Source organism: Gluconacetobacter sp. (genome assembly GCF_047721585.1).
GTDB classification, from domain to species: Bacteria; Pseudomonadota; Alphaproteobacteria; order Acetobacterales; family Acetobacteraceae; genus Gluconacetobacter; species Gluconacetobacter dulcium.
In genome coordinates this window covers 1-55566 of record NZ_JBDNXE010000007.1, presented here as the reverse complement: position 1 = coordinate 55566, position 55566 = coordinate 1, and the positions used below count along the sequence as shown (strand labels likewise).

The 55566-nt window shown below is 60.4% G+C and carries 60 protein-coding genes and 3 pseudogenes (1 of these 63 only partly in view); 44 read left to right on the top strand and 19 right to left on the bottom strand.

What is annotated here, in order from left to right; genetic code table 11:
* The 14 genes from ABF821_RS03060 to ABF821_RS02995 all read left to right on the top strand — a co-directional run.
* On the top strand, positions 1–189 hold the final stretch of the coding sequence (locus ABF821_RS03060; RefSeq protein ID WP_415528990.1) for a replication initiator protein A. It extends 876 nt beyond the left edge of the window; 189 of the gene's 1065 nt are visible here — the last part of the coding sequence; the start codon falls outside the window, past its left edge; it ends in the stop codon at positions 187–189.
* Positions 186–824 carry a ParA family partition ATPase gene (parA, locus tag ABF821_RS03055; RefSeq protein ID WP_182974282.1) on the top strand — a complete coding sequence of 213 codons (639 nt, stop codon included), beginning with the start codon at positions 186–188 and terminating at the stop codon, positions 822–824. Before ABF821_RS03060 ends, parA begins: the two co-directional genes overlap by 4 nt.
* On the top strand, positions 821–1564 hold the full coding sequence (locus ABF821_RS03050) for a DNA-methyltransferase (protein WP_182974283.1): 744 nt from the start codon (positions 821–823) through the stop codon (positions 1562–1564). Before parA ends, ABF821_RS03050 begins: the two co-directional genes overlap by 4 nt.
* A complete protein-coding gene (locus tag ABF821_RS03045; RefSeq protein WP_182974284.1) occupies positions 1561–1803 on the top strand; it encodes a hypothetical protein in 243 nt (80 codons plus the stop codon). The genes ABF821_RS03050 and ABF821_RS03045 overlap by 4 nt, the downstream gene beginning before the upstream one ends.
* Positions 1800–2264, top strand: coding sequence for a DUF2840 domain-containing protein (locus ABF821_RS03040; protein WP_182974285.1), 465 nt, complete (start codon positions 1800–1802; stop codon positions 2262–2264). Before ABF821_RS03045 ends, ABF821_RS03040 begins: the two co-directional genes overlap by 4 nt.
* Positions 2261–2803, top strand: a complete 543-nt coding sequence (locus ABF821_RS03035) for a S26 family signal peptidase (protein ID WP_182974286.1) — start codon at positions 2261–2263, stop codon at positions 2801–2803. Before ABF821_RS03040 ends, ABF821_RS03035 begins: the two co-directional genes overlap by 4 nt.
* Before the next feature lies 1 nt (position 2804).
* On the top strand, positions 2805–3143 hold the full coding sequence (locus tag ABF821_RS03030) for a DUF736 domain-containing protein (RefSeq protein WP_182974287.1): 339 nt from the start codon (positions 2805–2807) through the stop codon (positions 3141–3143).
* Positions 3130–3831, top strand: a complete 702-nt coding sequence (locus ABF821_RS03025; RefSeq protein WP_182974288.1) for a lytic transglycosylase domain-containing protein — start codon at positions 3130–3132, stop codon at positions 3829–3831. Before ABF821_RS03030 ends, ABF821_RS03025 begins: the two co-directional genes overlap by 14 nt.
* A gap of 246 nt (positions 3832–4077) precedes the next feature.
* Entirely contained in the window at positions 4078–5832 is a 1755-nt protein-coding gene (locus tag ABF821_RS03020; protein ID WP_182974289.1) for a relaxase/mobilization nuclease domain-containing protein, read from the top strand.
* A gap of 89 nt (positions 5833–5921) precedes the next feature.
* Positions 5922–6194 carry a type II toxin-antitoxin system ParD family antitoxin gene (locus ABF821_RS03015; protein ID WP_182974290.1) on the top strand — a complete coding sequence of 91 codons (273 nt, stop codon included), beginning with the start codon at positions 5922–5924 and terminating at the stop codon, positions 6192–6194.
* Positions 6191–6484 carry a type II toxin-antitoxin system RelE/ParE family toxin gene (locus tag ABF821_RS03010; RefSeq protein ID WP_182974291.1) on the top strand — a complete coding sequence of 98 codons (294 nt, stop codon included), beginning with the start codon at positions 6191–6193 and terminating at the stop codon, positions 6482–6484. The genes ABF821_RS03015 and ABF821_RS03010 overlap by 4 nt, the downstream gene beginning before the upstream one ends.
* A 163-nt stretch (positions 6485–6647) precedes the next feature.
* Positions 6648–6851, top strand: coding sequence for a hypothetical protein (locus tag ABF821_RS03005; protein ID WP_182974292.1), 204 nt, complete (start codon positions 6648–6650; stop codon positions 6849–6851).
* A 43-nt stretch (positions 6852–6894) separates the two neighbouring features.
* Positions 6895–8877, top strand: coding sequence for a conjugal transfer protein TraG (locus tag ABF821_RS03000; RefSeq protein WP_182974293.1), 1983 nt, complete (start codon positions 6895–6897; stop codon positions 8875–8877).
* Positions 8878–8882: 5 nt separating this feature from the next.
* The gene (locus ABF821_RS02995; protein WP_182974294.1) at positions 8883–9335 is read left to right on the top strand and encodes a CopG family transcriptional regulator; all 453 of its coding nucleotides are present in this window, start codon (positions 8883–8885) and stop codon (positions 9333–9335) included.
* A gap of 280 nt (positions 9336–9615) precedes the next feature.
* Here the strand turns inward: ABF821_RS02995 and ABF821_RS02990 are convergent, their stop codons facing one another.
* Both ABF821_RS02990 and ABF821_RS02985 read right to left on the bottom strand, forming a co-directional pair.
* The gene (locus ABF821_RS02990) at positions 9616–11292 is read right to left on the bottom strand and encodes a DUF262 domain-containing protein (protein WP_182974295.1); all 1677 of its coding nucleotides are present in this window, start codon (positions 11290–11292) and stop codon (positions 9616–9618) included.
* Between the two features lie 343 nt (positions 11293–11635).
* Positions 11636–11905: an HU family DNA-binding protein gene (locus ABF821_RS02985; RefSeq protein ID WP_182974296.1), complete on the bottom strand. Its 270-nt coding sequence runs from the start codon at positions 11903–11905 to the stop codon at positions 11636–11638.
* Between the two features lie 213 nt (positions 11906–12118).
* On the opposite strand from ABF821_RS02985, the gene trbB reads away from it, so the two are divergent.
* The 11 genes from trbB to ABF821_RS02930 are packed head-to-tail and all read left to right on the top strand — an operon-like array spanning position 12119 to position 21463.
* Positions 12119–13087, top strand: a complete 969-nt coding sequence (trbB, locus tag ABF821_RS02980; RefSeq protein ID WP_182974297.1) for a P-type conjugative transfer ATPase TrbB — start codon at positions 12119–12121, stop codon at positions 13085–13087.
* Positions 13084–13410 (top strand): TrbC/VirB2 family protein, encoded by a 327-nt coding sequence (locus tag ABF821_RS02975; protein ID WP_182974298.1) that lies wholly within the window; start codon positions 13084–13086, stop codon positions 13408–13410. The genes trbB and ABF821_RS02975 overlap by 4 nt, the downstream gene beginning before the upstream one ends.
* Positions 13410–13676 (top strand): VirB3 family type IV secretion system protein, encoded by a 267-nt coding sequence (locus ABF821_RS02970; RefSeq protein ID WP_182974299.1) that lies wholly within the window; start codon positions 13410–13412, stop codon positions 13674–13676. Before ABF821_RS02975 ends, ABF821_RS02970 begins: the two co-directional genes overlap by 1 nt.
* A 7-nt stretch (positions 13677–13683) precedes the next feature.
* Entirely contained in the window at positions 13684–16110 is a 2427-nt protein-coding gene (gene trbE / locus ABF821_RS02965) for a conjugal transfer protein TrbE (RefSeq protein WP_182974300.1), read from the top strand.
* A complete protein-coding gene (gene trbJ, locus ABF821_RS02960; protein ID WP_182974301.1) occupies positions 16107–16853 on the top strand; it encodes a P-type conjugative transfer protein TrbJ in 747 nt (248 codons plus the stop codon). The genes trbE and trbJ overlap by 4 nt, the downstream gene beginning before the upstream one ends.
* Positions 16853–17125: a putative entry exclusion protein TrbK-alt gene (gene trbK-alt, locus ABF821_RS02955; protein WP_182974302.1), complete on the top strand. Its 273-nt coding sequence runs from the start codon at positions 16853–16855 to the stop codon at positions 17123–17125. The genes trbJ and trbK-alt overlap by 1 nt, the downstream gene beginning before the upstream one ends.
* Before the next feature lie 4 nt (positions 17126–17129).
* Positions 17130–18389 carry a P-type conjugative transfer protein TrbL gene (gene trbL / locus ABF821_RS02950; protein WP_182974303.1) on the top strand — a complete coding sequence of 420 codons (1260 nt, stop codon included), beginning with the start codon at positions 17130–17132 and terminating at the stop codon, positions 18387–18389.
* A gap of 2 nt (positions 18390–18391) precedes the next feature.
* Positions 18392–19072 (top strand): conjugal transfer protein TrbF, encoded by a 681-nt coding sequence (gene trbF / locus ABF821_RS02945; RefSeq protein WP_182974304.1) that lies wholly within the window; start codon positions 18392–18394, stop codon positions 19070–19072.
* Positions 19072–20058, top strand: coding sequence for a P-type conjugative transfer protein TrbG (trbG, locus tag ABF821_RS02940; protein ID WP_182974305.1), 987 nt, complete (start codon positions 19072–19074; stop codon positions 20056–20058). Before trbF ends, trbG begins: the two co-directional genes overlap by 1 nt.
* Positions 20055–21215, top strand: a complete 1161-nt coding sequence (locus ABF821_RS02935; RefSeq protein ID WP_182974306.1) for a TrbI/VirB10 family protein — start codon at positions 20055–20057, stop codon at positions 21213–21215. The genes trbG and ABF821_RS02935 overlap by 4 nt, the downstream gene beginning before the upstream one ends.
* Positions 21212–21463 carry a DUF2274 domain-containing protein gene (locus tag ABF821_RS02930; RefSeq protein ID WP_182974307.1) on the top strand — a complete coding sequence of 84 codons (252 nt, stop codon included), beginning with the start codon at positions 21212–21214 and terminating at the stop codon, positions 21461–21463. Before ABF821_RS02935 ends, ABF821_RS02930 begins: the two co-directional genes overlap by 4 nt.
* Here the strand turns inward: ABF821_RS02930 and ABF821_RS02925 are convergent.
* On the bottom strand, positions 21384–22310 hold the full coding sequence (locus ABF821_RS02925; RefSeq protein WP_415528989.1) for a LysR family transcriptional regulator: 927 nt from the start codon (positions 22308–22310) through the stop codon (positions 21384–21386). The two genes, ABF821_RS02930 and ABF821_RS02925, sit on opposite strands and share 80 nt — an antisense overlap.
* 188 nt (positions 22311–22498) lie before the next feature.
* Here ABF821_RS02925 and ABF821_RS02920 point away from each other — a divergent pair, with 188 nt between their 5' ends.
* Positions 22499–22684, top strand: coding sequence for a hypothetical protein (locus tag ABF821_RS02920; protein WP_182974309.1), 186 nt, complete (start codon positions 22499–22501; stop codon positions 22682–22684).
* Between the two features lie 21 nt (positions 22685–22705).
* Here the strand turns inward: ABF821_RS02920 and ABF821_RS02915 are convergent, their stop codons facing one another.
* Genes ABF821_RS02915 through ABF821_RS02905 form a run of 3 tightly spaced genes read right to left on the bottom strand, consistent with a single transcriptional unit; the run spans position 22706 to position 26993 of the window.
* Complete coding sequence (locus ABF821_RS02915) at positions 22706–24073, bottom strand: sensor histidine kinase (RefSeq protein WP_182974310.1); 1368 nt, start codon at positions 24071–24073, stop codon at positions 22706–22708.
* A 21-nt stretch (positions 24074–24094) separates the two neighbouring features.
* Positions 24095–24751, bottom strand: a complete 657-nt coding sequence (locus tag ABF821_RS02910) for a response regulator transcription factor (RefSeq protein WP_182974311.1) — start codon at positions 24749–24751, stop codon at positions 24095–24097.
* Between the two features lie 31 nt (positions 24752–24782).
* Entirely contained in the window at positions 24783–26993 is a 2211-nt protein-coding gene (locus ABF821_RS02905) for a TonB-dependent receptor (RefSeq protein ID WP_310889096.1), read from the bottom strand.
* 315 nt (positions 26994–27308) lie between these two features.
* On the opposite strand from ABF821_RS02905, the gene ABF821_RS02900 reads away from it, so the two are divergent.
* The gene (locus ABF821_RS02900) at positions 27309–27623 is read left to right on the top strand and encodes a hypothetical protein (RefSeq protein ID WP_182974313.1); all 315 of its coding nucleotides are present in this window, start codon (positions 27309–27311) and stop codon (positions 27621–27623) included.
* Between the two features lie 146 nt (positions 27624–27769).
* Here the strand turns inward: ABF821_RS02900 and ABF821_RS02895 are convergent, their stop codons facing one another.
* From ABF821_RS02895 to ABF821_RS02875, 5 genes and pseudogenes are all read right to left on the bottom strand, one after another.
* Positions 27770–28381 (bottom strand): hypothetical protein, encoded by a 612-nt coding sequence (locus ABF821_RS02895; protein WP_182974314.1) that lies wholly within the window; start codon positions 28379–28381, stop codon positions 27770–27772.
* A 530-nt stretch (positions 28382–28911) separates the two neighbouring features.
* Positions 28912–29136, bottom strand: coding sequence for a twin-arginine translocase TatA/TatE family subunit (gene tatA / locus ABF821_RS02890; protein WP_182974315.1), 225 nt, complete (start codon positions 29134–29136; stop codon positions 28912–28914).
* 62 nt (positions 29137–29198) lie between these two features.
* Positions 29199–30437 (bottom strand): cupin domain-containing protein, encoded by a 1239-nt coding sequence (locus ABF821_RS02885; protein ID WP_182974316.1) that lies wholly within the window; start codon positions 30435–30437, stop codon positions 29199–29201.
* Between the two features lie 451 nt (positions 30438–30888).
* Positions 30889–31338: an IS5 family transposase gene (locus ABF821_RS02880; RefSeq protein WP_259657233.1), complete on the bottom strand. Its 450-nt coding sequence runs from the start codon at positions 31336–31338 to the stop codon at positions 30889–30891.
* 69 nt (positions 31339–31407) lie between these two features.
* Positions 31408–31605 (bottom strand): annotated as a pseudogene (locus ABF821_RS02875) (transposase); the annotation flags it as partial.
* Between the two features lie 270 nt (positions 31606–31875).
* On the opposite strand from ABF821_RS02875, the gene ABF821_RS02870 reads away from it, so the two are divergent.
* The 4 genes from ABF821_RS02870 to ABF821_RS02855 all read left to right on the top strand — a co-directional run bounded on the left by ABF821_RS02870 (position 31876) and on the right by ABF821_RS02855 (position 37041).
* The gene (locus ABF821_RS02870) at positions 31876–33048 is read left to right on the top strand and encodes an oxalate decarboxylase family bicupin (protein WP_182974317.1); all 1173 of its coding nucleotides are present in this window, start codon (positions 31876–31878) and stop codon (positions 33046–33048) included.
* Between the two features lie 109 nt (positions 33049–33157).
* Positions 33158–35050, top strand: a complete 1893-nt coding sequence (locus ABF821_RS02865) for an ATP-binding protein (RefSeq protein WP_415528988.1) — start codon at positions 33158–33160, stop codon at positions 35048–35050.
* 20 nt (positions 35051–35070) lie between these two features.
* Positions 35071–35760, top strand: coding sequence for a response regulator transcription factor (locus ABF821_RS02860; RefSeq protein ID WP_310889095.1), 690 nt, complete (start codon positions 35071–35073; stop codon positions 35758–35760).
* 175 nt (positions 35761–35935) lie between these two features.
* Positions 35936–37041 (top strand): IS3 family transposase gene (locus ABF821_RS02855; protein ID WP_415528987.1). Its coding sequence is split into 2 segments (ribosomal slippage): positions 35936–36188 and positions 36188–37041, totalling 1107 coding nucleotides; the frame shifts between segments, so codons are not numbered across the junction.
* Positions 37042–37193: 152 nt separating this feature from the next.
* Here ABF821_RS02855 and ABF821_RS02850 read toward each other — a convergent pair.
* The 3 genes from ABF821_RS02850 to ABF821_RS02840 all read right to left on the bottom strand — a co-directional run bounded on the left by ABF821_RS02850 (position 37194) and on the right by ABF821_RS02840 (position 39732).
* Positions 37194–37793 carry a hypothetical protein gene (locus ABF821_RS02850; protein ID WP_182974320.1) on the bottom strand — a complete coding sequence of 200 codons (600 nt, stop codon included), beginning with the start codon at positions 37791–37793 and terminating at the stop codon, positions 37194–37196.
* Between the two features lie 84 nt (positions 37794–37877).
* A complete protein-coding gene (locus ABF821_RS02845; RefSeq protein ID WP_415528993.1) occupies positions 37878–38351 on the bottom strand; it encodes a DUF3455 domain-containing protein in 474 nt (157 codons plus the stop codon).
* Positions 38352–38907: 556 nt separating this feature from the next.
* Positions 38908–39732, bottom strand: a complete 825-nt coding sequence (locus ABF821_RS02840) for a formate/nitrite transporter family protein (RefSeq protein ID WP_415528986.1) — start codon at positions 39730–39732, stop codon at positions 38908–38910.
* A 1111-nt stretch (positions 39733–40843) separates the two neighbouring features.
* Here ABF821_RS02840 and ABF821_RS02835 point away from each other — a divergent pair.
* Positions 40844–41011, top strand: a pseudogene (locus tag ABF821_RS02835) (cupin); the annotation flags it as partial.
* 187 nt (positions 41012–41198) lie between these two features.
* Here the strand turns inward: ABF821_RS02835 and ABF821_RS02830 are convergent.
* Positions 41199–41519, bottom strand: coding sequence for a hypothetical protein (locus ABF821_RS02830; RefSeq protein WP_182974323.1), 321 nt, complete (start codon positions 41517–41519; stop codon positions 41199–41201).
* 81 nt (positions 41520–41600) lie between these two features.
* Here ABF821_RS02830 and ABF821_RS02825 point away from each other — a divergent pair, with 81 nt between their 5' ends.
* The 9 genes and pseudogenes from ABF821_RS02825 to ABF821_RS02785 all read left to right on the top strand — a co-directional run.
* Positions 41601–42050 carry a nitrate reductase associated protein gene (locus tag ABF821_RS02825; protein WP_415528985.1) on the top strand — a complete coding sequence of 150 codons (450 nt, stop codon included), beginning with the start codon at positions 41601–41603 and terminating at the stop codon, positions 42048–42050.
* A gap of 104 nt (positions 42051–42154) precedes the next feature.
* Positions 42155–44458, top strand: coding sequence for an FdhF/YdeP family oxidoreductase (locus tag ABF821_RS02820; RefSeq protein WP_182974325.1), 2304 nt, complete (start codon positions 42155–42157; stop codon positions 44456–44458).
* A 97-nt stretch (positions 44459–44555) separates the two neighbouring features.
* Positions 44556–45620, top strand: coding sequence for a GTP 3',8-cyclase MoaA (gene moaA, locus ABF821_RS02815; protein WP_182974326.1), 1065 nt, complete (start codon positions 44556–44558; stop codon positions 45618–45620).
* 60 nt (positions 45621–45680) lie between these two features.
* Positions 45681–46307 carry an NTP transferase domain-containing protein gene (locus ABF821_RS02810; protein WP_415528984.1) on the top strand — a complete coding sequence of 209 codons (627 nt, stop codon included), beginning with the start codon at positions 45681–45683 and terminating at the stop codon, positions 46305–46307.
* Complete coding sequence (locus tag ABF821_RS02805; protein ID WP_182974328.1) at positions 46295–46537, top strand: MoaD/ThiS family protein; 243 nt, start codon at positions 46295–46297, stop codon at positions 46535–46537. Before ABF821_RS02810 ends, ABF821_RS02805 begins: the two co-directional genes overlap by 13 nt.
* Positions 46534–46959: a molybdenum cofactor biosynthesis protein MoaE gene (locus tag ABF821_RS02800; RefSeq protein WP_182974329.1), complete on the top strand. Its 426-nt coding sequence runs from the start codon at positions 46534–46536 to the stop codon at positions 46957–46959. The genes ABF821_RS02805 and ABF821_RS02800 overlap by 4 nt, the downstream gene beginning before the upstream one ends.
* 57 nt (positions 46960–47016) lie before the next feature.
* On the top strand, positions 47017–47820 hold the full coding sequence (gene fdhD, locus ABF821_RS02795; RefSeq protein WP_182974330.1) for a formate dehydrogenase accessory sulfurtransferase FdhD: 804 nt from the start codon (positions 47017–47019) through the stop codon (positions 47818–47820).
* 166 nt (positions 47821–47986) lie between these two features.
* Entirely contained in the window at positions 47987–49195 is a 1209-nt protein-coding gene (locus tag ABF821_RS02790) for an FUSC family protein (protein ID WP_182977195.1), read from the top strand.
* Between the two features lie 36 nt (positions 49196–49231).
* Positions 49232–49420: pseudogene (locus ABF821_RS02785) on the top strand (FUSC family protein); the annotation flags it as partial.
* A 54-nt stretch (positions 49421–49474) separates the two neighbouring features.
* Here ABF821_RS02785 and ABF821_RS02780 read toward each other — a convergent pair.
* Positions 49475–50974 carry an ISL3 family transposase gene (locus ABF821_RS02780; protein ID WP_182974332.1) on the bottom strand — a complete coding sequence of 500 codons (1500 nt, stop codon included), beginning with the start codon at positions 50972–50974 and terminating at the stop codon, positions 49475–49477.
* On the opposite strand from ABF821_RS02780, the gene ABF821_RS02775 reads away from it, so the two are divergent.
* The gene (locus tag ABF821_RS02775) at positions 50879–51649 is read left to right on the top strand and encodes an FUSC family protein (protein WP_415528992.1); all 771 of its coding nucleotides are present in this window, start codon (positions 50879–50881) and stop codon (positions 51647–51649) included. The two genes, ABF821_RS02780 and ABF821_RS02775, sit on opposite strands and share 96 nt — an antisense overlap.
* Before the next feature lie 221 nt (positions 51650–51870).
* Here ABF821_RS02775 and ABF821_RS02770 read toward each other — a convergent pair whose 3' ends face one another.
* From ABF821_RS02770 to ABF821_RS02760, 3 genes are all read right to left on the bottom strand, one after another.
* Positions 51871–52236, bottom strand: coding sequence for a heterodisulfide reductase-related iron-sulfur binding cluster (locus ABF821_RS02770; protein ID WP_182974334.1), 366 nt, complete (start codon positions 52234–52236; stop codon positions 51871–51873).
* Positions 52237–52336: 100 nt separating this feature from the next.
* Positions 52337–52882 (bottom strand): cytochrome b, encoded by a 546-nt coding sequence (locus ABF821_RS02765; protein WP_182974335.1) that lies wholly within the window; start codon positions 52880–52882, stop codon positions 52337–52339.
* Complete coding sequence (locus tag ABF821_RS02760; protein WP_182974336.1) at positions 52879–53973, bottom strand: catalase family peroxidase; 1095 nt, start codon at positions 53971–53973, stop codon at positions 52879–52881. The genes ABF821_RS02765 and ABF821_RS02760 overlap by 4 nt, the downstream gene beginning before the upstream one ends.
* A 172-nt stretch (positions 53974–54145) precedes the next feature.
* Between ABF821_RS02760 and ABF821_RS02755 the strand changes: the two genes are divergently transcribed.
* Together ABF821_RS02755 and ABF821_RS02750 are read left to right on the top strand one after the other, a co-directional pair.
* Positions 54146–54649, top strand: coding sequence for an RNA polymerase sigma factor (locus ABF821_RS02755; protein ID WP_182974337.1), 504 nt, complete (start codon positions 54146–54148; stop codon positions 54647–54649).
* Positions 54646–55401 carry an anti-sigma factor family protein gene (locus ABF821_RS02750; RefSeq protein WP_182974338.1) on the top strand — a complete coding sequence of 252 codons (756 nt, stop codon included), beginning with the start codon at positions 54646–54648 and terminating at the stop codon, positions 55399–55401. The genes ABF821_RS02755 and ABF821_RS02750 overlap by 4 nt, the downstream gene beginning before the upstream one ends.
* Positions 55402–55566: the final 165 nt, after the last annotated feature.

Genomic DNA, 55566 nt, shown 5'->3' with positions numbered 1-55566 from the left:
CCCGAACCGGCGAAAGCCGTGACTTCGGGAACAGCGAAACCGTGCTTATGTGAACAGAAATCGCCGAATCGTGACATTGAATCAGAGGGTTATGACGCCCTTAACTTAGAATCTAACTTAAAAGACTCTAACTTTAAGGATGTTGGCACCCCGCCCGATCTGTGGATAACCCCCGGAGAGGGGCGGTGATCGTGGCCTTCCTCAACCAGAAGGGCGGCGTCGGCAAGACGACTCTGGCGCTGCATCTCGCGGGTCAATGGGCTCGGGAAGGCCGGCGCGTGACGGTCATCGATGCCGACCCGCAGGGCTCGGCGCTGGACTGGTCGGCGCAGCGGGCGCGGGAGGGACTGCCCCGGCTGTTCGGCGTCATCGGACTGGCACGCGATACACTGCACCACGAGGCGCCGGACTTGGCTCAGGGGGTGGATCACGTCATCATCGACGGCCCTCCGCGCGTGGCGGCGCTGCTGCGCTCGGCCCTGCTAACCGCCGATCTGGTGCTGATCCCGGCCCAACCGTCGCCGTTCGACGGCTGGGCCTCGGCCGAGATGCTGCGGCTGCTGGAAGAGGCGCGCCTCTTCCGTCCCGGCCTTCTCGCCCGTTTCGTGCTGAATCGTTGCGCCGCGCGCACGGTCATCGCCCGCGAAACCCGGCTGGCGCTCGCCGGGCATGAGCCGGCGGCACTCGCCGCGCGGATCGGCCAGCGGGTCGCTTTCGCCGATGCCGCACGTTCCGGCCGTCTGGTCTGTGACCTGCGCCCGCAGGGGATTGCCGCCCGCGAAATCGCCGCCCTGACGGCTGAGATCGGGGGGCTGGTGTCATGACCCTCCTGACCGGCGACAGCGCACTCCTGATGCCCTGGCACGGCCCCTACGACATGATCCTGGCCGACCCGCCCTATGGCGATACGTCGCTCGCATGGGACCGGCGCATAGCGGATTGGCCTGGCAAGGCGCTCGCCGCCCTGAAACCCAGCGGCTCGCTCTGGGTCTTCGGCTCCCTGCGGAGTTTCCTTGCCTCCAACGCGGCATTTCGGAACGCAGGCTGGAAATATGCCCAGGAACTGGTCTGGGAGAAGCAGAACGGTTCCAGCTTCCATGCCGATCGGTTCCGGCGCGTGCATGAACTGATCGTCCAGTTCTATCGCGACGATACGCCCTGGCGCGCCGTCTACAACGTGGTTCCGACCACGCCCGACGCGCGGGCACGCACGGTACGACGGAAACGCCGGCCGCCCCACATGGGCCAGATCGACGCCGGCCATTACGTCAGCGAGGACGGTGGCCCGCGCCTGATGCGCTCCGTGATTCCGGTCCGCAATACCCATGGCCGCGCCATCCACCCGACCGAGAAGCCGGTGGCGTTGCTGGAGATCCTGATCCGCACGAGCTGCCCGCCGGGTGGCCTGGTGGGCGACTGGTTTGCCGGCTCTGGTGCCTTAGGCGTCGCCTGCCGGCTGACCGGCCGGCGTTATGTCGGCTGCGAGATCGATCCTGTCATGGCGCAGAAGGCGCGCGATCGCATCGCGTCCGTGCTGCCGCTCGGCGAAGGAATTGCGCCATGACGAAGCGTCGCACGCTGCCCAGCTTCGCGTCGCGCCCCGCCGACCCGGAGCGCTGGGTCAAGGCACCGGACAAGCCTGGGACCACCCACCGCTTTACCGCCCGACTGACCATCGACGTCACGCCGGCGCTGCGCGCCCGGCTCAAGGTCGCGGCGTTCCAGCGCGGCATGACCGTCGCCGACATGCTGCGCGCGCTGCTGGCCCGCGAGTTCCCCGATATCTCTGGAGATGTGCCATGACCGAGACCCTCGCTCATGTCGAACTGACCTGGATCGAGAAGCGTATCGAGCACTGGATCCGCTTCGGCTCTGTCGCCCATGAGCAGATTCTCGATCGTCGGCGACGGATACTGAGCTTTCCGCCGGACGCCGTGTTCGCGTTCCTGCGCTGGGCAGCGAACGATTTCGGCACGGTGATGTCCTGCATCGATATCGTGCGCGTCACTGCTCCCGGTGAGCCCTATCAGACAGTGCCGTTCGTGCGTCCCGGCGGCGAGAGCCTGCTGCGCCAGAGCGGTTGGCCGAAGGTCCGGCTGGTGCTGGAAGCGATCGATCGTATCGAAGCCATCGGCATCGACCCCGTCGATGTCGCGCCCGACCATTGGCGGCATCTGCATAATCGGATGCTCTCCGGGCAGGCGGCACGCCCCTACACACGCGACCGCCATCATGCCTGGCTGCGCCGGAGGGCGGTGTCATGATGCGCCTTGGCTGGTTTTTCACCACCTATTTCGCAATACTCGGTGCTGGCGCGTCAGTGGTGATCCATCCGGCGCCCCGGCTGATCTGGAACGCCACCGCCAGCACGCCGGTCGGGCTGTATCGCCTGCAATCGGCGCGCTCATTGCATGTCGGCGACGTGATCGTGATCCGACCACCGGCAGACATTGCCACGATGCTGGCGCGCGGCGGCTATCTGCCGCTCGGTGTGCCGCTGCTCAAGCCGGTCGCGGCACTGCCGGGACAACTGGTCTGCCGCATCGGCGTCGTCGTGTCGGTTGACGGCAAGCCGCTCGGCGATGCGTTGGCTCGCGATCATCGCGGCCGTCCGTTGCCGGTCTGGCAGGGCTGTCGGCGCGTCCTGCCCGGCAAGATCTTCGTCATGAATCCGGCGGTCCCAACCAGTCTCGACGGTCGCTATTTCGGCGTCCTGCCGGTCGCTGCGGTGCTCGGCCGCGCGCAGCCGCTGTGGCTCGCGCCATCACCGATTCCTCCCAATCCCAAGCAGAAACGAGGCTGACATGGCCCAGATCGGAACTTTCACGCGCACTTCTGACGGCTTCGCCGGTCGCCTGCGCACGCTCGCCCTGGACGTCGAACTGACGATCGTGCCGACGACATCGTCGGACGCCGAGCATGCACCCGACTATCGCGTCCATCTCGGTGACGCCGATGCCGGACCGGAGATCGGCGCGGCCTGGAAACGCACCAGTGAGAAGGCGGGCACCTACCTCTCGCTGGTCCTTGACGACCCCATGCTGGCGCAGCCGATCCGGGCCAATCTGTTCCAGTCCGACCGTCAGGGGCGTGCCTTTCATCTGGTCTGGAGCCGCCCGGTGAAGCGCGATGACCGGCGGTAGAAAGGTTCGCGATCTTGTCGCGAACGCGCTGCTTGCAGTGTTGGTTTCCGTGTCACCCGTTCGCATGGCGCAGGCTGATCCATACGCCGATATGATCGCGGAAGCCGCCACGCGCGCGCAGATTCCGGCCTCATGGATTGCTGCCGTCCTGCACGCGGAGAGCAGGGGCGATGCGCATGCCGTGTCATCGGCGGGTGCGATGGGGCTCATGCAGGTGATGCCCGGCACATGGTCTAGCCTGCGCACGTCGCTCGGCCTTGGCGACGATCCATTCGACCCGCACGACAACATTCTGGCCGGTGCGACCTATCTGCGCTGGATGCGGGACCGCTATGGCGAGGCCGGGTTTCTGGCCGCCTATAATGCCGGTCCCGCGCGCTATGACGAACATCTCGCGACCGGTCGGCCGTTGCCAGCCGAGACGCGGAATTACGTCGCATCGGTCGGCGCGCGGCTCGCTCTTCCGCTTGCCGATGACATCGCGGTCGGCGCTCTGGCTGCACCATCATGGCAGGACTCTTCCCTCTTTCCGGCGTCATTCCTGCGCACAGAAAATGCCCCTCGGCATGGCGAGAGCGCGCACGATCCGGTGCATGCCGACGACGCTCGCCCGACAGACTGGACGGCACTCGCACCGGAGTCGGTCGGGCTGTTCATCGCGTCAGGGCATGAGGAGGCGCGCCGATGATCCCCGTTCCGGTCCATCGGGCGCTGGCGGGCTATGGGTGCCTTGGGGATGGGGTGCTGGGGGAGAACAGGCAACGGAGGGCAGGACGGCAAGGTAAAAGCAGCGCCCATTCGGGGCTGCATGTGGTTGGTTTGATTGGGGAATTTGTTCTCTCACCCCGCACCGCCTGCGGCTGTCCGGGCATTTTCCATAATGTTTTCAATGATCCGGGCGCCGTCAGGCGCACATCGAAGCGGAGAGCGGGCCATGCCGACGTGCGATGACAGTCTGAACGTCCGGCCCGGACGCATCCAGCATGGCAATCAGGGCGCACGACCGAAATCCTTCGTCGGGGAGGTCATGCGTGCCGCGAAGAGGGCCGGTCACACCGGCACCCGGTTCGGCGCGAAGGGGAGGGGACGCGGTGGCAGTTCCCGTTTCGGGCGCGGCCGACGCGCGGCCCTGTCCATGCGGCTGCGCAGCAATGCCCGTCGGGTCGTGGTCAAGGCGCGCGTCGTCCGTCAGCAGGGCACCCGGTTTCGTTCGGCGCCGCTCGCCCGCCACATCGCCTATCTCAGGCGCGAGGGCGTGACCCGCGACGGCGCCAGGGCCCATCTGTTCGATGCTGGCTCCGACGAAGCGGACAGCAAGGCCTTCGCGGAACGCTGCGAAGATGACCGCCACCATTTCCGCTTCATCGTCTCGCCCGAGGACGCGGCGCGGATGGAGGACCTGCGGGGTTTCGCGCGCGAACTGATGCAGGACATGGAGCGTGATCTCGGCACCAAACTGGACTGGGTCGGGGTGGATCACTGGAACACGGATAATCCGCATGTCCACATCCTGGTGCGCGGGGTGGCCGATGACGGCAAGGATCTGGTGATCAGCCGCGCCTATATCAGCCAGGGCCTGCGCGACCGCGCCGCCGAGCGGGTAACGCTGGAGCTGGGTCCGCGCAGCGAGCAGGAAATCCGCACCGCCCTGGAGACCGAGATCGGCGCCGACCGCTGGACCAGCCTCGATCGGGCGCTGCAGGATCTCAGCGACGAGGGCGGCGGCATCGTCGATCTGCGGCCCGGCGCGGGTGCCGAAGACCCGGAACTGCGGCGCCTGCTGGTGGGCCGGGCGACCAAGCTGGAAGGGCTCGGCCTGGCCGAGCGCGTTGGCGTGGCGCGCTGGATTCTCAAGCCGGGGCTGGAGGCGACGCTGCGCGATCTCTCCATCCGGGGCGACATCATCAAGACCATGCACCGCGCCATGTCCGGCGGCGGGGCGGAACCCGATGTCGCGGGTTTCGCGATCCATGGCGAGACGCTGGCCGATCCCATCATTGGCCGGCTGGTCGAGCGCGGGCTGGATGACGAACTGAAGGGCTCGGGCTACGTGGTGATCGCCGGCACCGACGGGCGGACGCATCATGTCCGCTTCCCCGATCTGGACCTGACCGGCGATGCCAGGACCGGCGCGATCGTCGAGACCCGGAACTGGGAGGACGCTAAAGGCACGCAGCGCCTGTCGCTGGCGACGCGCTCGGACTTTACACTGGCTGAGCAGGTGACGGCGCACGGTGCAACCTGGCTCGATCGCCAGTTGCTCGCCAAGGATCCCGCGCTGGCCAATGGGGGCTTCGGCACAGAGGTCCGGGAGGCGATGGCGCGACGGATCGATCATCTCGCCTCTGAGGGGCTGGCCCGGCGGCAGGTCGAGCGCGTGGTGTTCGCACCTGACCTGATCGGCACCCTGCGTCAGCGCGATCTCGATCAGGCGGCGGCCCGGCTTGCGGCGCGGACCGGGCTGGAACACCGGCCCGCGAAGGAAGGCGAGATCGTCTCGGGGGTCTATCGCCAGCGGGTGGCCCTGTCCTCGGGGCGGTTCGCCATGGTCGATGACGGTCTGGGTTTCCAGCTCGTGCCGTGGCGGCCGGCCCTGGAGCAGAAGCTTGGACGGCAGGTTTCCGGCACCATGTCGCCGGGTGGCAACGTCGACTGGAATTTTGGGCGGAAGCGCGGGCTCGGGATTTGATGTCGGGTGGCCCGTCTGCGGATTTTCGGCTGACAAAGCGGATGCTTCAAAAGTATGATAAAGTATGCTCGCTTGGGAGGAGCCGCCTTATGTCCACAATCGAACGTATGACCATCACCGTGCCGTCCGAGATGGCGGCGACCCTGCGCCAGTCCGTCGATGGCGGCGAGTATGCCTCGACCAGCGAGGTGGTGCGCGAGGCATTGCGCGAATGGATGCGCCGGCGCGATACCGACCGTCGTGATCTCGATGCCCTGCGGGAGGCGATCCGGCTTGGCGATGAGAGCGGGTCGAGCATCCCGGCCGAAACCGTCTTCGCCGAATTGCGGGATGCGATTGCCCGTCGCCGCGCACTGGGATGAAACGGCTCGGCTTCGCTCCGGCCGCGTGTGCCGACCTTCTGGAGATCGCGCTCTATATCGCCGAGGACAATCCCGAACGGGCCATGAGCTTTGTTGCCGAACTGGAAGCGAAGGCAGCTACTGCGGCGCAGCATCCGGGGAGCTTTCCGGCGCGCGATGAAATCAGTCCCGGATTGAGGGTTGTTGTTCACGGCCGCTACCTGCTGTTCTTCCGTGAACTGGTCGACGAGGTACGTATCGTCCGTGTGCTTCATGGCGCACGGGATCTGCCGCAGGTGTTCGCCTCATAAAGTCAGCGGTTTCCCGTGGGATCGTGCGCAGCGGCCGTCAATGACAATGAACTTCGACGCCCTCACGACGATCAGAACGTGGATGCGATCATCAGGCGGAGGCATCTTTACCGTACCGGGTTCTTCACCACATGCGACGACAAGGCGATCGGAGTTTCTCAGCATGACAGGGCAAAATAAGGTGCCATCGACCTGTTATCCGACCGTTCGTCAAGACGAGCGCGCGCTTGTCGAGTTGCTGGAACAGGGCGAGCGAAGTGGCGTCAGCTCTCGCACGATTCTCGATATTCTTGCCGCCGTAAAGGTCGGCGGGAAACCGTCCGTTTATTATCCGCTCCCGTCCGGCGGCGCGAAGCGTTGTAATTAGACCTTGAACGCCGGAGAAACGAGCCGTTTGGTCGGTTCCTGTCATGAACCAGACCAAAATCCTCTGGGGTTCGGTGTTTGCTGTCAGCACCGTGATCCTCGCCTTCACCTGGGCCGCGACGCAGTGGACCGCCTGGCGGCTCGCCTTCCAACCGCAGCTCGGCGCCCCGTGGTTCATGGTTATCGGCTGGCCGGTCTATTACCCGCCGGAGTTCTTCTGGTGGTGGTTCGCCTACGATGCCTACGCCCCGGACATCTTCACCACCGGCGGTTATATCGCGGCATCGGGCGGCATTGCTGCTGTCATCGTCGCGATCACGATGTCCGTCTGGCGTGCCCGCGAGAAGAAGCGTGCCACCACCTATGGTTCGGCGCATTGGGCCGACCCGCGCGAGATCCGTCGCGCTGGATTGCTTGCGCCCGATGGCGTGGTGCTGGGCCGCTCGGGCGATGCCTATCTCCGCCATGACGGGCCGGAGCATGTGCTGTGCTTTGCACCGACCCGCTCGGGCAAGGGCGTCGGCCTGGTGGTGCCGACGCTGCTGACCTGGCCGGGCGCTGCCATCGTCCATGACATCAAGGGCGAGAACTGGACGCTGACGGCAGGCTGGCGCGCCCGCTTTGGTCGGGTGCTGCTGTTCGATCCGACCAATCTTGCCAGTGCCGCCTACAACCCGCTGCTGGAGGTCCGGCGCGGTGAACGTGAGGTCCGCGACGTGCAGAACATCGCCGACGTGCTGGTCGATCCCGAGGGCGCCCTGGAGAAGCGGAACCACTGGGAAAAGACCAGCCACGCCCTGCTGGTCGGTACCATCCTGCATGTCCTCTACGCCGAGGAGGACAAGACCCTGGCCGGTGTCGCCAATTTCCTTTCCGACCCCAAGCGGGCGATCGAGACCACGCTGCGCGCCATGATGACCACGCCCCATCTCGGCAAAAAGGGCGTGCATCCGGTGGTCGCCAGTTCGGCGCGGGAACTGCTGAACAAGAGCGACAATGAGCGCTCGGGTGTGCTCTCCACCGCCATGTCGTTCCTCGGCCTCTATCGCGATCCGGTGGTAGCCCATGTGACCCGGCGCTGTGACTGGCGGATCCGCGATCTTGTCGCCGGCACCCATCCGGCGACGCTCTATCTGGTGGTGCCGCCCTCGGACATTAGCCGCACCAAACCGCTGGTCCGTCTGGTGCTGAATCAGATCGGCCGCCGGCTGACCGAGGAACTGGAGGCGAAGCGGCGCCATCGCCTGCTGCTGATGCTCGATGAATTCCCGGCGCTGGGGCGGCTGGATTTCTTCGAGAGCGCCCTGGCCTTCATGGCGGGCTATGGGATCAAGAGCTTCCTGATCGGCCAGAGCCTGAACCAGATCGAGAAGGCCTATGGCCAGAACAATTCGATCCTTGATAACTGTCATGTCCGGGTCAGTTTTGCGACCAACGATGAACGGACCGCCAAACGCGTTTCCGACGCGCTCGGCACCGCGACCGAGATCCGGGATGCGAAGAACTATGCCGGGCACCGACTGTCGCCGTGGCTCGGGCATCTGATGGTGACGCGGCACGAAACTGCCCGGCCGCTGTTGACGCCCGGCGAGATCATGCAGCTTCCCCCCGACGAGGAACTGGTGCTGGTCTCGGGCTGCCCGCCGATCCGGGCGCGCAAGGCGCGGTATTTCGAAGACGCCGAACTGGCCGCGCGCGTCCTCCCGCCACCCAGGTTCGAGCCACCGCCGATCCCGGAAGGAACGCCGCCCATCGGACCGCAGCCGCCGGGGGACTGGGCCGATGTGGTGCAGCCGACGACGCCGGGCAACGGAGACGACGACCCAGCCAATGCCGGCATCCGCCGGGAGCCGGAATTGCCGGAACAGGAAGAGGTGGTGCAGGCGCCGAGAAAGCCGGTGCATGAGTTCGACCCGCCCGAGGCTGAGGCTGAGGACGATGCGACGCGAGCACAGACCCTGCGGCGCGGAGAGCGGGCTCTCGCGCGGCAGGTGTCGCTCGATCCCGGCGATCAGATGGGACTATGAGTGCCATGCGGATCAAACACACAATCCGCCTGCCGGCCGAACTCAGCGTCAGGCTTGCCGATTACGCCGTCCGCAAGAAGGTGCCGCAGGCGCTGATCGTGGAGACGGCGCTGGCATCGTTCCTGTCACCGGACGGGCCGGAACGGCTGGAGGCGGCGCTCGCCCGGCGGCTCGACCGGATGACGCGGCAGTTGGAGCGCATGGAGCGACGGGTCACGATTTCGAACGAATCTCTGGCCGTTTTCGTCCGGTTCTGGCTGACCAGCACGCCGCCGTTGCCGGAGGCGGCCCTTGCTGCGGCGCAGAGCAAGGGACGGGAGCGGTATGACGGGTTTATCGAGGCAGTCGGGCGTCGGCTCGCCAGAGGGAAAACACTGGACGACGAGGTGAGGCTGGACGTGGGGCTAGGTGAGCAGGGGCAGGATGCTCCTGACCCGAAAGGCAATGTTGTAACGTGATGTCTGGGTTTGGGGGGCGAGCGGAAGGTCCGGTTACCGAGTGAACCGCCTAAATACCTGACATAAATTGTCCAGGCGCTTCATAGAATGGTACGCTGCTGCCATTAGATATAAGGAAACTATCAGCCCCCTCTTTGCTACAATTGACCATGCCGGCCGCGGCAGACCAAATCAATTCCTAACAAGCTCTAAAATCTGGCTGCTTTCGAAAAATGAATGAAAGCAGCCATTTTAGGTCACGAATTTAATACGTACCCATTACAGAATATGTGACGATTGTTTAAGGCTTGTTTTTCCATCTTTTCACCGCAAGCTTTGCCAATTCCACCTGTCTTTTCTCAATTTCTTGGCTTCCCCAGCTTTTAAAATTACTAATTTCCTTTGTTAGATCAAAAGATGACTGAGAAAAATGAGATTTCTTATCATCAAATGAGGAGTTCCCTATAATAGAATTCGTTTTTGCTTCCATCAAAGCAAGGTTTCCAATCATATTAACGCATTTACTAGCCAAATTTTGTGATATACTCCAACTTGAATCAGGATTATGCGGTAAAATATGTTCAAGATTCACTTCAAGTGTATCAGGGTTTACGATTTTTTGTGCATTTTTCGTTTTCTCCAACTCTAATTCAGACAGATACCAGCGAGCCAACTGAGTTTTAGAGACCTTGGCACTTTCGAAGTCCTTTTGGAACTGAATGTCGGTTGGTAAGATATTAAATGAATTAAAAAGATCAGTAGCATTTTTTATTTTTTTATCTGATACGTCTTTAGCTCTTTGGGCATAATTATCCTCAAGAACACCACTCCCTCCTGCGCCACATATTAAAAATCTAACGCTCCAAGATGCAATCATAGGTATGGTTTTATTGACTTCCTGAACGCTAAAATTCGAAAATACAGAAAGCAATAAAGGACGAACTTGAGTTATGTTTGCCATATCAAACAACATCAAGGATTTTCGAACCTTATCAGAATAGTCCTTCCATACAGAGGATGAAAAAATCGAAAATGAAGAATAAATATTTGCTGATACAATAATATTATCCATATAATCTGAAACTGTTTTTTCGTCATATACAGATTTTTTTATACTATCATACAAGTTTTTCTCTCTAACAAGACCATTTCGGGAAATCCAATCGTGCCTAATGAAATTTCTTATATCGCCCTCCCCATTTGTGTTAGATATTAATGTAGTCATTTCTTTCCACTTGGACTGGCACGATAAAAGCCCCTCTTTTCCAGCCATACTAAATACGTAATTTTTCAATAAATCAGCGACGGTTAAATCAAGCCCACGATCATTCAATACTTCAAAAATAACATATGCATTAGACTCACTTCCAACATCTAAATAAACCAATACCACCTTTTTTTCAATAAAATCTATTAGGTCGAATAGATCAAGATCTGGGTTTTTTGATATTGCTGTCACACTATTGATAGTATCACGAGCTTCTCTTATTGCAGAAAAAAGCCTTTTTTGTGTGTCCGTTAAGTTTCTTGGAGACCTCCTTCCAATAGTAGGAACACCAACCACATACTCATTATAAAACGATTGATCATCTGGCAATATTAATACACGAGGACTTGGGTTCATCGTCCTCAAATCTGCATTTGATATATAATCCGCTGTAAGTTTGTTTGCCCTAGCATCATCTCCTTTATTTTTAAAATAATTTCTTATGGATGATATAAATATAGATGTAGTTACAATTCTTTGCTGTCCGTCAATAATACTTTTTATACTATCATCTGCATTTGTTAGAACAACTGTACCAAGAAAATATTGATCGTGCTTTTTTTGTTTTGCGTCAATTATATCTTTAAAAAGCTCCTTTACATGCTCAATTTCCCACGTGTAGGGACGTTGGTATGTTGGAACTGCGAGACGCTGTTGTTTAAGTAGTGCGCCAATGCCAATCAATCTTGAATCAATAGGTTCTAAAGCCATGTTTCTTGCCATCCATATGTCTCGTCATCGACGATCGTAAGCCGATGCTCAGCGATGGTAAATATCGCATCCAGAACATAATCAGGTGAACAAAAATGCATTAGCTCCTTGCGCATTATGCTTAAATTAAAACCCCTTGATAAAAATATTATTTAGAAAACAATACTTTAAAATATTTAATATCATGTTGTTTTTAATATAATATCAGGACGATATAACAAATGTCTGCTTTGAGGGTGTTCCTATGAGACTTTAGCCGTCCACTTTGAAGGCGGAAATTGCCTGTCTCCTATCTTCTATTCCCGAACATTACCGTCTGGAAGTCATTGGACGATGAGTCCAATCAGACCACCTTCTTGAGATTCGGACTGGCCTTGAAACGCACGGTCTTGCCCGCCTTGACCTTCACCGGCTCGCCGGTGCGCGGATTGAGCGCCTTGCGGGCCTTGGTCTTGTGGACCGTGAATGTCCCGAAGGACGGCAGCGTGAACCCGCCTTCCTGCTTCAGCTCCGCGACAATGGCCCCGACCAGGTCATCGGCGGCCTTGGTAGCGGCAACGCCGGTGCAGTCGAGGGAATCCTGAAGAACAGCGGCAATGAAGGCTTTGCTCATGCGGGCGCAGGTCCGTGTCGTGATCGATTCCGCAAACGGTAGCAGCGCCCTTTCGTCCCGTCACCGCCCAAACGGCAACCTACTCCTATGCAAGTTCTTCTATCCCAGCGCCCTACGACCCCAGAGACTTGTTGCGCTGGCGTGTCCATGCCTCTTTCTAATCAACCCCGCTGATCCATCGCCTCTCCTGGGAGGCCAATCGCGGGGTTCCCGGTGTCCGTCGCTCCCTTCCGCTCCGAAGCCGTCGCCCGTGGCACGCGCATGCTGCGCACCGCGCTCGGCCCGGCGATTGCCGGGCATCTCGACGATCCGTCGATCGTCGAAGTGATGCTCAATCCCGACGGTCGACTGTGGATCGACCGGCTGACTGGCGGGATGGAGGACACCGGCACCCGGATCGCGCCCGCCGACGCCGAGCGGATCGTCCGCCTGGTCGCCCACCATGTCGGCGTCGAGGTGCATCCTGGCAGCCCGCGCGTCTCCGCCGAACTGCCGGGAAGCGGGGAGCGGTTCGAAGGGCTGGTGCCTCCGGTGGTGGCAGCACCCTGCTTTGCTATCCGACGTCCGGCGGTCGCAGTGTTCTCGCTCGATGATTACGTGGCGTCCGGGATCATGACCTCGGCACAGGCCGCGTTTCTGTGCCGCGCCGTCGCCGAGCGGCAGAACATCCTGGTGGCTGGTGGCACCTCCACCGGCAAGACCACGCTGGTCAACGCCCTGCTGGCCGAGATCGCCCAGACCGGCGACCGGGTGGTGCTGATCGAGGACACCCGGGAACTGCAATGTGCCGCGCCCAATCTGGTCGCCCTGCGCACCAGGGACCGCGCGGCCTCGCTCTCCGATCTGGTCCGTTCCTCGCTGCGCCTGCGCCCGGACCGGATCCCGATCGGCGAGGTGCGTGGCGCCGAGGCGCTGGACCTGCTCAAGGCCTGGGGCACCGGCCATCCCGGCGGCGTCGGCACGCTGCACGCCGGGTCCGCGATCGGCGCCCTGCGCCGGCTGGAGCAGTTGATCCAGGAAGCTGTCGTCACCGTGCCGCGCGCCCTGATCGTCGAGACCATCGACGTGATCGCGGTGCTGTCCGGGCGCGGCAACGCACGTCGGCTGGCCGAACTCGCCACTGTCCGGGGCCTGACCCCGGACGGGGACTACATCCTCGCACCCGCCGGAGACCCGTCATGACCAACATGATCGCCCTGCGCCGCCGCTTCGCCATGGCCGGCGCCACCCTCTCGCTCGCCCTGCTGTCGGCTCCGGCTTATGCCGCCGGTTCGAACATGCCGTGGGAGGAGCCGCTCAACCAGATCCTGGAATCCGTCCAGGGGCCGGTGGCCAAGATCATCTCGGTGATCATCATCACCGTCACCGGCCTGACCCTGGCCTTCGGCGAGACGTCGGGTGGCTTCCGCCGTCTGATCCAGATCGTCTTCGGCCTGTCGATCGCCTTCGCCGCGTCCAGTTTCTTCCTATCCTTCTTCTCCTTCTCGGGCGGGGCGTTGATCTGATGGAGCCGGACGTCATTCCCGGCTTCACCGCCCCGGTGCATCGCGCCCTGATCGAGCCGATCCTGCTCGGCGGGGCGCCGCGCACGGTGGCGATCGTCAACGGCACGCTGGCCGCCGCGATCGGCCTCGGGCTGCGGCTGTGGATCGCCGGCGGCATCTTCTGGCTGGTCGGCCATCTCGCCGCGGTCTGGGCCGCCAAGCGGGATCCCGCGTTCGTCGACGTGGTGCGGCGGCACCTGCGTTACCCCACCCATCTGGTCGGGTGAGGGCGCCATGCTGAACCTCGGCGAATACCGCCATCGCCGCGACCGGCTGGCCGATTTCCTGCCCTGGGCGGCGCTGGTCGCCAAGGGTGTGGTGTTGAACAAGGACGGTGCTTTCCAGCGCACCGCCCGGTTCCGCGGTCCCGACCTGGACTCCTCGACCGCATCCGAACTGGTCGCCATCACCTCGCGCCTGAACAACGCCCTGCGGCGGCTGGGCTCCGGCTGGGCCATTTTCGTCGAGGCGCAGCGCCGCCCGGCGCGGGGCTATCCTTCCGGCCCGTTTCCAGATCCAGCCTCCGAACTGGTCGACGCCGAACGCCGGGCGCAGTTCGAGGAAGAGGGCGCGCATTACGAGAGCCATTATTTCCTGACCCTGGTCTGGCTTCCGCCGGCGGACGACGCCGCCCGCGCGGAAGCCTGGCTCTACGAGAATCGCGCCCGTGGCGGCTCCGACTGGCAGGCTGTGGTCGCGGGCTTTATCGACCAGACCGACCGTGTGCTGGCCCTGCTCGACGGCTTCATGCCGGAAGCCGACTGGCTCGATGACGGCGAAACGCTGACCTATCTCCATTCCTGCATCTCCACGCGGATGCAGCGGGTCCGGGTGCCGGAAATCCCGATGCACCTCGATGCCATCCTGGTCGATGAGGAACTGACCGGTGGGCTGGAGCCCAGATTGGGCGACGCCCATCTGCGCACGCTCACCGTCACCGGCTTTCCCACCCAGACCTGGCCAGGCCTGCTGGATGAGCTGAACCGGCTGGCCTTTCCCTATCGCTGGTCGACGCGGGCGATCTGTCTCGACCGCACCGACGCGACCAAGGTGCTGGGCCGGATCCGGCGGCAATGGTTCGCCAAGCGCAAATCGATCATGGCCATCCTCAAGGAGGTGATGACCAACGAGGCCTCGGCGCTGCTGGATTCCGACGCCGCCAATAAGGCGGCCGATGCCGATGCGGCGTTGCAGGAACTCGGCACCGATCAGGTCGGGCAGGCCTATGTCACTGCCACCGTCACGGTGTGGGACGAGGATCCCGTGGTTGCGACCGACCGGCTGCGTCTGGTGGAAAAGACCATCCAGGGCCGCGACTTCACCTGTATGCGCGAGATGGTGAATGCCATCGAGGCCTGGTTCGGCAGCCTCCCGGGCCATGTCTACGCCAATGTCCGCCAGCCCTGCATCTCGACCCTGAACCTGGCGCACATGATTCCGCTCTCCGCCGTCTGGGCCGGGCCGGAGCGCGACGGGCATTTCGCGGCCCCGCCGCTGTTCTATGCCCGCACCGAGGGCTCGACCCCGTTCCGCTTCGCGCTCCACGTCGGCGACGTCGGTCACACGCTGATCGCCGGGCCGACCGGTGCGGGCAAGTCCGTGCTGCTGGCCTTCATGGCGATGCAATTCCACCGCTATGCGGGGGCGCAGATATTCGCCTTCGATTTCGGTGGCTCGATCCGTGCGGCGACGCTGGCGATGGGTGGCGACTGGCATGATCTCGGTGGCGCGCTGGCGCAGGACGGGAACGAACCGGTCGCGTTGCAGCCGCTGGCGCGGATCGATGAGCCGGGCGAACGGGCCTGGGCGGCGGAATGGGTCGCGACACTGCTGGAGCGCGAGGGCGTCACGGTTGCGCCCGATCTCAAGGAGCATCTGTGGTCGGCGCTGACCTCGCTGGCCTCGGCCCCGGTCGCGGAACGCACCCTTACCGGCCTATCCGCGCTGCTCCAGTCGCTGGCGCTGAAGCAGGCGTTGCAGCCTTACTGCGTTGGTGGCCCGTGGGGACAGTTGCTCGACGCCGAACATGAGCGTCTTGGTGTCGCCGATATCCAGGCCTTCGAGATCGAGGGTCTGATCGGCTCTGGCGCGGCGTCCGCCGTGCTGTCCTATCTGTTCCACCGTATCGAAGACCGCTTCGACGGCAGCCCGACGCTGCTGATCATCGACGAAGGCTGGCTGGCGCTGGATGATCGGGCCTTCGCCGGGCAGTTGCGGGAATGGCTGAAGACGCTGCGCAAGAAGAACGCGTCCGTCATCTTCGCCACCCAGTCGCTGGCCGATATCGACGCCAGCCCGATCGCCCCCGCGCTGATCGAGAGCTGCCCGACCCGGATCTTCCTGCCCAACGACCGGGCGCTGGAGCCGCAGATCACCGCCATCTATCGCCGCTTCGGGCTGAACGATCGCCAGATCGAGATCCTCAGCCGGGCCACACCCAAGCGCGACTATTACTGCCAGTCCCGTCGCGGCAACCGGCTGTTCGATCTCGGCCTGTCCGAGGTGGCGCTGGCCTTCACCGCTGCGTCTTCCCCCGACGATCAGGCCGCGATCGACCGGATCTTTGCCCGGCATGGCCGCGACGGGTTCGCGGCCGCGTGGCTGACGCACAGGGGCGTGGACTGGGCGATCGAAATGCTCAGGCCGGGAGAGGGATCATGAGAAGTTCGTCGATCTGCAAAGCAGCGTTCGTGGCTGGGTTTGGCGCCCTGTCATCCATTGTCGTGAGCGTCCCGGCCCAGGCGCAATGGGCGGTCTATGACGGCGCGGCCCATGTCCAGACGGTGCTGATCGCGGCGCGGGAATTGCAGCAGGTCAACCAGCAGGCGCAGAGCCTGCTCAACGAGGCGACCATGCTGGAGAACCAGGCCCGCAACCTCGCCAATCTGCCGCTCTCGGTGCTGGCACCCTTGGAGCAATCAATCCAGCAGACCGAGCAAATTGTCGGCCAGGCGCAGGGGCTCTCCTATAACCTGACCAGCATCGATCAGGCCTTCACCCAGACCTATCCCCAGGCGCTGGCGAGCCCGAGTTCGGCGGCCCAGATGACTACCGATGCCCAGGCGCGATGGCAAAACGCCAGGGGCGCCTATCAGGACGGGCTGCGTGTGCAGACCGGCGCGGTGCAGAATCTTGATGCCACGCGAAGCCAGATCGACAGTCTGGTCACGTCGAGTCAGGCGGCGGCTGGCGCCTTGCAGGCGGCGCAGTCGGGTAACCAGCTCACCGCGCTGCAAACCCGCCAGATCGCCGATCTGACCGCCGTGACGGCGGCAATGGCCCGCGCTCAGGCGCTGGAGGGTGCCCGGCAGGTCGAGGCGGAGGAACAGGCGCGTGCGCAGATGGCGGCTTTCCTGAATTACGGCACCGGCTACACGCCCGGCGCCGCGCAGATGTTCCACTGATGCGCGCGCCGCGTCTCTCCCCGCCGATCGTCTTCCGGCTGGTTGCCGTCGCGCTGGTCGTTCTGATCCTGGTCGCCGCGAGCCTCCACCTCCGGCGCCTCCCCCGTGACGTCGACGTGCCCGATCTCGGGCCGCCTGGATCGCGTGACCGGCTTGCCGCCGGTCTCGCGCGCTGCCAGGCGCTCGGCATGAAGGCCGACGGCGATCCGGCCTGTGCTGCGATCTGGGCCGAGAACCGCAAGCGCTTCTTCGCGCCCGACACGGCACGGTGACGCCATGCAGCAAGGCACCGGCGTCATCGACAATTTCCTTGCCATCTTCACCCAGTATATCGATTCCGGCTTCGGTCTGGTGCAGGGCGACGTCCACTGGCTCGCCGGTGTACTGATCACCATCGACATCACCCTGGCCGGGCTGTTCTGGGCGCTGGCGCCGGATGAGGACGTGCTGGCGCGGCTGATCCGCAAGACCCTGTTCATCGGCATGTTCGCCTTCATCATCGGCGACTTCAACGGGCTGGCGAAGATCATCTACGAATCCTTCGCCGGGCTGGGCATCGAGGCCGGTGGTGGACATCTCACCCAGGCGCAGCTGCTCCAGCCGGGGCGGCTGGCGCAGGTCGGCATCGACGCCGGCAAGCCGATCCTGACCTCGATCTCCTCGCTGGTCGGTTTCGTCGCCATCTTCAACAACGCGATCCAGATCGCGGTATTGCTGATTGCCTGGCTGATCGTGGTAATCAGCTTCTTCGTGATGGCGATCCAGCTCTTCGTGGCGCTGATCGAGTTCAAGCTGACCACACTTGCCGGGTTTGTGCTGGTGCCCTTCGGCCTGTTCGGCCGCACCGCCTTCCTCGCCGAGAAGGTGCTGGGCAACGTCGTGTCGTCCGGGATCAAGGTGCTGATGTTGGCCGTCATCGTCGGCATCGGTTCGACGGTGTTCGGCCAGTTCACCAGCGGCTTCAATAATCCGCCCACCATCAATGACGCGCTGACCCTGATTCTGGCTTCTCTGACGCTGCTCGGTCTGACCGTGTTCGGCCCGGCATTGGCCAACGGTCTGATCGCCGGTGGTCCGCAGTTGGGTGCCGGGTCCGCTGTCGCCACCGCGGCCGGGGTCGTCGGTGCCGGCGTGGCCGCCGCGTCAGGGGTTGGGCTCGCTGCGGGCGCTGCGGCGGCCGCCGTGCGCGGTGGTGCCTTTGTCGCCGGAGGTGCCACCGCCGCCTATCGGGCGGGCGGCGCGGCGGGTGTAGCCAAAACCGGTCTGTCCGCTGCCGCCAGCCCGCTGCGCCGCGCGGCGGCCAGCGTCCGCACCAGCTATCAGGCTGGCGGGGCGGCCGCGACCGGCGGCGCGGGTGGTGCGACGGCTTCGGGTGCTGGCGGTGGAGGGGGGACGGCCGGCAAGCCGCCGGCTTGGGCCAGCCGGATGCAGCGCAACAACCGGATCAGGGGCGGCGCTGATGCCGCCGCGCAGGCGATCAAGGGCGGCGACCGGCCCAGCGGCGGCCACGACGTCGATCTCTCGGAAGGAGAATAGCCATGTTCCGCCGCCCTACCGTGCGTTTCGGCCGGATGCCGGAACCCGAGACGCCCTATCACAAGGCCGGACAGGTCTGGGACGACCGCATCGGCTCGGCCCGCGTCCAGGCCCGCAACTGGCGGCTGGCCTTCTTCGGCTGTCTCGCTTTGAGCGGCGGCCTGGGCGCCGGGCTGGTCTGGCAGTCGGTGCGCGGTACCATCACCCCCTGGGTGGTGCAGATCGACCATCTCGGTCAGGCGCAGGCCGTGGGTCCGGCGACGGCCGCCTATCGGCCGACCGATCCGCAGATCGCCTGGTATCTGGCGCGCTTCGTCTCTGAGGTGCGCGGCATCCCGGCCGATCCGGTGGTGCTCAGGCAGAACTGGCTCGACGCCTACAACTACGTCACCGATCGCGGCGCGCTGGCGCTGAATGATTATGCCCGCACCAGCGATCCGTTCAGCCGGCTCGGCAAGATGCAGCTGGCGATCGAGATCGCCAGCGTGATCCGTGCCTCCGATGACAGCTTCCGGGTGGAATGGATCGAGCGCCGCTATGTCGATGGCGCGCTGGCCGCCACCGAGCGCTGGAGCGCGATCCTGACCATCGTCGTCACGACCCCGACCGATGCCGAGCGGCTGCGCAAGAATCCGCTCGGCATCTATATCCACGCCCTCAACTGGTCCAGGGAACTCGGCTGATGCGCACCTTCAACACCATCGTGCCGTTCATGATCCTGCTGGCGCCGCTCGCCGCGTGCTCGTCGTGGAAGCCGCCTGCCATTAAATACGACGATACGCCCCGGCAGGCGGTTCTTACGCCTGACCCGCCCAAGCCGGTGCAGGTGGTGGCACTCCCCGAGCCCTTGCCGCTGCCGGGGCAACTCAAGCCGATCCCGTATCGGCATGCCGTGCCGGAACCGACGGATCCGCATCAGCGGGTCGAGCGCGCCAACAGTGCGGCGCGGATCCAGCCGACGCGGGCCGGCTATCTCAATGCGATCCAGGTCTATCCGTTCTCCGAGGGCGCCCTCTATCAGCTCTACGCGGCACCGGGCGAAATTACCGATATCGCGCTGCAGCCGGGCGAAAAGCTGGTCGGTTCCGGTCCGGTCGCCGCCGGCGATACCGTGCGCTGGATTATCGGCGATACCGAGAGCGGTACCGGGGCGACCAGGCGGATTCATATCCTGCTCAAGCCAACGCGGCCGGATCTGATCACCAATCTGGTCATCAATACCGACCGGCGGACCTATCACCTGGAACTGCGCTCCGACGAGCGGACCTATATGGCCTCGGTCTCATGGGACTATCCGCAGGACCAGATCGTTGCCTTGCGCGTGCAGGATCGAGATGCTGATCTTGGCAATCCGGTCGCGACCGGCGTCGATCTCGACGCGCTGAATTTTCGCTATCGGATCGAGGGCGATGATGCGCCGTGGCGGCCGTTGCGGGCCTTCGATGACGGGCGGCAGGTCTTCATCGAGTTTCCGACCGGGATCGCCCAGGGCGAGATGCCGCCATTGTGGGTGATCGGCCCGCAGGGCGACGGCCAGTTGGTGAATTATCGGGTGCGCGGCAATCGGATGATCGTCGATCGCCTGTTTGCCGCCGCCGAACTGCGTCTCGGCGCCAAGCACCAGCAGGTCGTGCGCATCGTCCGCACTGACTGGTCACGACGGTCATGAGCGGGAGTGCCGGAAACGAAGGCGCCGGCACGTCCGCGCCGCCGGTCAGGCCGCCGGGCGAGATGCGGTTGCGGACGACGCGGCCGCCGGTCACGCGGCTGTCGCGCAAGGTGATCCTTGGCCTGTCGGTCATCGCCGTGGGCGGAATCGGCTGCGCGCTCTATCTGGCGTTGGAGCCGGCACCACCGAAGAGCAATGCCGAACTCTACGATACCGGCAATCGCACCACGCCGGACGGGTTGGCCAATCTGCCGGGCGACTATACCCATCCGCCGCGGCTTGGGGCTCCGCTGCCAGGCGACCTCGGCGGGCCGTTGCTCAAGGCGGGCGTGGGTGCCCCCGGCATGGCGACACCGGCCGCACCCGCCGACCCGGAAAAGCAGCGCATTGCCCAGGAGCAGGAAGCGGCGCGGGTCAGCCATTTGTTCACCCAGACGAAGATGGGACGGGATATCGCCACGCCCGCGACACCCGGTACGACTGCAGCCCAGTCCAGCGGCGCTCCTGCCGATCGCAAGCAGGCATTCCTCGATGGTCCCGTCGATCACCGCACCGTCAGCGCTGAGCGGCTGACACCCGTTCCCAGCCCCTATGTGCTCCAGGCGGGATCGATCATTCCCGGTGCGCTGATCACCGGCATCCGTTCGGACCTGCCGGGCGAGGTCACGGCCCAGGTGACGGAGAATGTCTATGACTCTCCGACCGGGCATATCCTGCTGATCCCGCAGGGGGCGAAGCTGATCGGCCGCTATGATTCCCAGATCGCCTACGGCCAGACCCGGGTGCTGCTGGTCTGGATCCGGCTGATGCGTGGGGCCGGGGAATCGATCCTGCTGGAGAATGAGCCGGCCGCCGATTCGGCGGGCTTTGCTGGGTTGCAGGATCAGACCGATAACCATTGGGGCGAGGTGTTCAAGGCCGCCCTGGTCTCGACCGTCCTCAGCGTTGGTTCAGAAGCTGATATCAGCGGCGGCAACGGCATTGCCCAGGCGCTGCGCACCGGCGGCTCGCAGGGCTTCAACCAGATTGGCGAACAGATCGTCGGACGGTCGCTGAATATCCAGCCGACCAATATCATCCGGCCGGGCTTTCCGGTGCGGGTGACGGTGCATCGTGACCTAGTGCTCACCCCCTACAGACAGGAGACATCCCGATGACGAAACTCAGGCTCGGGCCAATCGCGGATGACAGGCCGGTGCGGCTCACTATCGAACTTCCTGCTGCCGTGCATCGCGATCTGGTCGAGTATGGGCGAATTCTGGCGCGTGAGAGCGTTCAGGCCGAGATCACGCCAGCAAAGCTGATTGCACCGATGCTCGCGCGTTTCATGGAGGGTGACCGGGCGTTTCGGCGACAACGTGCGATGCTACCAACTGACGATGAGCTTTCACCCGGTCGCGCATGAACGCCACGAATTTTCCTACTATTGGATCTTCAGACGCTGGACGCCAGACAAGATTTATGGTGATAGATGCGTTATCCTCATTGATGGGAATAAATTTTAGCCCCGGAAAGTTCAGGCAAGAATACGCTTGCATCGCAATTGTGATGCCGTAACCGGCTCGTATAAAAGCGAGCATCGTCAGGTTCCCGGTGTCAAGAATCTGTGGATTCGCGCTTGGAAGACGCGTTGAAAAGAAACGTTGGCCGATACCGTTTTTTCCCCAGGCCCACAAAAAAATCTTTTCATTTTCGAGATCGTTCCATCGCAAGGTGACCCTTTCGGCAAGCCGGTGAGTTTCTGGCAAGACAGCCATCAATGACTCGGAGTAGATTGGAGACGCAGTCTCGAAATGATCAGCCAGAAAGTCTGGAATCAGCGCAACATCAATCTGACGGTCGACTAACGCGGCAAGGAGCGTACCTTCGCAGGGCTCATGAGGCGTGATGAGGATGGACGGATAAATCCTATGCCATTCGAGTAATAGATTCGACAAAACGCTGTTTACGGGAGGTAGGTGAAACCCTAAGTGAATTTCGCCTATTTCGTCTGTGACGCGGCGCCCCAGTATCTCACTAAGTGCGCTTGCTTCGTTCAGGACACGACGTATGTGGTGCGCCGCGACACGGCCAGATGCTGTCGGGCGTATTCCGGTCGTGGTTCGCTCTACTAACGTAACGCCTAAACGATCCTCGAGTCGACTGATGGCCCTGCTGAGGGTGGAGACATGTAATTCCAATAAGTGCGCGGCTTTACCGAAACTTCCAGCTTCAACGACTGCCAGAAAATAACGGAGTTCCGCCATATGCATGATTTTTCTATTCCTTAACAGCGTGTTGGAGTTTGCTGTTCGTTGAAGTCCATCCGGACGATTCCTCGAGCAAGTAATTCCGGTTCAGCACAAAAGCTGAGGAAGTTGGGTCAAAAGCGGTTATCATCAATCTCTTGACCGAAAGAACGGGAAGAGTGACCGTCTCCTTGATTAAGGAGCGCCATGGCATGCTCGATGTTCGCACCGCCAGCGCTCGCATTTGGTGCGAACGCCTGGATCCGTCCCATCTACTCGCGAATGGTACATCGGGCAGAAGTGAGGATGATGCGGGCGCCATTGTCCGCGCCAAACTCTTCGGCATGGCCTTGCTGATGCCTGAGCTCCTGATTTCTAAAATGCTAGCCGCAGAATGACCCTCACAACCGGCCACCACACTAAGCCAGAGAGCAAGGTTGGGGCAGGAGAATAGAAGCGACGAGACCCGGACCGTCGATGCGATCACCCAGCTCGATTGTTCCGTCGAGGATTTCAATAGCGCGGGCCGCGATGGAAAGACCGAGTCCATGACCGCCACCATATCCCTCCCGCAGCTGGTAGAAGCGGTCGAAGACTCGGGACCGGCACGATTTCGGTATTCCTGGTCCGCGGTCTGCGATATCGATGCACACCATGCATAGCGCTCCCTTGCGGAGGTCGTGAACGTGTATGTCAATTGCGCCGCCGCATGCGGCATGCGTTATGCTGTTCTCCACCAAGGCGGCTAATGCAATCTCCAACAACGCCTGATCAGACACGATCCGGCACATGGCGTGAATCTCGAAGGAAAAAGCAACGCCCGACTGCACGGCTAGTAGCGCATGGCTGCTGAGAACGGTGGCTATAAGTGCGGCTATGTCGAATTCGGTCATCGCCGGAGCGGTCGTGTCCAGCCGCGCGAGCAGAAGCATCCGGTCTATGAGCGCACTTGCCTGCGTGACGCAGTCAAGTAGCGGTTGGATTCGGTTGGAAGCGATCGCGGCATCTCGCGTCAGGAGTTCCGCGTGAAGACGCAGTGCGGCAAGCGGCGTGCGAAGTTGGTGTGCAGCCGCGTCGGTAAACATCTGTTCATGTTGGATACCGGTCCTGACACGTTCAAGAAGAGTGTTTAGCTTTCCGACAAGGCCGGATAGTTCGCGTGACCAAACCTGAGGATCGAGCGGCTCGAGATCGTGAAACGAGCGACGGTCAAGCTGTAGGCTCAAACGCCGCATTTCCGCGAGTCCGCTACGTAACATCACCCAGAGCAGGATCGCGCTTGCGACTACGAGGATATTCAGCGGCAAAGTGATCTGGCGGAGAAAACTGGTAATCGTCTGATCGATATCCGCACGTCGTTCTGCAACAACGATCCTTAATCCGTGTTGGGGTATCTCAAGACCGTAAGCGCGCCATAGCCCGTGGTCGAAATAATGGAAGCCTGGTGTCTGCGGAATGATATCCGGAGAGGGTGCGTCTTCTGAATGAACGATGCATGTTCCATGGACAAAGACGGCGAACATCCGCGATCTCGCGCCCGTGCGGAAGGCGAGCTTGTCCTCCGAGCTAAGAAGGGTTGCGGGAAAACTTGCCGCAGGTGCCGCAGCGAGCTCCTCCTGCATGAGTGCGTAAAGCATATTTGCGCTGAGTATCAGGCTGTGGTCCGAAGCGCGCTCCACGTCGGCCCGGGCCATAAAATAAGCTACGCCTCCCGCTGCCGTTCCGAGTGAGATCAAGAGCAGCAGCACACGGATATAGACCGCCGTCGTCAGGGATCGCGCACGCATCGCCCGGAGTCCTTCGCCTGTTTATTTTGGAATTGTGTAGCCAAGACCGCGCGCCGTGATGATGAAATCGGCCCCCAGCTTGCGCCGGATGGCCGAGATCGAAACCTCGATTACGTTGCCGTCGAACGTATCCAGGACGTCATAGAGTTCGTCCGCCATATCTGATTTCGAGACGAACCGCCCCGCGCGTCGGGCGAGAAGTGCAACCAGTTTGAATTCCTTCGCAGTAAGATGTACAATTTTCTGCCTCTGGCGTACCACGCGGCCGATGAGATCGACTTCCACATCGCGCACGAACAGGGTGTCGGACTTTCGGCCATCCTGCCGACGAATCTGCGCACGGACGCGCGCGACGAGTTCTGCCAGATCGATCGGCTTGACCATGTAGTCGTCCGCGCCTGAATCAAGGCCGGCCACGCGATGGACGGGACGATCGCGTGCCGTCACGATGATCACCGGGATGTAGTCGGGGTACTGACGGATCAAGTGAAGCACTTCCAAACCATTCACTTTCGGCAGCGCCAGATCAAGGAGCACAAGGTCATATCGGGCGTCCACAAGCGATGCGATCGCTTCGTCGCCTCCGGTTACCCAGCGGACGTCGTAACCCTCCTGTTCCAGAGCCTTCTTCATTGCCTGGCCAAGCAGCGCATGATCCTCTACGAGCAAAAGCTGCATCGATGTTCTTTCCGGCTTGGTATGTCGCGCCTCAAAATGCTGCTTTCATAGTTGCCATGACGGCAAGACCGGGCGCGACGAGATAGTCCGGTGCCGTGCCAGCGATACCACGTGTTGTCATGGCGTTTGTCGTTACCGTTTGAATGCCCGACAGATAATGATTGTTAGTGAGATTGATGAAGTTGACCTGAATAGTCGGGCTTTTCACGGGCCCGTAGCTGGGCAGTCGAGCGCCGACAGTGGCGTTCATGTCATAGTAAGCGGGCATATGTTCGTCATTCATGAGCGTGGAAGATTGTCGTGAGACGTATCTGATATTGTAATTCCAGAAGAGACTGCCATTGTCCCAGTCGATGCCGAGTGCTCCAGTCAAGCGTGGTGAGCGCACGGCTGTCTTTCCCGCCGTTGGCAAACCGGAGATATTGTTATCGATCGTGGCATGCAGATACTGACCAGACACGTAGGGCCGGAAATGCCTGATCGGCAGCGTCCCGATTTCGCCCGATACACCATTTGACGTTTGACCGCCGGCGTTGAGGTCGACGGTCACGCCACCATTCGTTCCCGTCACTGCGCTCTGGATTTGCCGGTTCGTGAAATTATAGTGGAAGTAGGTCGCACTGGCGACGAGAAGCGGACCATTATAACGGTATCCGATTTCTTCTGAGATCGAATATTCGTCCTTTGGTTCTCTGATGCCCTGGTATGAGACGCCATGATCATAATACGCGTCATAAAGCGTTGGGGTCGACGGGGAACGGAAGCTGGTGGAGACGCTCGCGAAAACCTGGTGCTGTTTGCTGAACTGATAGCGAGCCGAAACGGCGGGCAGGGGCTGGAAGTCATTAAGAACCACCTTGTATTGCGGCCCTGGGAGTTCGTTAGTGCCGTTCCGGTTGATCATCGCCAGCTTGATCCCCGCGTCCATCGTCAACTTTCCCCCGAGGAAAGTCGCATGGTCGCCGACGAAAAGAGCATTGACCGTCGTTATCGTCGAAATATTCGCGTAAGCTAAAAGTCGACCATCGGAGAGTTTGATATTGTTTGTTGCCCCGAAAATATCAAGCGGCGTACCGTCGTATTTTACGGGAGAGAGAACGGCATAATCATGGTCGTTCGAATAATCGAACCACCATCCAAGGTAGAGATCATGATGTGCGCCGATTCTATAGTCCGTCTTGGCCGTAAAGCCGCCTCGGTACTGCACGTTCCGATATGCCAAGAGGGTCATGGCATTTTCGGTATCGTCTCCGCCCGCTTGTGCGTAAGGAAGGCTCAGTGCATGTGTGAGCGCCTCGTTGCCGAGGAAATTGCCGTTTATATTATTTAGAAAGGCTCCAGCCGAATTATTGCCTTCACCATGCCAGAAATAGGGGGTGAAATTGATGTGCCAGCGCTCGGTTAGCGTGAAATGCGACGGGGCGCTAAGCAGCATGTTGTCATAGGGATTGCGGTTGAGCCGCCAGTAATTCTCTCCTTCGGGGCCAAATACATATCGACGGTCCCACGTGAAGCCACGGCCATAAGCCTTCCAGTCCGCCATTGTCATGGAAGGCCAGGTATTCTCGATGGAATGGCGATATGAGCCGACGAAGGTGATCGTGTTGTCAGGGCCCCATTCCTTGATAGCCTTCCAATCCATATTCCAGATCGAATCATGACCAGGCCCGCGCCAGGCATCGTCCCTTTGGTTGGCGTAGGAAACATAGGCGCGGACACCGCTATGACCGATCTCGCCCGTATCGAAGCGTGCAAATTCGCGATGATAATTGAACGAGCCGTAGCCAAGTGTCACTAGACCGCCCATCCGCCAGGCTGGGTCGCGATCACGAAAAGACAACCAACCTCCTGATCCGTTGATCGTGGGCGTATCCAGATTTGGCGACCCCTGTTGAACGCTCATATCTTCCAGATCTTCGTTGCTCGCGAATTCAGATGTATCGATCGTGTAGATTCCGATGTCGGCTGCTGGGGCGCCTTCCCATGTCAGTGCCATCTCGGATTGGTCGAGTCCCCGCAGCGAGATCGTGCCTCCAGTAAGGCCGAATGGATCGGCGGATCCGACCACAATACCAGGAAGCAGCTCGACAAGTTGAAGCGGATTTTGAGCTGGAGACTGTTTCTGGATGAAGTCGCGACTCACCGTACTCACGGATTTTGGCGCCGTCTCGGGTTTGATCAATCCGCCTCCGGGTTGGCGCCCCGTGATACCATCCGCAGAGCGATGCTGATGGACGCTCACGACAATATTTTCCGGGGAAGTTGGTACGGGAGTAGGTGTCGGGACCCGCTCCTGCGGTGTCGGCGGCCTACGTGTGGGAACGCCGTGTTTCCGAGCCTCAGATCCAATCGAAGCCGTCTGCGCTATCGCTTGAGGTAGCGGGACCACGCTGGTGACGAACAGACAAACTACGGAGGAGAGCGTAAGACGATTCATTGGGACAGGGCTTCTATTCAGTCTGGTTCGGGCATTGCATAATCGTGTCTCAAGCCGTCTGTCGTCTGTAACGGCACCCCGGCGTTCGGCATTCTACGGGGCGAACCTGATGCGAAGCTGATGATGACGATGCCACTTCGAGACGGATCAAAAAGTTGCGCTGCGGCACCTGTCGTCACAGTCGCTATCGCCACACTTACGGTGACAATGAATGTTGCCGCGATAGATGGGGAAAATGCGCAGTGGTCGAAATCCGATTTCGACCTACCGATGTCCGGCATTTCGGCAAATGTAGCTGCTGATGTGGCGCTGGATGGCTTTGCTGAAGGCATGGTGCTCGCAGCGCCACATTGGCTTGAAACGCTTATGCTTTGTCCTCAAGTCGGGCGCATGTCGCACAGCCATGGCCCGCAGGTGATCTTGGTGTCCGTATAGTGCGAGCGGAGCATGCTATCGCACTGCCCGGCCCGACTCCTGTCTGAATGCCAGCGTCATGCACATGGTCGGAACAGCGTTTTCGCGGCGCCAGGTTCAGGCCTGCCCTTTATTGCCTTCTGCCGAAGGGCACAGTTCATGTAGGGCTAAAGCACATTGGTTGATTTACATTTTGTCTCGTCGTATTTTTCGTAAAAAGTTCGAGATGAATCGGCCGTATATTGGTCGGATTTATTTTGAAGCAATATGTGAATATATTGCAATATTTCTGATTCTGTTACCTCTGGATGAAATTTTATATAGTCCTTTGTCTCACGATTGATCATTTCCGGGAGGTCTTGTTCGAGCTTTCGATAGTAAGAAAATATATGCTCGCCTTTCTTCTTATAGAATTCTGCCAAACTATTTTTCTCGCAGATATTCTGATTGAGATCACTCGCTATCTCCACGGTCGGATCATTTATGCCGACATCGACAGAAATTAAATACGAGCCGGGATATTTTTTATCTACCTTAATCTTGTCAGAGAATACGGAGTAAAAGAATCCCCGAGGCCATTGATTTTCGCTATTACCCTTTTGCACGGCGAACTCGTGCATTTGCTGTAACGTATAATCACGCCTAACGTCTATTTTGTAGAAATGAAACGACACTTTGGATTCCACGTGGCGTGCGGGGGCGGCTCTGACCGAGAAAGAGAAAGACTGGGTAAGAATTGCCACGGCAAGAAGGTAGGAAGATTGTCTTACATTCAACATCGGCGTTCTTTCAGAAATAAACTCCTCAGCATTGTAACGAGCAAGCCTGATGCGAAACTGATGACTACGATGCCATTGTCGAGACGGATCGCAAGGTTGCGCCGGGGGATTTATCGTCTCGGTCGCAATCCCCGACGGCGTCGGTGAATGAGGCTACGATCGGCTGGGAGAACGCGCAGTGTCCGATATCCGATTTCAGCTTGTCGGGGTCGCAGGTTTCGGCGAACGTAGCGGTCGATACGCTGTCAGGTAGCCCTGCTGAATTATGGCGCTCGCGGCACCATATTGGCCCGAGATGCCTGTGGCTTGTTGTCAAGCGGGCGTATGTAGGACATCCATAATTTGCGGGTGATGAGTGTGTCCGTACCGCTGGCGCAGGAAGTACTTTCCCTCTTCGCGCCTTTTCGGTCATATAGTGACGCATCTCTCATTGTGCCGATTAATGCTGTCGCAATATCCGGCGTGACCGGTGCCCTGAATACGAGAGTCACGCCGGAAATATGATTGGCACAACGCTTCCTACTGCTTGCTTAATGCGCATGCAATGTATGCCCGGCGGGCTGCTCACTTGCCGGCGAGATATCGGACTGCGCCAGTAATGTGTCTTCCGATTGTAGATCGGCTACTTCTTTGCGAAAGATCCTCAGGCCGCGGCCGAGATCTCCCATAGTGGACGAGAGACGTTTCCCGCCGCCAAAGAGAACCAACACGACGGCGAGCACGATGAGCCAATGCCAAATGCTGAGAGATCCCATATCCTCATTCTCCACTCATTAAGATTGTCTCCTCCGGCCTACCTGACCGGAGGAGACAGCGATTACACCGGCGAGAAGTCGGGACGGGTGGTCGGGAAGCGACTGATTGTCTCCGGATCCAGGTTCAGCGTCTGCTGGACCATTTCTGGCGGGATGTGGGTGAGCCAATCCGACAGCGAGACTTCGGCGAAGCGATCCGACTTGAAGACCGAAATCACCTTCACATCCTCATTGCCGGTATTCTCCACATAATGACCGAGACTCTTCTTGATGTACCAGACATCACCTGGGTTAAAATTGGCGGTCTGGGCCTTGGGGCCGGTGTTGAATACGGTGACGCGCGCCTGACCCTGGATAACGAATGCCCATTCGTCAGCGTTGGGATGCCAATGCATTTCCCGGATAGCGCCGGGGCGGATCGTTTCAAGGGCCGCCGCGACGGTCTTGGAAATGGGAAAATTCCTGCTGTCTGCGATCTGTGCCTGCCCACCATGTGTTCTGGCAATCGGCTTTGCACGCGAAAGACGGTAGATCACTTTCTCCGCCCCCGGGACAACTCGTGCGCTCCTCTGATCCATTGGGAGGTCCGGAGGGATTTCCCCCTGGAAAATCCAGAGGTTATCGAGCGGGATTTTTTTGAACGCGCTCTCCGGCACGCCGAAGTTCTTCGCCAGTACTTCGGGGGGGGTATGCGCGAGCCAGTCAGTAACCAGTAGCGTATTGAATTCTGAAGATTTTCCGTTGTCGAATGCAAGGAGGAATTCTGCGCCATCGGGCCCAAGACCCTGAAGCGAATGCGGCATGCCGGGCGGGAAATACCACAAATCGCCTGCTTCGACATCTTCGACGCTCGGACGTCCCTGTTCGTCCAGAGTTGTAATCCGGCATTTTCCGTAGAGCATAATTGCCCATTCGGCCTGCTGATGCCAATGCATCTCGCGAATGCCGCCGGCGCTCAGACGCATGTTGACGCCCGATATGTCCTCGGAAATTGCGAAGTCGTCCTGCGTGACTTCTCGGGCCCAACCACCATTCTGGATTCGACGGTGGGCGTTGTTAAACGATGCCCAGAAGAGAGGCATCCCATCGACATCGGTCGCCGGGGGTGATTGAAAGTCGGGAAATTGCGAGGCAATGGCCGGGTTCTTCGGTCCCGGATCAGACTTGCTCGACGGATTAAGCGCGTTCTGCATACCCTGTAGAGGATGGTCCGGGTTGCCAAACGTAGCCGCATGGGCTGCGCCCGCAACGCCGAGCATGCCCGCCGCGGTGAGAAAGCCCCTGCGCTGTAATGCACTCATTTTAGCCTCCTGAATGAACGAGCGCCATCATGAGGCTTCGACGCAGTTTCATCTATTATACCTTAGTTTGAGCCGCCGCCGCCACGACCCGAATTTCTATGTCGCAAGGTGTGGCATAAAGGGGATATTTCTTGCCTCGGAGCGTGAGAGACGAGTAGCCAGCGACGTATGAAGACACAAGGGCATCTGTCCATGCGCTTTGGCTCGGGTTGAAGCGTCGGCATTGAGCGGGTCGGTTCCGTCGAACCCGGTATCATTATCGCCGAGACCACGTCGGCGGCATCCTTGCGCGGAGAGTGGGGTGTGCGCCAATTGCTGCTTCAGTCAGTTGAAGGAGACCCATGAGGCGGTGAGCTTGAATTGGCTGCGGCTATCGGGCAGATGCCCTGTCTTCGCTGATTTCCGAGAACAGCATTAACGGTAGGAGGTCAGTTTAGACTAGGGCCCGGGCTCATAAATAGTAGCTGACGGCCGCGACGATGCATATGGCGGCGTGGAAGTTAGTGGCATTGCGATCGTAACGTGTTGCGATGCGACGGAAGTCCTTGAGGCGGTTGAACATGCGCTCAATGGCATTTCGTGTCTGATAAAGGACCGGCGAGAAGCAGTTCTTCCAGACCCGGTTGGCCTTGGGCGGGATGTTCGGCGCGGCGCCCTTGTCCTCGATCTGTCGACGCACCACGTGGGTTTCGTAGCCCTTGTCGCCTTGGATCAGCCGGGCGTTCGAGACCTGCGCCAGCAGCGGGATCGCTGCCGTGCAATCCGCGACGTTGCCGCCGGTCAGCACGAAGGCGACCGGACGGCGGGCGGCATCCGTCAGCGCATGGATCCTGGTCGTGCGCCTGCCACGCGATCGTCTGATGGCGTGGTATCGCTCCCCCTTTTTCCGCCGGAGGCGCAGCGATGAGCCTTCACGGCGGAACTGTCAATCAGAAGTTCGGCAGACGGTCGACCGCTCTGCGCCAGCGCCTCAAACAGGCGCGCCCAGACGCCTTTCGCAGCCCAGCGCTGAAACCCGATTGTAGAGCATCTTGCGCAAGCCATACGCGGACGGCGCATCCTTCCACCGCGCGCCGGACAGCATGACCTGAATGATGCAGCAGATCACGCGTCGATCATCCACGCGCGGCTTGCCACGTGTATCGGTGGGCAGATCCGGCGCAATCCGCGCAAATTGCCGCTCTCAGAGCCAGAAAAGGTCGGCGTTCATCGCTCGCCTTCTTTGAGAGAAAGCGAATCATAGGCCGCTCACAATGGGAATCCCCTTATGAGTCCGGGCCCTAGGAAGCCCGGCGCGCGCGAGTCGGTCCTTTATACCAAGGTATGATCGCCCTCCGCGCCTCGGCAAAGTATGAATCTCAACCTTCGGGTGAGCCGGAAAATTACGCTCGCGCTGAGCGCGATGCACTGGACCGTTGGTTGAGAAGGAATAGATAGGATGAGCGATCTGCCTTGGGGCGTATCCCCCTCTGAAGAAGGTCCGCAGCCGTGCCGTGACAATCGCGGTGGCACTATTCTCGGCCCTCGCAATCCTGCTCTCGAGCGTGAGAACCCGGACCTGCTCGCTTCGCCTGACACCGATGCGGGCACGATACCTAATCTCAAATTTTCCTATGGGATGGCGCGCAATCGCCTCGGGAGCGGCGGATGGGCACGTGAGGTTACGGTGCGCGAGCTGCCTGTGGCTACAACGCTGGCGGCAGTTAATATGCGGCTCAACAAAGGGGGGTACCGGGAGCTCCATTATCATAAGGAGGCCGAATGGGGGCTGATGCTCGCGGGGAAGGCCCGCGTTACCGCGGTCGATCCCCAGGGTCGGAATTTCGTGGACGATGTGGAAGCTGGCGACATCTGGAATTTCCCTGCGGGCGTTCCGCACTCGATCCAGGGCCTCGATGACGATGGCTGTGAGTTCCTGCTTGTCTTCGATGACGGAAGCTTCTCCGAGAACGAAACATTTCTGATCACCGATTGGCTGCTTCATACGCCGCCGCACATTCTGGCGAAGAATTTTGGGGTTCCCGAGGCCAAGTTTGAAGACCTTCCTGTCGACGTCGAGCATACACGCTGGATTTTTTCAGGAACCGTCCCTGGGCCGATCGATCAGGATAAAGTCGCGTCGCCACAAGGTACCTCGCCGATCCGTTATACTCACAAGCTCATGCGCCAAGCCCCAATCAAAGTCGCCGGCGGCGAAGTCAGGATCGTCGACTCGACGAACTTCCCGGCGGCGTCCACTATCGCCGCCGCGATCGTCGTTGTCGAACCCGGCCGCTTGCGCGAGCTTCATTGGCACAGCAATAACGACGAGTGGCAGTATTTCATTCGGGGAAAGGCGCGCATGACCGTATTCGCGTCGGGCGGGAAAGCCCGGACCTTTGATTACAGCGCCGGCGATGTGGGTTATGTACCCTTCGGAATGGGACACTACCTGGAAAACATCGGGGACGAGCCTCTTGTGTTCCTGGAGGCATTCAAGAGCTCGGTCTTTACCGATTTTTCCGCCAACCAGTGGCTCGCGCTTTCGCCTCCCGAAATGGTGAAGGAGCATCTGAACGTGGACGATGAGACCATTGCGGCGCTATCGAAGGTGAAGCCCCTTATAGTGTGATGGATGATGGCGCTCTGCTAGGATGCTAGTTGCCGTGCTATGGTGCTCGGGTCCGCATGGCGGCGGTTGGCTCCAGCCTGTGCGCGTAGCCTAAAGAGGAACGGGCCCGTTGTTCGCTACTTTCCGTCCATGGAGAACTGGACTGGCTCAGCCCCACGCGTGGGGCCTTCGGTCGGCGGCATTCATCATCGCACTGTTTGTGTTCGGCTTGAACACGGCGACGCAGCTGCACGACGCGTTCGCTGTACTCTACGTGCTGGTCGTTCTCCTGATTGCCACCTCGTGTGGCCTGCGGACGATTTTGGCGACAGGTGCGGCGTGTATCGGCTTGTCGTGCCTTTCTTTCCTCGTGAAGCATCATGGTGAATCGTTCGATGATGCCTACCTTCGGCTCGCGGTCAGCATAATCGCGATCGGCGTTGCGACGATGCTTTCCGCACGTGACCGCCGTACGAGAGACGCGCTCGCGGAACAGGTTCGTATGTTGGCGTTCACCCATGATACCGTCATCGTCAGGGATCTCGACGATACGATTATCTATTGGAATGAAGGCGCCGTGAGGCTGTACGGATGGCATGCAGACGAGGCGATCGGAGAGAAAGGCTCGGCGCTCCTCCAAAGCACGCATCTCCCGCCAGCCGCGGCGGAGCAACTTCGCCTGGTCGGGCAATGGACGGGCGAAATCACAAGGACACGTCGCGACGGCCAACAGATCGTTCTGGATGTTCGCTGGAGCGTAAGGTTGGACAGTAATGGCCGAGAATGCGGGATTATCGAATTCGGCGCTGATCTTACGGAGCAGAAGGAGGCTGCGGCGGAGCGAGAGCGCTCCGAACAGCGTTACAGCGCCATTTTCCAGGCGGTAGCGTTTGCGATTTTCGAGGTGGATTGTTCCGTTGTGGACATTCTGTTCCGGGAGAAAAGAAGGCTACCTGAAGCGTCATGGCGTGATTGCCTGGAGCGCTTTCGTGACAAGCCTTACATACGAGACGCGAATGATGCTGCGGCCGCCCTTCTCGAGGTTGAAGATCCGCGGAAACTCACGGGTGCGCCGCTCCGTTCTCTCTTCGCCGATGAGAGTGTCTTCATCGCGGTATTGGCGCACTTGGCGAACAGCAATGTTGCTTATGAAACTGAGACAACCTTCGTCGGTCCCAACCGCCGCTCCCGGGACGTCGTTCTACGTGTCACCCGACCGGTCGGGGATTTGGAAAGTCGACGCGTGCTGGTCATGGCCCTCGACATCACGGAACATAACCAAGCACAAATGAAACTTCGCGCTGCACAGGGCGAACTGGCACATGCCGATCGCGTCACGACATTGGGGCAACTGGCGGTATCGATTGCTCATGAGGTCAACCAGCCTCTGTCGGCCATCACGACCTTTGCCCGGTCCGGACGGAGATGGCTCGATCGATCGCAACCTAAGGTCGGGGAGGCCCTCTTGTGCTTCGATGAGATCGTATCGAATAGTACCCGGGCTGCGGAGGTGATCACCCGGGTACGTGCATTAACGCGCAAGGAAACAGTTTTCTGTACGGCTATGGACCTCGGAGAGTTGGTGGAAGAAGTTCGGGTCCTACTCCGTGGAGAAATCCTGAGACGACACGTAGAAGTAAGAATAGAGAAAGCGGTCGATACGCCAATGGTATCGGGCGACCGAATTCAGCTCCAGCAGGTTATCATGAACGTGATGATGAACGCCATTCAGGCCATGAGCATCGTCGTCGATCGGCCGAGGGTTCTTGAAATCCGGATTGGGCGCGGTCAGGCTGGACCTGACACCGCGGTGTTGAGTTTTTGTGACACCGGACCTGGTTTCGGCGACATTGCCGATGGACAGCTTTTTGAGCCCTTTGTGACCACCAAGGCGCAGGGAATGGGCATGGGTCTCCCGATTTGCCGGGAGATCGCGCACGCACATGGAGGCACGATCAACGCATTGAACCGGTCTCCCTATGGTGCGGTCGTTATCGTGACGCTCCCCCAGCGGAGAGTATGATGGTCGGAAATGAGAAGAATGTGCGTGCCATCGCCCAACGGCCGGAGACACGCGCGATCATCGGAACCGTCATTGTCGTCGATGACGACGCGGGCATTCGAGCCTCCCTCGACAGTCTCTTCCGTTCGGCCGACCTTTGCGTCGTGACCTTTGCTGATCCATCGGAGTTCCTGGCCGCCGGTCTGCCCGATGGAGAGTGCTGTCTTGTGCTGGACGTACGGTTGAAGACGGCCGACGGCCTTGCGTTTCAGGCCTCGCTTGCTCAGGGCGGGATCAATATTCCTATTATTCTCATGACCGGACACGGTGACATACCGATGACCGTCAAGGGTATGAGAGCCGGCGCGATCGACTTCCTGACAAAGCCGTTCTCAGACGAGGCGATCTTATCCGCAGTCCACGATGCGCTGAAAATTTCGCGATCGCTGAGAAAGGAGGTGCGCCAAAGGGCCGATATGCAAGCGCGCTATGAGCAGCTTTCCGTGCGCGAGCGGGAGGTTATGGCTCTGGTGGCCAGCGGTTTGATGAATAAGCAAGTCGCTGCCCGCCTCGAGATAAGCTTGATAACGGTCAAAATCTATCGAGCGAATGCGATGAAGAAAATGCATGCCAGCTCACTCGCGGATCTGGTTCGCCAAGCAGAAGAACTGGGTATTCGAGACGAATCGGTCTCCCGTTACCATACAGAAGACGACACAAGACAACGATGATCGGAATTCCATGCCCAGGAGTCCGTGGCACGAGTATCAAGAGGAAGCGGTGGAGTTCCTGGAGCAGAGAAGCCAACCGCAGGCCTCGCCTCAAGTGACGTGCTCCCCGAAAACCCGGCCATTTTGAGTTGGAATTTTCCATTTATGATCCCGTAAGCGGGACGAGGAGAGTTTCATGAAGGCATCGAAGTTCACCGAGGCGCAGATCGCGTTTGTTTTGAAGCAGGCCGAAGGGGGCACACCTGTCGGCGAGGTCTGCCGGAAGGCAGGCATTTCGGATGCGACGTTCTACAACTGGCGGAAGAAATATGCGGGCCTGATGCCATCCGAAATGAAACGGCTGCGTCAGCTCGAAGACGAGAACGCGAAGCTGAAACGGATCGTGGCGGACCTGTCGCTCGACAAGGCGATGCTGCAGGACGTGCTGTCAAAAAAGCTCTGAGGCCTGCGCGCAAACGCGAACTCGTGGACAGGCTTCAGGGGGAGTGGAAGATCTCGACACGGCGGGCCTGTGCGGTGCTGCAGATCGATCGTTCCCTCTATGTCTACAAGTCGAAGCGCGGCACGCAGGCCGAACTGACACAGCGGATCCGGGAGATCTGCGCAACCCGTGTGTGCTATGGCTATCGCCGCGTTCATATCCTGCTGCAGCGGGATGGCTGGGCGGTGAACCCGAAGCGGATCTATTGTCTTTACAAGGAGTTGGGCATGCAACTGCGCAACAAGGTGCCCAGGCGGCGGGTCAAGGCGAAAGTGCGCGAGGACCGTCGTCCGGCGACGCACACCAATGATATCTGGGCAATGGATTTTGTTCACGACCAGCTTGCGACGGGCCGCAAGATCAGGATCCTGACCGTGATCGACACCTTCTCCCGCTTCTCGCCGGCCACGGATCCCCGGTTCAGTTATCGCGGCGAGGATGTCGTCCAGACCCTGGAGCGGATCTGCGGGCAGATGGGTTATCCCAGGAGCATCCGGGTCGACCAGGGCTCGGAGTTTGTCAGCCGGGATCTGGATCTATGGGCGTATCAGAAGGGTGTCGTGCTCGACTTTTCCCGCCCGGGCAAGCCGACCGACAACAGCTTCATCGAGTCCTTCAACGGCAAATTCCGGGCCGAGTGTCTGAACACGCACTGGTTCATGAGCCTTGACGACGCCCGGGCAAAAATGGAGGCTTGGCGTCAGGACTACAACGAGGTCCGCCCACACAGCGCCATCGGTAACAAACCCCCGATATCGCTGCTGAACGGCTCTCCGGCGGATCTGCCGGTGGAGCCTTGAACCCGGAAGTTTCCAGTTCACGCTGGCCCAAAGTCGGGGAGCACTTCATAAGTCAGTATTTGTTTTTATGAAGAGAAATTGTTCAGAAGGAAAGAGATGCTTGAATTGGAAAAAAGACGCTTCGCGCGAGATTATCTATATTTAACATATCGTCATACATGGCAGTCACTTTTATACAAGCCATCAAGCTCCTCTCTTGAGTCTATGTGCCGCTCCAATAAGCGCTGCTTACGGGCAAAGGCGTTCAATTCATCACGGATAATAAGAGACCCTTGGTGTCCGACGGCACTGGTTGGGTTCTGCTTCCAGGCGATCGCGAAATGCCTGGAAATGTCTGCCGTTTCCTGCTCTAGGAGATTTTCTGCCGCGTCCGCGTGCTTTCTATAATGCGTCACTACGTTGTCGAACAGGCATTGACCGCCATCCAGGTCACGAGCGACTTCTATTTTGCGATCGACGAGTCCAATGTATAAAAACGGCTTTCCCTTAATTGTCTCTAATTTGATCTTGAGAGCATGTATATAGAATCCGTAGAGTGGCCGCGCCATGGATGGGTCGGCTTTCTCCTTGATTGCCTTGAGTTGCGACAGATTGAAGTCACGAACGATCCTGACAGGTTCGGAAATATTGACCGTCCTGATTTCTGGATAATCAGGGCGGGCGGCACGCACAGGAGCCGATTTCAAAGCGATCAGAATAAAGACAATTCCTGCTCCGACTACGCTTATTGAATGTCCGTGAAGTCTAAGCATATTTTCACACATTTTATTAATGATATTGCAAATCGGTTCAGCCTAAATCATTTGCAATCTACGCTTCCGACTTGAATAAGAACGTCACTGACGAAAAATATACGTTGCAGTGTAAGGTACCGCCAAAAGGGCGCCTGCGACCGAGCATGAACTCGGCGGCATTCCGCCATTTGTATTGATGCGTTCGATCATGGTCGCCTTGGCCAGACGACCGCGACCGTTGTTTCGTGTGATGGCTAGATGTGACTCCGGTATATTCCCGGTGGAATGTCCTGTCGACGCGCTGAGAACGCGACCTTCGACGCTACTTCCATCTTCGATTTTCCAGGTTGGCCCTCGGCTGTGGGTGCCTATTGTCCGTCCTCCATCGACAAGAGTCGCGATAGGCTCTCTTAACATCCACTTCAGGCCATCCGAATCTGTCTCCTTGCACTGATAAATCTGGGCGCCGACGGCGCGCACTTCCAAAAGTGGCTTGCCCGGAGCATGATCAGCCTCTTGCCCAAACGTAGCGCTCACGCCAGCCATCGAGGTAATGGCGATAATAATGCCCGTCATGGAAAGCAAGACGTGTTTTCTGTTCCTCGCTTGGTATGTGCGCTCACGAAGAGACAAAAAATTCCGTTGGCCCTTACACATTCTATGATTTCCTCGCAGACAGGGAGTTGAGTGGCCACGTGAACGATGTTCGGGCTCTCATTTGATCCAGCACCGCGCACAAAGCCAGCTATACCTTGGCATGAGGGGCGCAGCCTATGCGCTGGGATGACCGCTCTGGAAATCGAATGAGAAATGGAATCGGTTTACAGGTGTCTAAAAAGCCCGCCTGCCGAAAGAGGGCGCCACGTTGCGGGACCGCCGGGGTGTATTTTCGCACATCTGAGCGCCAGAAGAAGGCATTTCAGATAGCATCCTTGTATTTTGCCGGGTTGGTGAAGCGGAGGTTGGGATGCGTCGATTTTACGCTTCTGAATCGGTCGTCAGGACGATGGCTCAGTTTACCGCGCAGAGGGCCGCCTCACTGGAAGCATATCGTAAAAGTAGATGCCAAATCTGAACCAATCTCACGAAGGTCAATCGGTATCGTTCATGGCCTGCGCTCAGTTCACGAGCGTCACACGGGACGGGAGGCCGGATCCTGATTGGAAATCGGAGTGGTACGGTAAGTTGCATAAAGTGCGCCTCCGGTGAAAACGATACCACCCACAAGATTCCCCAGTGTCACCGGGATCTCGTTCCAAAGCCACCAATCTGTGAAACTCACGGGGGCACCGAGCATCATTCCCGTCGGAATGGCAAACATGTTTACGACGCTGTGCTCATATCCTTGCGCCACGAAAATCATGATCGGCAGCCAGGAAGCGGCTATCTTGCCGATCGTTGAGGTGGAGGCCAAGCCGACGACCGAACCGAGGCTGACCATCCAATTGCATAAGATGGCCTTTACGAACACCGTCACCATTCCTGCAAGGCCGAAGGCCTCGTATGTAGTCGTCTTGGTGACGGCAAGCGCACGGAGTTTGTCCCCCAGTGGTCCGCCTGCAACATGGCCACAATCGGTGAGCGCGATCCAGAACATCGCAGCGTAGACCAGGCTGCCGAGGAGGTTACCGATGAAGACCAGAATCCAGTTGCGACACACTGCGCGGGCACCAATACGTCCCGCAAAAGCAGCCAGTGGCATTATGCCAAAATTTCCCGTCAGGAGTTCCATTCCCAGAAGTATGATCAGCACGAATCCAGCAGGAAAGAGGACGGCTCCTACAACGAACTGCCCGGTCTGCGCCGCGACCAGGAAGGCGAGGGTGGTCACAAAGGCAAGATATGCGCCAGCAAGCATTGCTCGGATCAGCAAATCCTTCGTGGGCAGTTCCGCCTTGAGCGCAGCGGCTTCGATCATGTTATCGAGGATAACAGAAGGTTTAACGTAATCAGCCATGGGGTATGCCTTCTTTGAGAGGCTTCTGGGGCCAACTGCTTGAGGGATTATAGCAGCTCGGTGTCATGGTCGATATTATACTTAAGGATACGTCGTCTTCAGGACGGTCCGGGCACGGAGGCGCTTGGTATCGGTGGTGATCGGTTCGCCGTTCAGATTCGAGACAAGACCGCCTTCGATGGCAATGTGACCTATCGATTGGGCTCTTGGGCGACTATATCGCTGTGCAACAGGCTCCGCACCCTCGGTGCAATAGCGCCAACCCCGGCATCAGTCCGGAGCCAACGCGACAATCGATCAGTTTCGTGATGAAGGAGATGAGGCAGGAGTCATTATATTATGGGTGTGCCATTTGGCGCGACGGAGAAATCTCCGACTTGAGGGGGCGACGCAGAAAAAGCATTGCCTCCACTGTCCGTCGCGCATCCGCACTGTAGAGCGAGAAGTAATACGCAGACTGTATTTCTGATTAAAACAATCATGTCCTTGTTTCCCCGAATAGGTTCGTTGGGTCTATTCTATGGGGTCATATAGTTCAGGCGCGATTTCGCCTCCATCATACCTTGGTATGGTCTGCCGCGACGAATTCGCCAACTGCGAATGGTCCTTCCTGTCACCACTGCTGCTCAATAAGCTGCATGTTACTCTCGGCATCGATGATCGGCGTACGCTGAACGACATTTTCTGGTGCTTTGGGGCTGGTTCGCCCTGGATGGAGGCTGCTGTGCCGATGGCGGCCCTGCACGGGACACGGGAATAAGCAAGTATCTGTGAAATGTGTGGTATTCAGGGTCAAGTTCGTAGAGCTCGCTGCGATCCCGTCGGTTTCCGGAACGAGGCTCCTCCAAAAAAATGACGGCCTTTATCTACAGAAGAATGCCTTCAATCCACCGGTTAAAAAAGAATCTTTCCCATGGTCCCATAAAATGCGTCGCAATGTAGGGCGAGGCGGAGCTTGGGCATGTGGTGGGGAAATCCGCCTTCATAACCGGTGCTTATCACGTGATCAGCAATAGCGATTGGACAGGGTCATTACGGATCGGCCAGCTTCCGGATCACGTCGTCGATTTCGATGGAGGACGACGCAAAAATAAAATGGAGGACACGATGGCTAGATGCCGAAGGGCGGATCGAGTGGGAAGCGGGTTGCGCGTTCGTGACGCCGCCGGGCTACTGGCATGCTCATTTCAATGAATCGGGTGCCGAGGCGCGCCTGATCCCGATACAGGGTGCGGGATTGCAGACATATCTGCGCACACTGGATATCAGATTCGCTTGACGGCCGAGGCTGGCAGAAGGACGTCCTATCCATCGGCGCGTCTCTTGCCATCAACGGGAAGAGCGCGGGTCATGGTCATGGCAATTGCGATGCCATGACCGGTTTTGTCGGCGCGAGAGTCAAAACGGATATGAAGATTTTCTGGAGCATCTGCACGGTCCTGTTTTTGACAGAATGTACGTGGCCATCAGACGTTGATCGTGCCTACGATCAGCATCTGACCGAGGCTTATTTCAAACGTATCTCGGTCCGGGATTTGCGGGCGCAGCCTTGGGCTGCGCATGTCGAGCGGAATATCTTGCAGATGGTCATGGTGAACGGGTCTGCGGCTTATGTGTTCTATGACACGCGCGTTTGTCACTGCGTCTTCATCGACGATCAAGCGCGCTATCTTCAGGTTCGAGAGCTTGCGCGGGTTGAAGACGAGAAAACGCGAGCCGCGCCAGTCTATATGCAATAATTCTTCCGAGGGCCATATCAAGGCGGTCATGAGAAGGATGAGGTTCATGGAAGGTTCGATGGTGCCGTCTGTGGCGGGAACATGGTACCGCGACGTTAAATCAATAGGGTGAGTTCGGGATCTGCTACGATGATTTTCGATTTTGAAAGTGATTTTGCCGGTTCGCTCCGCTGTATCCCGATGATTGTGCGGCAGAAGCTCGACATCGTCGGAATCAAGGTCAGCCTGCGGCAATGGAGCCGTTTCACCCGGGAGGAGCGGGGCGGGCTCACCGACCTTGTCTGTGAAAGCTCCGATGAACAGGCCGCGTATCGTGCGCTTGTCCTGCGCCTTATTGATTTGCGCAGTGATGAGCCGCCAGTCTGGCTGGCGGCGAAGAATCTGGAAGATTGGCAGGACGCGCGCTGGATGCCCGAGCCTGTCAAGGTGCAGGCGGCGGCCGACGGTGTGCCGCCGCCAACCCAGCAGCAATGGGCAGAGCTGACGGCTTTGCAGCGCTTTGCGCTTGTCAAACTTGCGCGATCGAGGCATGAGAACGAGAATTTTTTACCGGCGATGAAGGAATTTGGAATCCTTTAATGGACGGCGGCCTTCGGCTGACTTAACCGAAGGGAATGACCGGCCGTGCGCTCCGGCGCCGGCGATAACTCCGCAACCCGGCCGCGGCCGACGGGGGTAAGACCATGAGCAAAGAAAAAGAAGCCGAGTTCAAGCCCTACCATCACCCTGCGGGCGGCTGGGGCGCGGCCGGGGCGACTGCAAAGGTGCTCATGGAGCAGAGCGTGCTCGTCAAGGGCTCGCGTGGCCTGCTGTCGATGAACCAGCCGGGCGGCTTCAAATGCCCGAGTTGCGCCTTTCCAGACGCGGACCACCACAAGAAGCTGGAATTCTGCGAGAACGGCGCCAAGGCGCTGGCCCACGAGGCGACCAAGGCGCGGGTGACGCGGGAGCTTTTTGAAAAATACACCGTCACGGAGTTGATGGAGCGCAGCGACTACTGGCTAGAAATGCAGGGGCGCCTGACGGAGCCGATGCGCTATGACCCGAAGACCGACAGATACGTGCCGGTCGCATGGGAGGATGCGTTCGCGCTGATCGGGCAGCATCTTCAGGCGCTCGACAGCCCGCACCAGGCGGAATTCTACACCTCCGGGCGCACCGCCAACGAGACGGCGTTCCTGTATTCGATTTTCATCCGGGAATTCGGCACCAACAATTTCCCGGATTGTTCGAACATGTGCCATGAGCCGACCAGCCGAGGCCTGATGCCGGCCATCGGCATCGGCAAGGGCACGATCGTCCTGGCCGACTTCGAACATGCCGAAGCGATCTTCGTCATCGGGCAGAATACGGGCACCAATTCGCCGCGCATGATGACCAACCTGGTCGACGCGCGGAAGCGCGGGGTGCCGATAGTGCTGATCAATCCGATGCCCGAGCGCGCGCTGATCCGCTTCACCGAGCCGCAGGATGTACTCCAGATGGCGACCTTCGGGTCGACGCCGATTTCCAGCGAATTCGTGCATGTGCGGATCGGTGGCGATCTTGCCATCTTCAAGGGCATGATGCGGGTCCTGTTCGAAGCCGAGGATGCCGGTGAGGCGGCCCTGGACATGGAGTTCATCAATCAGCATACGGCCGGCCTCGACGCCCTGCGCGCCGATGTGATGCGCTATTCCTGGGCGGACATCACGCGGATCTCCGGCGTGTCGGAAGAGCAGATCCGGCGGATCGCGGGGATCTATCAGAAATCCAGGGCGACGGTCATCTGCTATGGCATGGGGATAACGCAGCATCAGGAGGGATCGCGCCTGGTGCAGCAGATTGCCAACCTGCTCATGCTGCGTGGTAATTTTGGCAAGCCTGGTGCGGGCGTCGCGCCGATCCGGGGCCATTCCAACGTGCAGGGCGACCGTACGGTCGGGATCGACGAGAAACCGACACCGGATTATCTCGATCGCGTTCGCGATGTGTTCGGGTTCGAGCCGCCGCGTGAGCACGGCCACCATGTGGTCGAGGCGCTTGAGGCCATGGAAGCAGGTACGGCGAAAATCTTTATCGGGATGGGCGGCAACTTTGCCCGCGCGGTTCCGGATACCGAGCGGTCCTATGCCGCGATGGCGAAGCTCAACCTGACCGTCGGGATCGCAACGAAGCTGAATCGCGGCCATCTGATCCATGGCAAGGATGCGCTCATCCTGCCGGTGGTGGCACGCTCGGAGATCATCCGCACAGCGGCTGGCGAGCAGTTCGTGACTATCGAGGATGCCATGTCAAATGTGACGGCGTCTCGGGGCGTGTTCGAGCCGGTGACGCAGGATGTTCTGCCGGAAACGGAAATTGTCTGCCGCATGGCGATGGCGACGCTGCCGGACTCGAAGACGCCCTGGGACCTTTACATGCAGGATTACGGCCTGATCCGCGACAAGATCGCCGAGGTCTATCCGGGCATCTACGCGGACTTCTCGGAGCGGATCAAGGACCCGAAAGGGTTTCACCTCGACATCCCGCCGCGCCGCCGAGTCTGGAGGACACCGAACGGCAAGGCCAATTTCCTGCTGCTGCCGGGCCTGGAAGTGAACACGCCGGTGGAAGACACGGCCATGCTGCGTCTCGCGACGATCCGCTCGCACGACCAGTACAACACGACGATCTACAGCAACAACGACCGTTATCGCGGCGTCTATAATAACCGCCTCGTAATCTTCATGAACCGGGACGACATGAAGGACCGGGCGCTTGAGAACGGCGCGGTGATCGGGCTTGAGACCTATAGCGACGACGGGTATCGCCGCTATGTCGATGGTCTCACGGTCATCGACTATCCGATGCCGCGCGGTGCGATTGCCGGGTATTATCCGGAACTCAATCCGCTGCTGCCGCTCGACTATTTCGACGAGGTCAGCGGCACTCCGGCCGCGAAGTCGATTCCGGTCAAGATCGTGCCCAGCGTGGCATCGGCGGTACCGATGCGGTTCGCCGGATAACAGCGTCCGGCAGAGGGGACGGGTCTTCCCGACGACATGTCGGGACACCGTTCCGACCGCCGGTTAGAAAGTTAGCGGAGCAGGCGGAACAGAAGTCATGAATGGCACCACGCCTCTTTTGGACCGGCTCGGCCGCCCGCTGCGTGATCTGCGCATTTCGGTGATGGACCGGTGCAATTTCCGCTGCCCGTACTGTATGCCGGAATCGACCTATCACGAAGGCTTTCACTTTCTGGCGCCACGGGAACGGCTTGATTTCAACGAGATCGAACGCGTGGCGCGAGCGGCGTCCGCGCTGGGCGTAACCAAGCTGCGCCTGACGGGCGGCGAGCCGCTTCTGCGGCCCGGCCTGGCGGAACTGGTGGCCCGTCTGGCCGGCATTCCGGGTATCGAGGATGTCGCCCTCACCACGAATGGCGTGCTGCTGGAACGTCATGCCCCTATGTTGCGCGCGGCGGGACTGAGCCGGGTTACGGTCAGTCTCGACAGTATCGATCCGACCGTTTTTGCGCGGATGAGCGGCGGACGCCCCGATCTGGATGCGGTGCTGGGCGGTATTGAAACCGCCCGGGGGGCTGGATTTCCTGGCGGTATCAAGGTTAATACCGTCGTGCAGAACGGCGTGAATGCAGCGGGCGTCCCTGAACTGCTCGCATATTTTCGTCATACCGGGGTCGTCGTGCGTTTGATCGAATATATGGACGTGGGGAACCGCAACGGGTGGGCACACGCCGATGTCGTGACCTCACGCACCCTGCTGGAGCAGATCGACGCCCTTTGGCCGCTGGAGCCGCTCTCTCCACATTATCGCGGCGAAGTGGCCCGGCGCTGGCGCTATAGGGACGGTGCCGGCGAGATCGGGTTTATTTCCTCGGTCAGCGCCCCGTTCTGCGGGGCGTGTTCGCGGGCGCGGCTTTCTTCGGAAGGGCAGCTTTTCACCTGCCTTTTTGCGACGAAGGGCACGGATCTGCGGACGATCCTGCGTGATGGCGATCCCGGAGACAACGACGCGGCACTCCGCCAGGCGCTCACCCGGATCTGGCATCAGAGAACCGACCGATACAGTGAGCAACGCGGGGAGGGTGACCGGCCCGCGCCTCTCGCTGAGACCGGAAACGGGCCGAAGGCCGGGAAAATCGAAATGCATTATATCGGGGGATGACATGACCGGAGACGGAGATGCACTGCTCAAGCTTGGCGACAACGGCATGGTGGACGTGCCGTGACAGTCCCGCTTTACGGTCTGGTGCTCGCCGGGGGGGCAAGCCGCCGCATGGGGCAGGACAAGGCGGCGTTGTCCTATGACGGGCATCCTCAACTCATCCGCGCCTTCGCTCTCCTCGCCCTGCGTGCGACGCGGTGTTTCGTATCCATACGTGCCGAGCAGATGGATGACCCTCTTCGCCGTGCATGGCCCTGTATCGTCGATACGCATGCCGCGATCGGGCCCGCTGCCGGCTTGCTGGCTGCCCATGCCGCCTGTCCACACGCGGCATGGCTGATCCTTGCCTGCGACCTGCCGTTGCTGGACGGCCTCACGCTCGATGCCCTGATCCAGGCGCGCGGAGATGATTGCTCGGCCGTCGCCTTCCGCAGTGAGCATGACGGCGAACCGGAGCCGCTTTGCGCGATCTGGGAACCGGAGGCGCTGGAAACACTGTGCAGGGAGGTATCAGAGGGCAAAGGGAGCATGCGCAGGATACTGGCGGGAGAGGGGACGAAGATCCTGCCGCCCCTTACATCCGGCGCGCTGGACAACATCAATACCCCGGCGGACCGCACGCGCGCCATGGCGAGCCTTGCAGGCGCTCGGGATGGAGAACGGCAGGAGCATAAATGCCGCGGATAGAATTAGAATATTTCGCGCAACTTTCCGAAGCGACGGGTCAGCGCACCGAGACACGGGATACGGCCGCCCTGACGGCGGCCGCGCTCTATGACGAGTTGCGCGCGCAATATGGGTTCGTACTGCCGCCCGGCCGGATGCGTGTTGCCGTGAATGCCGCGTTTCGTCCATGGGACCAGGAACTGAGTGAAGGAGACCTGGTGGTGTTCATTCCACCGGTCACCGGCGGATGACTCGTTTTCTGATGGCGGACGGCCCGGTCGATAGCGTTGCGCTGCGCACCTGTCTGCTGCGGGCGGAAGCGGGGGGCTTCTGCAGTTTTGAAGGCTGGGTACGGCAGACCAATGACGGCCGTCCGGTCCTGGGGATCACGTATGAAGCCTATGCCCCGCTGGCCGTGACCGAGGGGCAGACGATCCTCGACGAGGCGCTGGCGCGTTTCGACATTACCGATGTCGTGGCCACTCATCGCAGCGGTTATCTGCGGGTGGGCGAGATCGCGGTGTGGATCGGCGTTGCCGCTCCGCATCGGGATGCGGCATTCAGGGCGTGCCGCTATGTGATCGACGAGATCAAGAAGCGCGTACCGATCTGGAAGCACGAGCACTATGCCGACGGGAAGGCCGGCTGGGTCGCCTGTCATCGCAGTGAATAACAGTAGCCGGGTCAGCCCGATACCGGCATTAGCTAGGCCCTGAGAGAGTCCATGTCCATGGATGCGTTGTTTCATGCGTTGACGGTGGCGCCTCTTGGGCAGCCGGAGACGGAACTTGTTCTGAACGTCGCGGACGAGGTGCCCGTAAAGCTGACCTTCAACGGGATTTTTCCGCATGGCGTCATGATGATGACGTCCGATCATCTGGAAGATTTCGCGTATGGCTACTGCCTGACGGAAGAGATTATCCGCTCCGCCGAACAGATACGCGCCGTCGTGGTCACGCAGGAGGATGACGGTCTTGCAATGGATGTCACACTCACCGGGGAGTGCCTGAGTGCCCTGCTCAAACGCCGCCCACGGGCTCAGACCGGGCATACGAGTTGCGGACTCTGCGGCAGTGACGACGTCCCTGCCGTGGAGACGGTCGGTGCCTGTACCCTTCCACTGACGCAGACCATCACGGTGGACGCGGTGTGCAAGGCATTGAATGATCTCGATAGATGGCAGGAACTCAACGCCGCGACGCGCATGGCGCATGCGGCTGCATGGGCGGATGCCGATGGACACATCCAGATGATTCGGGAAGATGTCGGTCGGCATAACGCTCTGGACAAACTGATCGGTGCGCGCCTGAGGAATGGGGGTGCCATGCAGAGCGGGGTCTGTCTGCTGACCAGCCGCTATTCATTCGAAATGGCACTCAAGACCCTGCGTGCGGGCATTGCCATTGTCGCTGCCGTTTCGGCGCCGACATATCGGGCTTACCGCCTCGCGGAGAGGATGAACCAGACGCTGATCGCTATCGCGCGCCGGGACAGGCAGATCCTGTTCTGTGGCGGGGAGCGCATCACGCAGTGAATCCCGGATGATGACGGATCGAGCACATCCAGCCCAGCCTATGATATAAAACAAATATTAGGTGGAAATGAGTCTGTTGAAATCCGTGTGCCGCCTCGCCGGACAGATACGTCAACAAATGCCTGGATGTCCATCTTCCCTACGGCGGCCGGTTTCCTTCGGCGGTGTGCCCGATTTCTCGTCGGTCAGATGGCTGGTCGCGCCCCGCCTGGCGGCGCTCGGATTTTCGGTGCGGACGACCGTTGCCGCTCTCCTGGCTCTGGCAATCGCTTTCCAGATGGAACTGGGCGAGCCGCAATGGGCACCGATGACGGTCTGGATTGTCGCCCAGGGGACACGCGGCGAGAGCATTTCCAAGGCACGCTGGCGAATTGTCGGCACCCTGGCGGGGATCGTCTCGGCGGTTGCTCTGATTGCGGCGGTGCCGCAGCAGGCGTGGCTGTTTTTCCCACTGCTGGCAGGGTGGATCGGGCTGTGCACAGCGCTGGGCACGCTGGTTCATAATTTCCGCAGTTACGCCTTTGTCTTGACGGCCTATACCTGCGCTATCGTTTCTCTGTCCGCTGTGGATGCTTCAGATCAAGTTTTTGACCTAGCGATGGCACGAGGCACATACATTTTATTGGGTGTCGTATGTGAAATGGCGGTTGCGGCAGTGTTCGTGCCGAATGTGGCTGGGCGAGCGCGGGAGACGGTGCGGGCACGCCTGCAAGAGATCATCAGCCAGTCGGCTGCGGCGGTGCGGGCGATTCTGCTGCATCGGTCTCCGCCGGAAAGCGATCTACATCGGATTCTCTCGCTGGCATTTACGCTGAACGACCGGATAGAATTCAGTGCCATCGAGGCAGGGCCGGGGGAATCGGTGGTGCGCTATGCGCGTGGAACGCTGGGGCAAGTGGTCAGGTTCACGTCTCGTGGACTTGGCATGCGCAGTCGGCTGGCGGCGGTAGGGAATGTGACGACGGCCTCGAAGGATATCCTGCGCGCCGTGGTCGATCTTCTGGAACGGATGCCGGGCGACCTGGGTGACCCGGTGCGCACGGTGACGCTGCATGGTGAGGTGCAGGCGCTGTATGCGCGATGTTCCGCCGCTGGGCAGCCTACGTTGCGGCTTGCCGGGACGGGGAGCGAGGCTGATAGCGCGGTCGACGATCGGATTATGCTTCAGGGGTTGGCGCTCCTGCTGATGGAACTGGTTCACATGCTTGGGTGTTACGCGGCCGATCCCGCTGAGATGCAGTCGCCGGTGCCCTTTCGTCTGGTTCGGCCTGCTGATTGGCGCGCGACCATTGCCAATGGCGCGCGGTCTTTTATTGCCGTTATTGTCGCTGTTCTGATCTGGGAGGTGACGGCGTGGCCTGAGGGCGCGGTGTAGGCTGTTCTTGCAGCGATCGTGCCGGTGTTCTTCGTGATGCCGGTGACGGCGGACTATGCCGTACTGTGTTTTACGATCGGACTACCGATGGTTGTGGGTGGTCTTGCTGCGCGCAATGCGGCGACCGAGGCAATGGCGGCGTCTTTCGGGAATTTCTTTCCATATATGCTGGGGCTGGAAAATCATTTTCGGATCAGCGAAGCGAAATGGTTCAACACGGCTTTCGCCCTGCTTTGCGGACTGGGTTTTGGGGTACTCGTTTTTCGGTATATTCTCGGTTCATCCGCACTTTGCGTGCATGACACGGGCGCGGAGGAGTTTGAAGCCTGCCCTACCGAACATGGTGCGCTTGATCATCTTGAGGCGGCTGATCTGCCCTTCGACGGGACTGGTGGTCCAGGGGTGGTGCAGTGCGGCCTGAACGGCGGAAAGGTCTCGCCGCAGGCCAGTTACAAAACGGGATAGAGGCGTTCTTTCCCCCGCTTCGAGAAGGGTTTCCAGGGATGCCTGTGATTTTCTGGTAAAGAGATCCTGCATGTCTCTTACCCAGACCGTGGCTTGCGCCAGCACCGGCGCGGCCGTCATCAGGCGCTGGATAAACAGGACGTCCATATCTGACCGGTTGCTGGTTTCGGTCGTGAGCATCCGAGCCAGGTTTCTACCCATGGGCACGGGTTTGATCGGCACCGGATGAGATGCACCTGCCGTGGATCGTCTCGACAAGACCCGGTCCCGGACGCTTCCATATCGACCGGAGAATCCCATGGCGGTGATTTCACGATGCAGACGGGCGGCATTGTGACATCCTTCCTTCAGGCGTCGATCGAGAAAGGTGGCGTAGGGGGTCATGATGCCGGGCCGAAAAATGCGACGCTGCCACGTCGAGGGGTGACCCTGTCGCAACCACCGCCGGACGGTCTTGCGTTCCGCGCCAATTGTCTGTGCGATACGGCTGATCGTCTGTCCCCTCGCCCGCATGGCGGCCGCCCCCTCGCCCGGATCGCTCACCATTCCTGCGTCGACCGGCTGTCCGACCGGGGAGACCTCATTCGTGATATCGGCCATGATGCGCCTGGCCAGAGCGGCGTGCCGGTCGACGACGGTCAGGAACGCATCATGAAGATTGCGGATCAGATGCCAGCGATCTGCGACCTGAATGGCGGCCGGGGCGCCCTGCCGAATGCCGTCGGCATAGGCCCCTGCGCGATCACGGGCGACAATCTCGATACCGGGATGATCGCGGAGCCACGCCGCGAGAGTGTCCCCCTGCCGGTCGGCCAGAAGATCGACCACCCTGTTTCGTTCGAGGTCCACGAGAATGGTGCCATAGTGTCGGCCACGCCGCCAGGCCCAGTCGTCGACACCGAGCACGCGGGGCGTTTCAGGCCGGCCGGCGACCGCTGCCATCCTGACGATGCGCCGTATCAGCGTGTCGGCGCTGATGGGACAGCACAGGCGCGCCGCCATACGGGCACCTGCACTCCCGCCCAGCGCGTGGGCTACGTAGGTGTGGAGGTCCGCCAGCCGACACGTCTGCCGCGCGTAGGGAGCCGCGAATTCCCCCAATGGTTCGACGAAGGTTCGGCGCTGACATCCTTTGTCGGTGCAACGAAAACGTCGCACCGTCATCGACAGGGAAACACGGCGTCCATGCGCCGGCATGTCAGCAAGCTTGCGAACATAATGGCTGTGACGTCGATGCGACACCGTCCCACAATCGGGACAGGCTGCTCCATGACAACGGGATTTCGTCTCCACCCACAAATGATCAGCCACCATGACCGGACGACCAGCGGACAAGGACGAAGGGAAATCAAGGGCTCGAACGGCGGACAAGGGCGCGGGATCCGGATCAGTGGTAGATCCTCAGCCTTTCCCAAATCTTCGGCCGCCGTACAATCCCAGCCTGCACGCAAAGTGCGGATGAACCATATTCTCCCATTCAATCTGGCGTCGTTCAGTGCTTCGTTTCGGGCGACAATCCTTTCTGGTCTGCGCCGGATCGGACGTTCGGACGGGCAGTCCGATGAGCCTGCCTGGGTCGGAAAGATTGTGCAGGGCATGGGCGTGCTGATCACGAATGGTGCCCGCGAGAATTCCTCCATGACGGATATCTGGCTGCATCATGCCTTTTCGATCATGACGGTCGGACGGAACCTGTTGTACGTGCGCATGATTTTTCTGAATGAGTCGCTGCCGGAGGAGGCACGGACGATGGTGTCCGGACTGTTTCGGATTCTGCTGAAGCGCGATGTGCCTTCTGCTGCCCTGCTGGCGACGGCGGATCAGGTGCTGAGCGGGCTACGCGAGATGGAGCGAAGGGCGCAGAGTGCTCCTGACCGTCTGCAACTGACGGCGCTGATCGGGTGCCTTATGATCGTTACGACGGAGCTGCGGCAGCAGAATGTTTTCTTCGGGCCGACCAGGATGATGCCGTTCGGTATGGCGGGGTAGGGAACCGACCACCTGCAAGGCGTGATGGTCGGCCGACCTTGTTTAGTCAATGAGATGATTTGTGTAAGAGCCTGACCTGAAATGTAGGCTGGCGAGCGAGAGCGGCCCGGAACGGGTGGCGCCCGGCGTGTGTTTCCGAGCATCGGAGCGGAGCGGCCTTGATGGTCGCCCGCCGCGAAGCACAGGAAACGCGCGCTGGCTTTAAGAGGCTGTTTGCAACGTCATCCTGCCGGCGACGTGGTCAACGCTGTTGGCCTCGGGCCGCCTGTCGCCCAATCGAGGAGTTCGACCGTATGAACGACCGGCAGGCCTGTTCCGCTGGCGATCTGCATTATGCAGCCAACATTGCCCGCCGCGATTAAATGTGGTCCGATACTCTCGATATTTGCAATCTTGCTATCACGCAGGCGGGTCGCGTTTTCTGGCTGCAACAGGTTATATGTTCCCGCGGAACCGTAACAGAGATGGCTTTCCAGCGGCTCTACAACATCGAAGCCGGCTTCCTGCAATAGCCGTTTCGGTTGCTGCCGGATCTGCTGGACGTGCTGCAGCGAACGGGCGCTGTGGTAAGCGACCCGGTGCCTCATAGGTTGGATGGGTGGCCTTTGCCGCAGATTGACCGCCCATATGCGGCCACGGCCGATGCGCCGTGGCCGCCTCGCCGTCAGGGCGCCCTGGCGGGTGCGATCAATCCGGGCTGCCCCGTCGCACCATGCTCGACAACACGCCGTCGCGTCGGATCAGCCCATGAAACAGGGCCGCGCCGAGATGCGCCAGGACGAGGCCGAACAGCAGGAAGGCCAGTACGGTATGCGCCGAGCGGAGCCACGCCCATAAAGCCGGATCGTGCGGAAGGATCGGCGGCAGCCGCATGGCTTCCCCCCACAGCGGAATGGGATAGTCCGCGGCCGACAGCATCCCCCAGCCTACAAGGGGCAGGGCGATCATCAGCACGTAAAGCAGGATATGCGATGCCTTGGCGCCGGCTTTCATCAGCGGCGGCAGGTCAGCCGGAAGCGGCGGCGGCGGGGTGCGCAGGCGGTTCCCCAGACGCAGGATCGCAAGGACGAGGATCGCAATCCCCAGCGGACGATGCAGCGTCACCAGCCGGTGATAGCCGGGCCCGACGGTCGCGGCCATGAATACGCCGATGAACAACATGCCGAGGATCATGACGGCCATCAGCCAATGCAGGATGCGCGACGGAAGGGAGAAAGACACTGCGCTTCTCATGATTTATTATCCTTCGTGCCTGCGGGTGTCGCCGTCATGCCGGGTGTGACGGCAGGAGCGGCCGCTCGTTCGCCGGAACGCAGGAAGAACGAGCGCATATAGGCCGCCGATCGCGCCGACAGGATCGGATCGCCGGACGGCGCCATGCCCGCGGGTAGCACCAGAGGATCGAAGGTGATGCCGGTGCAGGGGCCGCCTTCCTCGCTTTCGATGGTCGTCAGGGTCAGGGTTCCCGCGTCTATCTGTCTGTCATCCCGCGCCCATGTCCGGCTGGGGTCGTCGATCGCATCGCCGGCGCCCGCCACCGTCACCATCAGGTGCCATTGCAGCGGATGGGCGTGAATGTCGTCGATCACCTGGCGGAAGAGATAATCATGATCGTCCGCGTGGCCGTCGGCGGGCATGACGGGTCGTACGGGCACCATGGCCCAGCGCACGGCCGTCTTCATCCCGTTCGCCGCCACGAACAGGAAACTGTCGAGGCTGCGATAGGTGTCGTCGGCGAACCCCGATGCAAGAGGGCGACGGGCGACCTGTTCCATCGCGGGCTGCAACCAGGGATGGCCGGCACGGAAAGCCCGCATGCGTGCGGGATCGGGCTTTCCGGTTGCCGGGTCCGGGCGCGATGCCAGCTGCAGGTCGTGAAATTCCTGCGGGGTCCGGACGGGAAAGACAGGAATGTCGTTGATGCCCATGCGCCATTCCCGACCGTCGGGCGGCATCAGGCGCAGCGCCATGCTGCGGACTTTCGCCGGCGCATCGGCCTGAAAGGGCAGGCCGCCGGCCAGTGCGAAACGCCCGACCACCGGAACCCGGCGCTGCTGCAGGACGGTGGCCGCGGAAAGACCGGCGGCGTTGCCGGTGCCCTCGAACCAGCCCCCCACGCAGACGCCCTTGGCGTGGTTGCGGCGAAAGCCCGGCTGCATGCCGCCGCCTTCACGCAGGGCATCCAGTATGCCGACCTGCGTCAGGCGGCCGGGCGTCAACCACCCGCCCGCCCACAGAAAGGCCAGCGCAAGCGCGGCGGGGGCCGCGACCACGCCCAGCCAGCGCAGGGCGGAAGCAGGCGGCACGACAGGGTTCGTCGCCATTGTTTCGATCCTTTGACAGCGTCTGTCGTGAAGACGTCCGGGCGGGCGGATCTATTCCCCCGGATCGGCCATCTTGCGAAAATTTCGCCCTCCCGCCCTTTTGCAGGGAATAAACCGGTGCCATGAGCGTCTTCGTCCATGACAACACGGATCACATACGGCAGGGACAGGGTTGAGCGACGGCGACGACATCAGGCTGCAACGCGCCATACCGGCCCTGAGACGCTATGCGCGGGTGCTGACGCGCGATCCGCATCAGGCCGACGACCTGGTGCAGGATTGCCTGGAACGCGCCCTGACGCGGATGCATCAGGTACGCGGACGGACGGACCTTCGGCCCTGGCTGTTCACCATCGCTTTTCGCCTCAATGTCAGCCACTGGCGCCGTCTGCGGCATCTGATCCCCCTGACCGAAACCGCACCCGAGCCGGTGCAGGACGCCACCCAGATCCCGCATCTGGAATGGAAAGAGGTCGTCGGCGCCTTTGAACGCCTGTCCGACGATCACAGGCAGGTGCTGCTGCTCGTCGGGGTCGAGGGGCTGGAATATGGAACGGTCGCGGAAATACTGGGAGTGCCCGTCGGCACCGTGATGTCCCGGCTGTCGCGGGCCAGGTCTGCCCTGCACCGGCTCGTCGATCATGAAGAACGGCCCATGCTCAGGAGGGTAAAATGACACCGCCCGACCGCCCCGTGACCGAGGACGATCTTCAGGCCTGGGTCGACGAGCATCTTTCGCCTGAACGACGCCGGACCGTAGAGGCATGGCTGGATGTCAATCCCGATGCGCGACGGCGTGTGACGGCATGGCGGACGGAACGCAACCTGCTGCGCGCCGCGATGGACGTCGACCTGCGGCAGCCGGTACCGACGCGTTTCGATATCGCGCATCTGAAGCAACGCGGCGGCCGGCATTTCAGCATGCCGCAGATGGCGGCGTCCGTCGTGCTGGCGCTGTCCGTCGGACTTGGCGGCGGATGGTTCCTCCGCGACCGGGAACAGCCCCTCGGCCTCGCCTCGGTCGAACAGGAGGCGACGATCGTGCATGATGCCGGCAAGGGCAGCACGATCGCCGAGGGAAATGTCGCCCAACTGGCAGCCTGGGGCGGCCGGACGCTCGGCCGCCCGGTGCGCCCCCCCGACCTTTCAGCGGCAGGCTATCACCTTACGGGCGGCCACCTGGTCACGACAGATCACGGCCCAGCCTGCGTCTTTCTCTACAAGGATGAAAACGGCGCGCTGATTTCCCTTTTCGTGCGTCCCATGTACGGCCGGGACATGACAGCCCCCATGCGCCCGATGCGGCATATGCCGGGCTATATTTGGGCACAGGACGGGCTGGGAATCAGCATGATATCGGACGCTTCTGTGCGTAATCTCCATATTCTCGCCGATCGCGCCCGGGATCTGATGGCGGGAACAAGCTGACGGTCAGGGCGCCCGCTTCTCCATGACCTTCGTCGGGAGCATACCTTCCCCTCCCTTGGCGAAGCTGCCGGTCCCGCATGCGCCCATAGCAGACCGGCGGCAGTCGCCTACATCCCGGACATACAAGCCCCCATTCGCCAAGCTCCTAAGCGGACAGTCCGCAAT

Excerpts from the sequence above, each read along its gene's own strand:
- ABF821_RS02985 (WP_182974296.1), bottom strand. The coding sequence starts at position 11,905 with ATGAGCAAAGCCTTCATTGCCGCTGTTCTTCAGGATTCCCTCGACTGC.
- ABF821_RS03015 (WP_182974290.1), top strand. The coding sequence starts at position 5,922 with ATGTCCACAATCGAACGTATGACCATCACCGTGCCGTCCGAGATGGCG.
- ABF821_RS03020 (WP_182974289.1), top strand. The coding sequence starts at position 4,078 with ATGCCGACGTGCGATGACAGTCTGAACGTCCGGCCCGGACGCATCCAG.
- ABF821_RS03050 (WP_182974283.1), top strand. The coding sequence starts at position 821 with ATGACCCTCCTGACCGGCGACAGCGCACTCCTGATGCCCTGGCACGGC.
- trbL (WP_182974303.1), top strand. The coding sequence starts at position 17,130 with ATGCAGCAAGGCACCGGCGTCATCGACAATTTCCTTGCCATCTTCACC.
- trbK-alt (WP_182974302.1), top strand. The coding sequence starts at position 16,853 with ATGCGCGCGCCGCGTCTCTCCCCGCCGATCGTCTTCCGGCTGGTTGCC.
- ABF821_RS02915 (WP_182974310.1), bottom strand. The coding sequence starts at position 24,073 with ATGCGTGCGCGATCCCTGACGACGGCGGTCTATATCCGTGTGCTGCTG.
- ABF821_RS02750 (WP_182974338.1), top strand. The coding sequence starts at position 54,646 with ATGACACCGCCCGACCGCCCCGTGACCGAGGACGATCTTCAGGCCTGG.
- ABF821_RS03035 (WP_182974286.1), top strand. The coding sequence starts at position 2,261 with ATGATGCGCCTTGGCTGGTTTTTCACCACCTATTTCGCAATACTCGGT.
- ABF821_RS02910 (WP_182974311.1), bottom strand. The coding sequence starts at position 24,751 with ATGCAGCTTTTGCTCGTAGAGGATCATGCGCTGCTTGGCCAGGCAATG.
- ABF821_RS02930 (WP_182974307.1), top strand. The coding sequence starts at position 21,212 with ATGACGAAACTCAGGCTCGGGCCAATCGCGGATGACAGGCCGGTGCGG.
- fdhD (WP_182974330.1), top strand. The coding sequence starts at position 47,017 with ATGGATGCGTTGTTTCATGCGTTGACGGTGGCGCCTCTTGGGCAGCCG.
- ABF821_RS03040 (WP_182974285.1), top strand. The coding sequence starts at position 1,800 with ATGACCGAGACCCTCGCTCATGTCGAACTGACCTGGATCGAGAAGCGT.
- ABF821_RS02760 (WP_182974336.1), bottom strand. The coding sequence starts at position 53,973 with ATGGCGACGAACCCTGTCGTGCCGCCTGCTTCCGCCCTGCGCTGGCTG.
- ABF821_RS03000 (WP_182974293.1), top strand. The coding sequence starts at position 6,895 with ATGAACCAGACCAAAATCCTCTGGGGTTCGGTGTTTGCTGTCAGCACC.
- trbE (WP_182974300.1), top strand. The coding sequence starts at position 13,684 with ATGCTGAACCTCGGCGAATACCGCCATCGCCGCGACCGGCTGGCCGAT.
- ABF821_RS02975 (WP_182974298.1), top strand. The coding sequence starts at position 13,084 with ATGACCAACATGATCGCCCTGCGCCGCCGCTTCGCCATGGCCGGCGCC.
- ABF821_RS02885 (WP_182974316.1), bottom strand. The coding sequence starts at position 30,437 with ATGAGTGCATTACAGCGCAGGGGCTTTCTCACCGCGGCGGGCATGCTC.
- ABF821_RS02825 (WP_415528985.1), top strand. The coding sequence starts at position 41,601 with ATGATTTTCGATTTTGAAAGTGATTTTGCCGGTTCGCTCCGCTGTATC.
- ABF821_RS02820 (WP_182974325.1), top strand. The coding sequence starts at position 42,155 with ATGAGCAAAGAAAAAGAAGCCGAGTTCAAGCCCTACCATCACCCTGCG.
- ABF821_RS02845 (WP_415528993.1), bottom strand. The coding sequence starts at position 38,351 with ATGACGGGCATTATTATCGCCATTACCTCGATGGCTGGCGTGAGCGCT.
- ABF821_RS03030 (WP_182974287.1), top strand. The coding sequence starts at position 2,805 with ATGGCCCAGATCGGAACTTTCACGCGCACTTCTGACGGCTTCGCCGGT.
- ABF821_RS02925 (WP_415528989.1), bottom strand. The coding sequence starts at position 22,310 with ATGCATATGGCGGAACTCCGTTATTTTCTGGCAGTCGTTGAAGCTGGA.
- ABF821_RS02920 (WP_182974309.1), top strand. The coding sequence starts at position 22,499 with ATGCTCGATGTTCGCACCGCCAGCGCTCGCATTTGGTGCGAACGCCTG.
- ABF821_RS02995 (WP_182974294.1), top strand. The coding sequence starts at position 8,883 with ATGCGGATCAAACACACAATCCGCCTGCCGGCCGAACTCAGCGTCAGG.
- ABF821_RS03005 (WP_182974292.1), top strand. The coding sequence starts at position 6,648 with ATGACAGGGCAAAATAAGGTGCCATCGACCTGTTATCCGACCGTTCGT.
- ABF821_RS02765 (WP_182974335.1), bottom strand. The coding sequence starts at position 52,882 with ATGAGAAGCGCAGTGTCTTTCTCCCTTCCGTCGCGCATCCTGCATTGG.
- tatA (WP_182974315.1), bottom strand. The coding sequence starts at position 29,136 with ATGGGATCTCTCAGCATTTGGCATTGGCTCATCGTGCTCGCCGTCGTG.
- ABF821_RS02870 (WP_182974317.1), top strand. The coding sequence starts at position 31,876 with ATGAGCGATCTGCCTTGGGGCGTATCCCCCTCTGAAGAAGGTCCGCAG.
- ABF821_RS02775 (WP_415528992.1), top strand. The coding sequence starts at position 50,879 with ATGGCTGTGACGTCGATGCGACACCGTCCCACAATCGGGACAGGCTGC.
- ABF821_RS03045 (WP_182974284.1), top strand. The coding sequence starts at position 1,561 with ATGACGAAGCGTCGCACGCTGCCCAGCTTCGCGTCGCGCCCCGCCGAC.
- ABF821_RS02850 (WP_182974320.1), bottom strand. The coding sequence starts at position 37,793 with ATGCTTAGACTTCACGGACATTCAATAAGCGTAGTCGGAGCAGGAATT.
- ABF821_RS02935 (WP_182974306.1), top strand. The coding sequence starts at position 20,055 with ATGAGCGGGAGTGCCGGAAACGAAGGCGCCGGCACGTCCGCGCCGCCG.
- ABF821_RS02780 (WP_182974332.1), bottom strand. The coding sequence starts at position 50,974 with ATGGTGGCTGATCATTTGTGGGTGGAGACGAAATCCCGTTGTCATGGA.
- ABF821_RS02970 (WP_182974299.1), top strand. The coding sequence starts at position 13,410 with ATGGAGCCGGACGTCATTCCCGGCTTCACCGCCCCGGTGCATCGCGCC.
- ABF821_RS03025 (WP_182974288.1), top strand. The coding sequence starts at position 3,130 with ATGACCGGCGGTAGAAAGGTTCGCGATCTTGTCGCGAACGCGCTGCTT.
- trbF (WP_182974304.1), top strand. The coding sequence starts at position 18,392 with ATGTTCCGCCGCCCTACCGTGCGTTTCGGCCGGATGCCGGAACCCGAG.
- ABF821_RS02770 (WP_182974334.1), bottom strand. The coding sequence starts at position 52,236 with ATGAGGCACCGGGTCGCTTACCACAGCGCCCGTTCGCTGCAGCACGTC.
- moaA (WP_182974326.1), top strand. The coding sequence starts at position 44,556 with ATGAATGGCACCACGCCTCTTTTGGACCGGCTCGGCCGCCCGCTGCGT.
- trbG (WP_182974305.1), top strand. The coding sequence starts at position 19,072 with ATGCGCACCTTCAACACCATCGTGCCGTTCATGATCCTGCTGGCGCCG.
- ABF821_RS02895 (WP_182974314.1), bottom strand. The coding sequence starts at position 28,381 with ATGTTGAATGTAAGACAATCTTCCTACCTTCTTGCCGTGGCAATTCTT.
- ABF821_RS03010 (WP_182974291.1), top strand. The coding sequence starts at position 6,191 with ATGAAACGGCTCGGCTTCGCTCCGGCCGCGTGTGCCGACCTTCTGGAG.
- ABF821_RS02800 (WP_182974329.1), top strand. The coding sequence starts at position 46,534 with ATGACTCGTTTTCTGATGGCGGACGGCCCGGTCGATAGCGTTGCGCTG.
- ABF821_RS02840 (WP_415528986.1), bottom strand. The coding sequence starts at position 39,732 with ATGGCTGATTACGTTAAACCTTCTGTTATCCTCGATAACATGATCGAA.
- ABF821_RS02990 (WP_182974295.1), bottom strand. The coding sequence starts at position 11,292 with ATGGCTTTAGAACCTATTGATTCAAGATTGATTGGCATTGGCGCACTA.
- ABF821_RS02805 (WP_182974328.1), top strand. The coding sequence starts at position 46,295 with ATGCCGCGGATAGAATTAGAATATTTCGCGCAACTTTCCGAAGCGACG.
- ABF821_RS02900 (WP_182974313.1), top strand. The coding sequence starts at position 27,309 with ATGATGACGATGCCACTTCGAGACGGATCAAAAAGTTGCGCTGCGGCA.
- trbJ (WP_182974301.1), top strand. The coding sequence starts at position 16,107 with ATGAGAAGTTCGTCGATCTGCAAAGCAGCGTTCGTGGCTGGGTTTGGC.
- ABF821_RS02830 (WP_182974323.1), bottom strand. The coding sequence starts at position 41,519 with ATGAACCTCATCCTTCTCATGACCGCCTTGATATGGCCCTCGGAAGAA.